The following is a 48,904-nucleotide window of genomic DNA, read 5'->3' on the forward strand; positions in this document are numbered from 1 at the left end:
CCCCGCGCGGGCGGCCAGGGCGAGGCCCGCGGCCGTGAGGGCGCAGGCCGCGGCGAGGGCGGCGGCGGGGCGGACCCGGCCGGACGGGAGCGGGCGGTGCGGGCGCTCGACGGCGTCCTCCGCACGGTCGGCCCAGTCGTTGAGGGCCATTCCGGCCTCGTACAGGCACAGGGAGCAGCCGACGGCGAGCGCGGTACGGCGGTCGGGGCGGGCGGCGACGGCGGCCGCCCCGGCCAGCCCGTCGCCTGGGACGGTGAACAGGGCGGGCAGGCGCAGCAGTTCGGCCCAGGCGTGGAGTCGGCTCACTCGCTCTCCCCCAGCTCCTGGGCGAACCGCACCAGTTCCGCGTACTGCTCCCCCAGCGCCGACGGCGCGTCCCCGACCGGGTCCTTGAAGAAGAAGGCGAGTTCGGCGAGGGGGCCGCGCAGACCGGTCGCGTGGGCGCGGGCGACGAGCCGGGCCAGGTCGAGGACGAGGGGCGCGGCGAGTGCCGAGTCGCAGCCCTGCCAGATGGTCTGGAGGACCATGCGGGTGCCGAGGAATCCGTCGAAGGCGACGTGGTCCCAGGCGGTCTTCCAGTCGCCGAGCGCGGGCACGTCGTCGATGTGGACCTCGCCCTCGGGGGTGGTGCCGAGGGTGTCCGCGAGGACGCGTTCCTTGCCGGCGTTCTTCGCCGCGGCGGCGGCCGGGTCGGCGAGGGAGGCGCCGTCGCCCCCGCCGAGGAGGTTGGTGCCCGACCAGGCCCGGACGTCCAGCGCCCGCTGGGCGAACATGGGGCCGAGGACGGAGCGCAGCAGGGTCTGGCCCGTCTTGCCGTCGCGGCCCGCGTACGGCAGTCCGCTCGCCGCGGCGAGCGGGGCGAGCGCCGGGTGGTGCAGGCCCGTGGACGGGGTGAAGTTGACGTACGGGCAGCCGGCGCGCAGGGCGGCGGCCGCGTAGAGCGAGCTGGGCGGAAGAGGGGGTCCTGGCGGCGGGGCCGGTTCGGTGGAGGCGACGTTCACGACCACCGCGCGCTCCAGGCCGAGCCGGGTGACGAAGTCCTGGAGGTCGGCGGCGAAGGCGGCGATCAGCGCGTCCTCGTCCCTGTTGTCGCCGGGGAGCGGGCCGCCGGGCCTGATCTCCGCGTCGGCGGCGGCGAGTTCGGCCGCGACGGCGGCGGGCAGACCGGTCGGGAGGACGCCGCCCGCGGCCAGTTGCTCGGCGCGTTTGGGCAGGGGGCAGTCGGTGGTGTCGTGGCCGCCGAACACAAGGGAGGACAGGGCGGGCAGACCGCTGCCGGCGAACGCGGGCGCCTCGGTGACCAGGCCGGTCGGCGGGCGCAGCCCCGCGTTCACGGCGGCGCATCCGGCGACCACGGTGGTGGCGACGGAGCCGCGGGCCCCGACCAGCCAGACGCCGATCCGAGGGGGACGGGAGGGGGACGGGGACAGGGACGCGGACATGGGCTGCCTCCTTGTCCGGGGAACGAGATCCCGGAGAGGGTGAGGGGTGGTGACGGCGGGCGGGAGTCCGGCGTCTCCCGCCCGCCGCCGTTCAGTGGCCCGTGGCGGGCTCAGTGGCCCGTGGCGGGCTCAGCGGGCTGTGGCTCAGCGGGTCGTGGCTCAGCGGGTTGTGAAGGTGAAGCCGTCGATCTCGTAGAGGTCACCGCTGCCGCCCTTGAAGACGAGGTACAGGGTGGTGGTGCCGCTCGGTGCGCGGGACAGGTTGGCCGAGACGTCCTGGTAGGTCTCCCAGCCGCCGGTCACGGGCACCGTGGCCCTGCCGAGCAGGGTGCCGGTGGCCGAGCCCGCGCGGACCTCGAGGGTGCCGCCCGCGCCGGCGGAGGCGACCCGTGCGGTGATCTTCGTGGCGTCGCTCAGTACGTAGGGCTTGAAGGCGATCCAGTCGCCGTTGTCGATGTCGCCGACGACCTTGGCGCCCTGGGCGGTGTCATGGCCGACGACCGTCACGCCGGAGCTGGTGGAGAAGTGCTCGGCCTGGCGGTGGCGGGGCTGCAGGACGTGCCGGTCGTGCGAGGTGAGCGGGGCCTGGCCGCCGCCTCCGCCGTCGGTGTACTCGGCGTCCAGGACGCCGAAGATGTTGGCGTCCTCGTCGTGGCCGCCGTCGGCGCTGGACTGGATGGTGCCGGAGCAGCCGTTGGCCGAGGTGAGCGGGTGGCCGTGGGTGTCATGGCCGAGGATCAGGGTGACCTTGACCTTGTCGCAGTCGATGGTCCGGCCGTCTTCGGGGTCGGTGACCTTCACCTTGAACGGGATGGCGTCGCCGAAGCTGAACAGCTGCCCGTCCTTGGGCGTCTCGAGGACGACCTTGGGCGCGGTGTTGCCGACGACGATCTGCACACTGGCGCTGCCGGTGCGGCCGGAGGGGTCCTTGGCGGTGACGGTGGCGGTGTAGGTGCCGTTCTTTGAATACTTGTGGGCGGGGTTGGCGGCCGTGGAGGTTCCGCCGTCGCCGAAGTCCCAGCTGTAGGTGAGCGTGTCACCGTCCTGGTCGGTGGTGCCGGCCGAGGAGAACTGGACCTTCATCGGGGCCTGGCCCGAGGTGCGGTCCGCGGCGGCCTGGGGCGACGGGGAGTGGCCGTCGGTCGCGTTCTCGATGCGGTACAGCGCCGAGTGCTCGTCGCCGCCGAACCAGGCGGTGCCGTAGTCGAGGACGTACAGCGCGCCGTCCGGGCCGAAGGCCATGTCCATTATCTGGGTGCCGCTCCAGGGGATGTCGCTGATCGACTGCACCTTGCCGTCGGCGTCGCTGCTGATGCGCTTGATCCAGCGGCGGCCGAACTCACCGGCGAAGAAGTCGCCGTCGTACGCCTCGGGGAACTTCACGGGCGAGTCGAGGGCGGCGTCGTAGTGGTAGACCGGGCCGCCCATCGGGGACTCGGAGCCGTCGCCGAACTCCGGTACGGATCCGCCGTTGTACGGAATCCAGGCGGTCTGCGCCGGGGGCAGATCGGTCAGGCCGGTGTTGTGCGGCGAGGTGTTCTTCGGGGCGGCGCAATCGAAGGAGGAGCCGGATCCACCGGTGGCGAAGTCGTAGTCGACGTAGGCGTCGTTGGCGCCGGTGCAGTACGGCCAGCCGAAGTTGCCGGGGCCGGTGACCCGGGCGAACTCGACCTGTCCGGCCGGGCCGCGCTTCGGGTCGGCGGCGCCGGCGTCGGGGCCGTAGTCGCCGACGTAGAGGATGCCGGTCTTCTTGTCGACGCTGAACCGGAACGGGTTGCGGAAGCCCATCGCATAGATCTCGGGCCGCGTCTTGTCGGTGCCGGGCTTGAAGAGGTTGCCCTCGGGGATGGAGTACGTGCCGTCGGCCTCGACCTTGATGCGCAGGATCTTGCCGCGCAGGTCGTTGGTGTTGCCCGCGGAGCGCTGGGCGTCGAAGCCGGGGTTGCGGTTGTCGCGTTCGTCGATCGGGGTGTAGCCGTCCGACTGGAAGGGGTTGGTGTCGTCGCCGGTCGACAGGTACAGATTGCCGGCCGCGTCGAAGTCGATGTCGCCGCCGACGTGGCAGCACAGACCGCGGGTGGCCGAGACGTCGAGGATCTTCTTCTCGCTGGCGGCGTCAAGGGTGCCGTCGGCCTTCAGCACGAAGCGGGAGAGGCGGTTGACGCCGTCGAAGGGTGCGAAGTCGGCGGCGGTGCCGGTCTCCGGGGCATCGCCCGCCGGGGTGTTCAGCGGGGGCGCGTAGTAGAGGTAGATGAAGCGGTTGTCGGTGAAGCCCGGGTCGACACCGACGCCTTGCAGGCCCTCCTCGTCATGGGAGTAGACGTCGAGCTTGCCCGCGAGTTTGGTGTTGCCCGCGGCGTCGGTCAGGCGCAGTTCGCCGTCGCGGGAGGTGTGCAGGACCGAGCGGTCGGGGAGGACGGCCAGCGACATGGGCTCGCCGACCTCCGCCTCCCCCTTGGCGAGGGTGACCTGCTGGAAGTCCTCGGCCGCCGCGGCCTTCTCCTGGCCGGTGACGGCTGCGCCGGCCTGGGGGGTGGTGAGGGTCAGGCCGGCACCGGCGAGGAGGGCGCCGCTGAGCAGCGCGATCGCCTTGTGCAGACGCGATCTGTGGGGTCGGGGACGGGTGCGGGTGCGGGTGGTGCGGTCGTTCCCGTGCACGAAATGCCTCCAGAATGGGGCTGGTTGTACGAGCAGGCGGGTACGCCGGGATGCGCCGTCATCCCGGAGCTCTGGACAACTGACCTGGCTGACCCTGGTCAGTTGGAGAATGTGGCATCGAGGGCCGGTGTCAGGACGTGGCGCGCCTCGGTAGGCGCGGCGCCGAGCAGGCGTGCGTGGGCGTGAAGAGGTGGTCGCTCAGGCGGGTGGGAAGGGGTGGTCGCTCAGGCGGGTGAGAAGAGATGGTCGCTGATCAGCCGGGCCGCGCCGGTCACTCCGGCGGTGGAGCCCAACTCGCCCAGGACGATGGGGAGATTGCCGGTCGCAAGGGGCAGCGACTGGCGGTAGACCTGGGTACGGATCGCGGCGAGCAGGGTGTGGCCCAGGCCGGTCACCCCGCCGCCGATCACTAACAGACCGGGGTTGAAGAAGGAGACGAGGCCGGCGATGACCTCGCCGACGCGGGTGCCGCCCTCGCGGATCAGCTCCAGTGCGGTGGTGTCGCCCGCGGTGGCCGCGGCGGCGACATCGGCGGCGGTGAGGGTGCCATTCGTCGCCAGCCGGGCCGCGAGGTCGGTGGACAGGCCCTGTTGGGCCACCTGCACCGCGTCGCGGGCCAGCGCCGCACCGCTGAAGTGAGCTTCCAGGCAGCCCCGGTTGCCGCAGGCGCAGGGCCTGCCACCGGGCACGGCCTGGATGTGGCCGATGTCGCCCGCGCTGCCGGTGGTGCCGCGGTAGACCTGACCGCCGACGACGATGCCGCAGCCGATACCGGTGCCGATCTTGACACAGAGGAAATCGGCGACGTTGCGGGCGACTCCGGCGTGCTGTTCGCCCATCGCCATGAGGTTCACATCGTTGTCGACCATGATCGGGCAGCCGAGTTCCTGGCTGAGCGCTTCCCGTACGGGGAAGCCGTCCCAGCCCGGCATGATCGGCGGGGCCACCGGTATGCCCTCGGGGAAGCGGACCGGTCCGGGAACGCCGATGCCGGCGCCGTCGAAGCCCTCGGCCAGCCCGGTGGCCTTCAGCTTCTCGGCCATGTCCAGGACTTGCTCGAAGACCGCCACGGGGCCCTCACGGACGTCCATCGGCTGGTTGAGGTGGCCCAGGACCTCCAGCTCCGCGTTGGTGACGGCGACGTCGACCGATGTCGCGCCGATGTCGACGCCGAGGAACCTCAGGCCCGGGTTGAGCCGGACGTTGTGGGAGCGGCGGCCGCCGCGCGAGGCGGCGAGCCCGTCGGCCACCACCAGGCCCGTCTCCAGCAGCCGGTGCAGCTCCACGGCCAGCTTGGAGCGGGACAGGTCGACCTGGTCGCCCAGCTGGGCACGGGAGTTGGGGCCGCCGTCGCGCAGCAGCTTGAGCAGGCGTGCCTGGTGGGCGCTCGCCGGTCGTGCCGTCATGCGTCTCACTGTCCCCTCCCCGCCCAGATTCCGCCCCAGTGCCGGGCTTTCGTAGGGAACGTAGCAGCGGCTGCTGGACCTGGGAAGAAGTTGTGCATGGATTACCGCAGACTTTCCCCACTCACAGGACAAAGATCGGTTGGGTGCGGCCCGAAGAACGGCCATGGTCACCGCCGGTAAGATCGCCAGGATGACGGGCACGCTGCGGCTGAGGGTTCCGGTCGGCGCCGACGCGGAGCGGTGGGTGACCCGGGCACAGTGCCGTCGGGTGCTGCTCGTGGTGCACAACGTCACCTCCGCGACCCGGCTGCTGGACATACTCCCCCTGCTCAGCGGCGATCTGCGGGTGCAACTGCTGGCGACGTGCACCCAGTCCTCGCCCTTTCTGGCCGGGGTGCCCGAGCTGCTGGCCGCCGCGGGGCTGCCGGTCCTCCCCTGGGAGCAGGCGAAGGACACCCCCGTCGACCTGGCGGTGTCCGCGAGCTACGGCGGTCAACTCCACGCATTGCAAGGCGAGTTGGCCGTGTTGTCGCATGGCGTTGGGTATAATAAGAAGCTCGCAACACCGGACAACACCGGACAACACCGGACAACACCGGTCTTCGGTCTTGGGCCCGAGTGGCTGCTGCACGACGGCCGCCCCATCGCCTCCGCCACCGTCCTGTCCCACCCCGAGCAGCTGGACCGGCTCGGCACCGCCTGCCCGGAGGCGGCCCCGACGGCCGTACTCGCCGGGGACCCCTGCTACGACCGCATCCTTGGCGCCCTCCCGTACCGCGAACGCTTCCGCCGCGCGCTCGGGGTCGCCCCGCACCAGCGGCTGGTCGTGGTCAGCTCCACCTGGGCGCCGCGCTCCCTCTTCGGCGACAGCGACAGCGGCGAGAGCAACGGCGAAGGCGATCTGCTGCCCTGGCTGCTGCCCCGTCTGGCGGCCGAGCTGCCGGCCGACGAGTACCGCACGGTGGCCGTTCTGCACCCCAACATCTGGTACGGACACGGGCACGGGCAGGTCCGGGGCTGGCTGGACCGGGCGCGGCGGGCCGGTCTCGGCCTGATCTCCGAACTGCACGGCTGGCGGCAGGCCCTGATAGCGGCGGACTGCGTCCTGGGCGACCACAGCAGCGTCACGTACTACGCGGCCTCCATCGGCAGGCCGATCCTCCTCGGCGCGTTCCCCGACGGCGACCTCGACCCCGACTCGCCGGTCGCCGCGCTCGGCCGGGCCGCCCCGAAGCTCCGCCCGCACGGCAGCCTGCGCGCGCAGATCGAACGCGTCGTCCAGGGCCATGACCCCGGCCGCTACGCCGAGTTGGCCGCCCAGACCACATCCGTGCCGGGCCGCTCCGCCGGTCTGCTGCGCCGCCTGTTCTACGGCCTCATCGGCATCCCCGAGCCCGCCGACCGCCCCGCCCTCCTCGACCGGCTGCCGCTGCCGCCGTACGAGCCCGCCGAACGCACCGCGCCCGTACGCGTCCTGACCCGGCTGATCGACGCCGAACCGCCGACGGTCGCCGTCACCCGCTACGCCGACACCGCCCACGAGCCGGAGGACCCGGACGCCGACGGCGCGCACACGGCGGTGCACGAGGACACCCAGGACGCCGGGCGGCTGAGCGTCGCGGACGTCGTCGTACGGTACGGCGCGGAGGACGACCCCAGGGTCGGCCCGCCCGCCGCCTGGACGGCGGAGATCCTGGCGCGCCATCCGCACTGCGCCCTGGCCGCGTATGTGACCGGCCCCGACCGCTGCACGGTGCGCACCCGGCAGGGGGATCTGGTGCGGCTGACGGCCGCCCCGGACGAGACCGGCCGGGCCGACCTGTGCGACCCGGTGGCGTACGCGTCGGCGCTGCTGGCCTGGCTCGGGGCCAAGCCGCTCGGCGCGGCGCAGACGGAGCTGACCGTGGTCACCGGGGCGGCCCACCACCGCGTCGCGGTGGAACGCCTGTCCCCGGCCCAGACGCGGCCTGATTTGTGGTGAGTATGGGACAGCGACACGCCGTCGCGTCGGCGTGTCGCTGTCTCATACTCACCGCAAAGTCAGCTCACCGCGAAGTCACTGGGCCAGCGCTCGTACCACCGCTGGTCGGCCTCCAGCTGCGCGGCGAGCGAGATCAGCCGCGGCTCACTGTTGGCAGGGCCCAGGAGCTGGGCGCCGAGCGGCAGGGTGCCGTCCTCGCCGACGAATCCGGCCGGTACGTTCACGGCCGGCCACCCCAGGACGTTCCACGGCCAGGCGTACGGGCAGGCCGCGATCGTCGCCCGGTCGGTGTGCCAGGAGTTCAGCTCGGCCAGGGCCCCGATCCGCAGCGGTGGCGTCGCGGTCGTCGGGGAGAGCACCACATCGAAGCCGTAGCCGTCGCGGTCGCCGTGGCCGTGGCCGTGGCCGTGGCCGTGGCCGTCGCGCGAGAAGATCGCCCCGACCCTGCGCCGCAGCGGCTCTTCGGCGGCCCGGGCCAGGCGCAGCGGCCGCCCGCCCAGGAGCCTGCCGTGCCGGACGGCGGTGAGGGTGCGTACGTCCAGCAGGGCCCGGTCCGGGACGTGTCCGGACCACTCCCACAGGCCCACCATCGCCCGCGGCAGAAAGGACAGGCCGACCCCGGCCCCGTAGCGCGGCTCGGCCGCCACGACCTCGTGGCCCAGGGCCGCCAGCCGCTCGGCGAGCCGCAGGACGGCGGCCCGGACGACCGGGTCGAGGTGCTTGTGCGTGCCGGTGAAGGGGGGTTTCAGGGAGAGCGCGATGCGCAGCCGCCCCGGGTCGCGGCGTACGGCGGAGAGCACGTCCACGGGCGGCGGCTGGTGCAGATCGCCCGGGCGGTTGCCGGTCGCCGCGTGCAGCAGCAGGGCGGCGTCCTCGACCGTGCGGGCGAGGGGGCCGTTGCAGGTGATGCCGTTGAACGCCTCGGCGTACGGCCAGGTGGAGATCCGGCCGCGCTGCGGCTTGATGCCGATCAGATGGCTCCAGGCGGCCGGGATACGGACCGAACCGGCCCCGTCCGAGCCGAGCGCGGCGGGCACCAGGCCCGCGGCCACGGCGGCCGCGGCTCCGCCGGAGGAGCCGCCCGGGGTGTAGTCCGGGTTCCATGGATTGCGTGTCACGCCGAAGGCGGGCCCTTCCGTGAACGGCCACTGCCCCAGCTCTGGTGTGTTCGTCTTGCCGACGATGACGGCACCGGCGGCCCGCAGCCGCCGCACCACCTCGGAGTCCTCGGTCTTGGGCGGGAACTCCCCGCAGCACCCGAAGGCGGTCGGCTCGCCCGCCACATCCGTATCGTCCTTGACCGCGATCGGCACCCCCAGCAGCGGCAGCCGTCGCCCGGCCGCCAGCAGCCGGTCGGCCTCGTCGGCCTCGCGGAGCGCGGCCTCGGCGCGTACCCGCCGGAAGGCGTTGAGCGTGCCCTGTGTCCCGGCGATACGGACCAGCGCCCGCTCGACCAGCGCACGGGAGGACACCTCACCGCCGGCCAGCGCGCGGACCTGCTCGCTCAAGCCTTTCGGAATGACGCTGGTCACGGCGGACCTCCTCGACTCGCTTCGCCCGCGCCCGGCGGGCCGGCACCGCTGCTCGTGAGTTCGGCCACTCCCCCTTTACCGCACGGGATGCCCATGCGCACCCTGGGCGGGGTGACGGCTGCCTCATGCCGAATCATCGCTGAGCGAGAAGGACACCCGCATGACCGACATCGCGGCACGCCGCACCCGTTTCCTGCCTCGTACCGGCGGACCGTCCGAAGACAGGCCGCTGGAGACCATCCTCGGCTGGGTTCTGACCGTCTGCATCGCGATGCTCACCGTCCAGCTCGGGCTGCTGTAGCCGCGACGGCCGTCTCCTCGCCACCGCGCAGCCGACGGTCGAAGAACGCCACGAGGGGCGTACGCGGGTCGTCGGCCGACGCCGCCGCCAGGACTCCGTCCAGATCGGCGACCGCCGTGATCCTCGGGTCGTCGTGCAGGGTCGCCAGGTCCGCGGAGCGGCCCCCCGCCCCGGCCCTTGCGGACCGGCCGACCAGCCCGATCCTGGACAGGTCCAGTACACCGGGGGCGAGCGAGATCAGCTGGTCGAGCACGTACCGGACGTCCGACGCCCGGTCGTCCGCCATCCCGTCGCCCGCCAGCCCATCGCCCGCCAGCCCGGCCGCCCGCGTGTCGTCGTCGTGGACGATGGTCACGACCACATAGCCGTGCGAGGCCAGCTCCTCGGCGAGCGGGCTGGGCGCATACGCCTCGCCGACGCCGGGCGAGTGGAGCACCACCGGGCGCGGGCCGCTGGGGTCCAGCGCGGGCGGGGCGTCCTCGTGGACGAAGGTCCCCGGGGTCCGCTCGTACCGCTCGACCTCGCGGGCCGGGTAGCGGACGTCGACCATCAGCTCGCGGAACGGCTTGGACCGCACCCCGGGCCCGGGCCGGTCGCGGTCGCGGTCGCGGTCGACCAGGGGCACGGAGATCATCCCGACGGGGTGCGGGCCGGTCGGCGCCGCCATGCCCGCTAAGGCCGGGGCCGGGGCGGGAACCGGGGCGGCGAGCGGGGCGGAGGCGGTCGGTTCGCTGCGGTGCGGCCCACGGCCGGTGGTGTATGGCGTCATGTGTCAAAGGATTCCGTGCCGGGCCGCTCGCCACCATGTGGGGAGCCCGCCGTCCTCGGGTGGAGCTGAGTGCACCTTGCCCCGGGACGCGAGTCCTGCGATGAGCCGGCGCCGTCCAGTACGCTGTACTCCATCGTTATGGATAGTGAACTAAGCAGTGACCTTCGCAGTGAACTACGCAGGGAGACGCGAACCGTGACACTCGACGCGGCGAAATGGCTCGACTCGGCCACCATCGACCCGGCCGTCCTCGCGCTGCGCCCCGACTACCGCGCGCTCCTCATCACCGCCGAGGGGCTGCGCCCCGGCCCCAGCGACGACTTCAGCGAGGGCATGCTCGCGGCGGCGGAGGCCACGGCGCGTGAGCTGCTGGGCGACGACGCCCAGGCAGCATCCCCGGAGCATCCGCACCTCGCCGCCTGGCGCGAGGCGTTCCGCGCCTTCGGCGCGAAGCCGCAGCGCACCCGGCCCAGTGCGGAGGCGCTGCTGCGGCGGGTGTCGGCCGGGCTGCCCCGGGTGGACCGGCTCACCGATATCTACAACGCGATCTCCGTCGCCCATGTCCTGCCGCTCGGCGGCGAGGACCTGGACCACTACGCCGGACCGGCGCGCCTGGTGCGCGCCGCCGGCGACGAGACCTTCGAGACCACGGCCGGCGGCGAGGCCGTCGTGGAGCACCCCGCGCCGGGCGAGGTGGTCTGGCGCGACGACGCGGGCGTCACCTGCCGCCGCTGGAACTGGCGTCAGTGCACCCGCACCCGGCTGACCCACGCCACCACCCGCGCCATGTTCGTCCTCGACGCCCTCGGCCCCATGGACGACGCCGCCCTGACCGCCGCCGGGGACGCGCTCACCGCGGCCCTGACGGACGCCTGCCCTGGCGTACGGATCCACTCGCGGCTGGTCACGGGCTCGCCGCAGTCGCTCACGGGCTGACGGCCCCGCCTCACCCCGCCTCACCCCACCTCACCCCGCCTCACCCCGTCACGCCCCACCTCACCCCGTCACGCCCCGTCACGCTCCGTCACGCCCCGTCACGCGGCAACACCCCACCACACCGCCCACGGTACGAAGCCGACCGCGGCCAGCCCGACCGGCGCCAGACGCAGCCAGGCCGCCCAGCTCGACGTCAGCCGTCGGCGCCGGAGTGCGACTGCCGAGACACCGGCGGACACCACCACGGCGACGGCAAGCCCCTGCGCCACCAGCCACAGAGCCGGACGGCCCCACACAACGGGCGCCACCGCACCGTTCCCTGCCACGAAGACGGCGATCGAGCAGGCCACCGTCGCCACGACCGCCAGCAGGCCGAGCCCGGCCAACCACCGCACCGGGCGCAGGACCGGGCCCCGGCGCAGCAGGGCACTCACCGGATAGGCGGCGAAGCCGAGGAGGAGCAGTGCCGGGGCGAGCCAGGCATACCAGGCGTGCCCCGGTACGGGGGTGGTGGCGAATGCCTGCCCGGGTGCGGGGGCAGCGCTCGACGCCGGTGGGTGGCCGGCGGCCACGGCCCGCACCCATGAGGTCATGGTCTGCGCATAGCGCGGGGTCAGCTCCCCCAGCTTCTTGCCGTGGAAGAGCGGGCCGCCGATCCGGTCGAACCCGTCCGATGTGCGGTGCCCGTTGTGTGCGCCGCCGGCGACGAAGCCGATGACAGCGTGCCGGTTGCCCGCACGGGCCAGGGCCTCGCGGAAGATCCGTGCGCTCTCCTGGGACGGCACCTGCGTATCGTGATCGCCCCACAGCGCCAGTACCGGCGTTCGGTGAAGCTGCTCCAGCACCGGCAAGGGGTCGTAGCCGGCCGCGGGGAACAGACCGGTCGAGCCGAGGAATTGGGCGGCGGGGCCGGCCACGGTGCGACGGAACGGTCCACCCACCCCTTGGTGGCGCAGATGCGTGGCGAGGTTCCAGGTCTCGGTACGCAGCGGGTCGTAGCCGGAGCCGCCGATGGTGACGACGAACGCGACGTCCGTTGAGCGCGATGCGGCCAGCGGCGCCACCCAGCCCCCCTCGCTGAACCCCCACAGCCCGACCCGGCGTGGGTTCACCCCGGTCCTGGACCGCAACAACCGCACTCCGGCAAGCGCGTCGTCGGCCAGCAGGCCGAAGTCCCGGTGGAGCGTGGAGTAACCAGCGGTCCGCTTGTCGTAGACGAGCGTGGTGATCCCGGCCCGGGCGAACGCCTCGGCCTCCTGCCGATACTCCTCCCGGGGCCCGGGGCCCGAGCCGCCGACGAGCACGATGCCTGGTTCCGGGCCGGATGCTCCGTCCTTGCTGAGGACGGTGCCGCGCAGGACGAGCCCACCCCCGCCCCGGAAGGTGACGTTCTGGCGGACCAGCCCGTCCCCGCGGGCGTACGCCGTGGGCGCGGCCAGCAGGAGGAGGGCGCCGGCCAATACCGCGGACAAAAAGGCCAGTACGGCGCGTATCGGTGATGTGGACGTGACCGAGAGCAGCACGGCGTGCGTCCCCCTTCGTTGTTGGTTGGGCCGCGTGCGGTCAGTCGGTCTCGGGGATTCCGAGCAGCCGGACGAGCACGGTCCGCGCCTCGGGCGCGTTCCCCGATTCCGGAGCCGAGTACCGGTAGAGGAGCGCGATGTACTCCTCGAAGAACGCGCGGAGTTGGGCGGGGTCGACCCGGAGCGTGGCGCGCGAGAAGAGCGCCGCGTCGGCCCAGGGCCCCAGCGTGTCGCGCGCCTCCTCGAACCGCCGGGCGGAGTCGATCAGTTCGGCGAGGTTGAGCCGATGCATCTCGGTCAGCGCCTCACGCATCTCCGGCGTCTGTCGGCTGTACGGCGGGTACCGCCGATCCCCCGGCACCGCCCGCCACCACCGCTCCCGCCCCTTCGCCAGCTCCGGGACCTCCTCGACCAAGCCGTGCTTGGCCAGCTGCCGCAGGTGGTAGCTGACCAGCCCCGTGCTCTCGCCCAACTCGCGTGCCAGCGCGGCAGAGTTGGCCGGTCCCCGGCGCAGGCATCGCTCGATCTTCTGCCGCATCGGGTGCGCGAAGGCGCGCAGCGCCTCGACATCGGCGATCTCTTGAGCAGGCGGTTGTTCGGCCACGCCAGAAGGCTACGAGTTGCAAAGGATGTTTGCAAGGGCCCCTTGCAACTCTTGAGCTTCAGCAAGTCCCGACGTACACCGCGTAGTCGATTTCGTCGGTGGTGCCCAGATAGGTCTCGCCCGGGCCGACGCACCGGAACCGTTCGGCGGTGGTCCAGTCCAGCTCAATCTTGATGATCACGCGGCCGCTGCCGCAGTGACCGTAATAGGCCTTGTCAGTACTGGTCTCGTAGTAGCCGCATGCCTGCACGGAGGCGCCCCCCGACGGCGCCGCCGCGGCCACGGTGCTGGCGCCGACTGACAGCAGCCCAGCCGAGGCGATCACGGCGGCTGCGGCGGTCGCCCGCTTGAGCGGGATTCTCTTCATCACGGTTCTCCTTTGATCGACGGCACCGGTCACGAATGAATGCGACCGGTAGCGGCGGCGGGCTTGCGATTTCGGCTCCGCCTCAGAGTTCTGTCGCAACTGGGTCGGCGATACGGCAGTTGCGGCAGTTGCGGCAGTTGCGGCAGTTGCGGCAGTTGCGGCAGTTGCGGCAGTTGCGGCCGGAACGTCCACTCCAGGTGTAGAGGCTCAGAGGTTGTTCGCGTTCGGGCCGCTGATGCCGGACAAACAACTTTCGAAAAATGCGCCACGGACCAGACGTCCCTGCCGATCACGACCGCCGTGCTCCGGGTCGGCCTACCGTGCCGGGCGGAACGGCTCGTTGTGCGCCGTTCACGACTCGACACTGAGCCCCCGGGGAGCGTCGGCGGGAGCTACGGGACTTCGTGGTACAGCGCGTACCACCCAGCGGGGCGGGGTGTGCGGGAGGATGGTGTGCGTGGATCAACTCGGTGCCGCGCTGCGGGCGTGGCGGGACCGGCTGGACCCCGCGACGGTGGGCTTCGCACACGGCTCACCCCGTCGGGTCCCCGGTCTGCGACGCGCGGAGCTGGCGACGCTGGCCGGCATCTCGGTCGAGTACGTGGTCCGGCTGGAGCAGGGACGGGTGGCGACACCCTCGGCGCAGGTCTGCTCGGCCCTGGCTCGCGCCCTGCACCTGTCCGACGACGAACACGCTCACCTTTTGCGCATGGCCGGTCATGCGGCGGATCCGAGCCGGGTTCCACGAATGATCCCGGGAAGCCTGTACCGGATCGTGGACCAGCTCGCCGGCAACCCGCTGGCGATCTACGACGCCACCTGGCAGTTGCTGCACTGGAATCCGCTGTTCGCGGCCACGTTCGGCGATCCCACGGTCCGCGGTGCAGGCGACCGCAACGTCCTGGTCTGGCAGTTCCTGGGTGAGCTGCCCCGGGTCCGGCAGACGGCGGCCGAGCGGGCGGCGTTCGAGGAGTCCCTCGTCGCCGACCTGCGCGCGACGACGAGCCGGTACCCCGACGATCCCGACCTCGCGGCGTTGGTATCGAGGCTGAACCTCAGCCCACGGTTCCGCGAGTTGTGGAGCCGCCGAGCGGTGGGCGGTCACCAGAGTGCGCGCAAACTCGTCCAGCACCCGGATGTCGGAGACATCGCCATGAACTCCGACATCCTCAACACCCAGGACACGAACCTCCGCCTCGTGGTGTACACGCCGCAGCCAGGCACCGACGCCCGCGGCAAACTCGAATTCATTGCGGCCATTGGGGTCCAGAGGCTGTCTCCTCAGGGATGAAGGCCCGCGTTCCGCCTCGTCCGGTGGACCAGGCTGCTGGGTGGTACGCGCGGTACCAGGAAGTCCCGTAGCTCCCGCCGGCCCTCCCTGGGACCCAGCATCGAGTGCGTGAACAGCGCACGGCCGTGCTGTTCGGACCAGGAGGAGCCAGCATGACCACCACATTCATCACCGGGGCCAACAAGTCCCTCGGTTTTGAAACCGCTCGCCGCCTCGTCGAGGCGGGGCACACGGTCCTCCTCGGTGCCCGCCACCGTGAGCGCGGTCGGGCCGCGGCCGAGTCGCTCGGCGCCCGGTTCGTTCAGATCGACGTGACCGACGACGCCTCGGTCCAGGCCGCGGCCGCGGATGTCGCCGCGCATGAGGGAACGATCGACGTCCTGGTCAACAACGCCGGCGTCCTCGGCAAGGTCGGCCCCGTCGAGGAGTACACCGCGGCCGACGTGAGCGCCGTGCTCGACGTGAACGTCGTCGGGATCGTGCGCGTCACACACGCCTTCCTCCCGCTGTTGCGCAAGTCGCCGAACCCCGTCATCGTCAACGTGTCCAGCGGGATGGGCTCCTTCAGCATGACCCAGGACCCGGCGCGGATCGAGTCGCAGTATGCCCTGCCCCTCTACTGCGCCTCGAAGGCCGCGGTCACGATGCTCACGACGCAGTACGCCAAGGAACTGACGGACGTGAAGGTCAACGCCGCAGACCCCGGGCAGACCGCGACCGACTTCACCGGCGGCCTCGGACACAGCGTCGCCGACGGCGCGGAGTCCATCGTGGCCCTCGCGACGATCGGCCCGGACGGGCCGACGGGACAGTTCATCGACCGATCCGGGAACCTCCCGTGGTGAACCTGCCCTGAGCTCAGGGTCGGTCGACCCGCCGCCCTGCGCGTACCTCACGCTCGTAATCTCTCTGCTCAGTGATCACGAAGAACGGCCGTGCCCGCGCTGCCGGCGTGCCCGCTCGAACCCCTGTGGGACCAGCGCGACGGGCCAACCCCCTCGTCCCGGCTCAGGCCGCCCCGAGCCACCGAAGCGCCCCGGTGGTCGCCGCTGCCGCCACCACCGCGGCGAGGAACGGCGCCCGCCGGGCCGCCAGCGCCCCGCCCACCAGCACCCCGGCGGGCCGGGCCCAGCCGGCGAAGGCGTGGTCGGCGGTGAGGGAGGAGGTGGCGACCAGCGCGCACAGGAGCACGGTCGCGGATACGGAGAGCAGCCGCCGGGCCCGTTCGCCCAGTTCGACCCGGTCCGAGAGCAGCGGGCCGGACAGCCGGAGCCCGTAGGTGCCGACGGCCAGCAGCAGTACGGTCAGCGCAGTCATGCGCGGCCCTCCGCCCCCGGCGCGCCATGGGACCCGCCGGTGTCATGGGACCCGCCGGTGTCATGGGACCCGCTGGTGTCATGGGACCCGCCGGTGTCATGGGACCCGCCGGTGTCATGGGACCCGCCCGGTCCACGGGTCCCGCCTGCGCCATACGATCCGTCGGTGCCGCCGCCCGCCGCGGCCGCCACCCCCACCAGGGCCACCAACACAGGCAGCCCGCCGGGCAGAAACGGCGTGCTGCCCAGGGCGATCGCGGCGCCGAGCAGCGCGGCCCGGCGGGTGCGCGGCTCGCGCAGCGCCGGGAGGACCAGGGCCAGCAGGACCATCGGCTCGGCCGCGTCCAGGCCCAGCGCGCCCGGATCGCCCATGGCCCGTCCGGCCACCACGCCCAGCAGGGTGCCGAGGTTCCACATCGCGTACAGCAGCGCGCCGCAGACGAAGAACGCGGCTCTGCGCCGCGCCGGTTCGCGCTGTGCCAGGGCGAACGCCGCCGACTGGTCGACCAGCGCATGGCTGCCCAGCAGCCGGGCCGGCCACCGTACGCCGCCCAGCACATCGGCGACGGCCAGGCCGAACAGCGGCAGCCGGGCGTTGAGCACCAGCCCGGCGGCCACGGCGGCGGCCGTTCCGCCGCCGCCCAGCGCGATGTCCAGCGCGGCGAGTTGCGCCCCGGCGGCGAACACCGTCAGCGACATGGTGAGCGGCACCCAGGCCGGTTCGCCGCGGGAGACGGCGATCGCCCCGAAGGACACGCCCACGACGCCGATGGCGACACCCACCATCCCGATATCGCGAAGCAGCGGGGGATCAAGTGTTTTCCATAGCGAACGCATGGACGGTATGGTGAACAAACCATCGGCCGTTCGTCAAGGAGAACGTATGGACCGACAGAGCGAACGAGCCCAGTCGCCCCGCCCCCCGCTGGAACGGATCGCGGCCTCGATCCGCAAAGAGCGCGGCCGGGCCGGGCTGTCCCTGTCCGAGCTGGCCAAACGCGCCGGAATCGCCAAGTCCACGCTGTCCCAGCTGGAGTCAGGCGCGGGCAACCCCAGCGTGGAGACGCTCTGGGCGATCAGCGTCACGCTCGACGTGCCGTTCAGCAGGCTGGTCGACCCGCCGCGTCCCCCGGTGACCGTGCTGCGCCACGGCGAGGGCATCGCGGTGCCGTCCGAGCGCTCGAACTATGTGGCCACCCTGCTGGCCTCCAGCCCGCCGAACGCCCGCCGGGACATCTACCTCGTACAGGTGGAGCCCGGCCCGCCCCGGGAATCCGATCCGCATCAGCCGGGCACCGTGGAACACGCGGTGGTCAACACCGGGCGTGTGCTCATCGGCCCCAGCGAGGAGCCGGTCGAGCTGGGGCCGGGCGACTACATCGCCTATCCCGGCGACGCCCCGCATATCTGCCAGGCCCTCGAACCCGGCACCGCCCTGACCCTGACCATGGAGCACAACTAGCCGCAGACGTCTCGGCGGCCCGCCCGCTCAGCCGCCGCCCAGGTCCCGCGCCAGCTGCTCCGCCTCGTCCCGGTCGAACGACCCGGTGATCTGGACCTCGCCCCCGGGAATGGCGGAAGCGACGGTCGGGGCGGACAGCAGCTTGTCGCCGCGCACCATCGCGATCCGGTTCCGCGGGGGCTGCTCCTGGGCGACCTTGCCCGTCAGCTCGCCGAAACGCTTGGCGTCCGCGTCGGCGAGGTCGATGGTCACGATGAAGCCATTGGCGTACTGAGTGTCCAAGGTCGCCTTCGCCGACTCGGTCCGGCGCACGGTCATCCCGCCGTCCGGATCGAGGTAAAGGCACGACGGCGCGGCCTCGGTCGCCCCGCCCGTCGCCGTCCCGCCTGTCGCCGTCCCGCCCGTCCCGGTCGCCCCGCCCGTCTTGCCGGTCGGCGTGTCCGTGTACGCGTCGGCGGCACCGCTCGGGCAGGCCCCGGGCTCCTCCCGCTCGACCGGGAGGAACTTCACCGGCGGCCCGCTCACCACGCCGCCCACGGCGCTGCCGCCCTCGCCGTCTCCCTTCTTCGGCGGGTCGAAAGCCCCGCCGATGGCGCCGCCCCTCTCACCCGCGCCGTCACTGCCGCCGTCGTCACACCCCGTCGCGGCCGACGCCGTCAGCAGCAGCCCCGCCACCGCAACGCCCCCCGCCCGCACCCATCCGGTCCTCATCGGCCCTGCCCCCCGTGGTTCTGAACCCTGTGGCCTCAAGTCGGTCCTGAAAGTAGACCAGAAACCGCGCCCCAGTCAGAAGAGCCCCGGTCAGAAGACATCGACTCAGAAGGCAGCGACTCAGAAGACGACGACTCAGAAGACGACGACTCAGTAGACAACGACTCAGAAGACAACGACTCAGAAGGCAGCGGCGGGGACATACGTACCCCATACGTGCCGCAGCGCATCACAGACCTCCCCCAGCGTGGCGCGGGCGGCGAGCGCGTCCTTCATCGGGTAGAGGACGTTCGCCGCCCCCGCCTCGCTCTCGGCGGCCTTCTTGAGCGCGGACAGCGCCGCGCCCACCGCCGTACGGTCGCGCTCGGCGCGCAGCTTCGCCAGGCGGTTCCGCTGCTGTTCCTCGATGGCCGGGTCCACGCGCAGCGGCTCGTACGGCTCTTCCTCCTCCAGCCGGAAGCGGTTCACGCCGACGACCACCCGATCGCCCGCGTCGGTCTCCTGGGCGATGCGGTAGGCGTTGCGCTCGATCTCCTCCTTCTGGAAGCCCTGTTCGATGGCGGCCACGGCGCCGCCCAGGTCCTCGACCCGCCGCAGCAGATCGAGGGCGGCGGCTTCGACGGCGTCGGTCAGCGATTCGACGGCGTACGAACCGGCCAGCGGGTCGACCGTGGCCGTCACATCCGTCTCGAGGGCCAGCACCTGCTGGGTGCGCAGCGCGAGGCGGGCGGACTTGTCGGTCGGCAGCGCGATGGCCTCGTCGTAGGCGTTGGTGTGCAGGGACTGGGTGCCGCCGAGGACCGCGGCGAGCCCCTGGACCGCGACCCGCACCAGATTCACCTCGGGCTGCTGGGCGGTGAGCTGGACGCCCGCCGTCTGGGTGTGGAAGCGCAGCATCTGCGACCTCGGGTCGCGGGCGCCGAACTCCTCGCGCATGACCCGTGCCCAGATCCTGCGCGCCGCCCGGAATTTGGCGGCCTCTTCGAGAAGCGTCGTACGGGAGACGAAGAAGAATGACAGGCGGGGGGCGAAGTCGTCGACCGCCATGCCCGCGGCGAGGGCCGTACGGACGTACTCGATGCCGTCGGCCAGCGTGAAGGCGATCTCCTGCGCGGGCGAGGCGCCCGCCTCGGCCATGTGGTAGCCGGAGATGGAGATGGTGTTCCAGCGGGGGATCTCGGCCCGGCAGTACTTGAAGACGTCCGCGACGAGCCGCAGCGAGGGGCCCGGCGGGAAGATGTAGGTGCCGCGCGCGATGTACTCCTTGAGCACGTCGTTCTGGATGGTCCCGGTCAGATCCCGGGCCGCCACGCCCTGCTCCTCGCCGACGAGTTGGTAGAGCAGGAGCAGCAGGGCCGCGGGGGCGTTGATGGTCATGGAGGTCGATACGCGGTCCAGCGGGATGCCGGCGAACAGCGTCCGCATGTCCTCGATCGAGTCGATGGCGACGCCGACCTTGCCGACCTCGCCGTGGGCGAGCGGGGCGTCGGAGTCATAGCCCATCTGGGTGGGCAGGTCGAAGGCGACGGACAGGCCCGTCGTGCCGTGCTCGATGAGCCGGCGGTAGCGCGCGTTGGACTCGGCGGCGGTGCCGAAGCCCGCGTATTGGCGCATCGTCCAGGGGCGGCCGGTGTACATGGAGGGGTAGACCCCGCGGGTGTACGGGTATACGCCCGGCTCGCCCAGCGCCTCCTCCGGGTCCCGGCCGGCCAGCGCCTCGGGCCCGTACACCGGCTCGATGGGGAAGCCGGACTCCGAATCGCGCGCCATGGGTTCACGTCTCCTGCCGGTCCGGTGGCCACCACTGGGGAAAGAGCCTTCCTCACAGCATGCGCCGATGTTCGCCGGGCGGCAGCCCCGGGAAGCATGGAAGACGGATAGCGACAGCGAACTGCGAACACACGACCGGGGCACAGACGGGACTGGGGGGTTGGGGAGGATGCACCGGATATCGATCGCTGGTACGGCGCTCGCCACGGCTGCGGTGGCGACGCTGGTCACAGGATGCAAACAGCAGGACATGGCCGACACCGGACATGCGCGGGCGAGGCCGGAGGTGCGTACGAGCCACAGCGCGCCCGCCCATGCGGCGCCGGCGAAGCCGCGGCCGCACAGGACCTGGCACAAGCCGACGTACAAGCCACGTCCCACGCACCGGGCCGTGCCACCGCAGCGGACCGCCCCACCGGCGCCCGCCGCCGTGATCGCCTTCGGGACGAGCAGTGAGCGGGTGCGCGAGTTACAGGCGCGGCTGCGCGCGCTCGGTCTCTTCGGCCGCAACCCGACCGGCTACTACGGCACGGTCACCCGCTCCTCGGTGCTGGCCTATCAGCGCGGCCACGGCCTGTCGGCCACCGGCTCGGTCGACCGCCGCACCTGGAACTCGCTGCGCACGGCCACCAAGCGGCCCACGCGCGACGAGCTGTACCCGCCGACCACCAACCCGCTCGCCAAGCCCGATCCGCGCTGTATGACCGGGCGGGCGCTGTGCATCAGCAAGACGAGCCGGACGCTGGCCTGGATGGTCAACGGCAAGGTCGTCTCGGCGATGGATGTGCGGTTCGGCTCGCAGTACACCCCGACGCGGGAAGGGCAGTTCCAGGTCGACTTCAAGAGCCGCGACCACGTCTCGACGATCTACCACACCCCCATGCCGTACGCGATGTTCTTCAGCGGCGGTCAGGCGGTGCACTACTCGGCGGACTTCGCCGCCCGTGGCTACAGCGGCGCCTCGCACGGCTGCGTCAACGTACGGGACAAGGCCAAGATCGCAAAACTCTTCGACCAGGTCCGGGCGGGTGACAAGGTCGTGGTCTACAAGTAGGCCACACGTAGGCCACAAGCAGGCCACATGTAGGCCCAAAGAGAAGGGCGCGGGCAGGGCCGGGGGAACGTGCCCTGCCCGCGCCATATGCGCGGAGCCGTCGGTACGGGGGGAACCTCGGCTCCCGCGCGCCGGCCGATGACCAGTCGGCCCGTTTCTTACAGCGTCACCGCCGAAAAAAACGTCACACCCTGTTTCCGAACCCTCAGTGGGCCGAGCCGGTGGCGTCGTCCGCCACACCGCCGGCGGTGTCGCCGGCGCCGTCACCGGTGCTGTCACCGGCCACGTCGTCGGCGCTCTCGGTCGCGTTGTCGACGGTCGAGGTCGGGTCGGCGGTCACCGGGTCGGAGGGGTCTGAAGGGTCAGAAGGGTCAGCGGGGTCAGAAGGGCCGGACGGGGGTGGCGGAGGAGGTGGCGGAGGCGCGGGGGCGTTGTCAGTGCCTGTGCCCCCGTCCTCTTTTCCCGGGTCGCCGCCACCTCCGTTGTCGTTGTCGCCGCTGCCCGAGTCGCCGCTGCCCGAGTCGCCGCCCTGGCCGCCGTCGCCGGACCCGCCCCCACTGTTGTCGCCGTTGTTGTCGCCGCTGCGTGGGGTGCCTTCGCTGGTGCCCGCGTTGTTGACGACCGCGACGCAGTAGCCGTGGATCCCGGCCGCACTGCCCGCTCTCTTCTCCAGTTTGAGCAGGTCCTTGACGTCGACGGCCTCGGCATCGCCGCCCTCGGCCGCCAGATAGTCGCGGCAGACGTCGAGCACCCAGCCGCCCGCGTTCGAATCCGGCGCCGAGGGGTCGTCCTTGCCGTTGTTCCCCTCGCCCTTGCCGTCCGTGCCCCCCTCGGCCTCATGGCTCTGGCCGGGTGACGTCGACGAGCCGCCGGAGCCGTACCAGGCCCCGCCGCTGGCATCGTTGTCGGCCGATCCTCCGGTTCCGGGCGTCGTGCCGTCCGGGGAGATGTTGGGCTCGGCCGGCGTCCCGCTGGTGTCGGCCGGCATGCTCACCGAGGGGCCAGGCGCGCTGTCCTGCGGTCCGAAGGGCAGCACGCCCGCGGCCGTCGCGACCGCGAATCCGCTGAGCGCGCAGCCGGCCAGCGCGGCGACCAGTCCCATGTGCAGCGGTCTGCGCAGCCGCGCCTGACCGTCCGACGGGCCCGCCATCCGGAACGTCCCGCGGGGTCTCGAGCCGCCGTCGGCGCCGAACCGTACGCTGCGCAGCGTCGCCCGGCCGACCCGGCCTGCCTTCCCAGCCCGCGCCGTCTGCTCCGCCTGCTCGGCCCGTACCGCGCGGAACGCGGCCAGCGCGGCCTCCTCGCCCGGCAGGGGCTTCCCGTCGAGGGTGCCGTCCGCCGCTGTCGGGCGGGACAGCTCGGCCACGGCGTCGAGCACGGCGGCCAACCGCTCCGCTTCGCTCCGCGACTGGCTCGACCAGCCGTTCCGTCCGGTGTCCTGTCCGGTGTTCCGTCCGGTGTTCCGTTCGGCGGTCTGTTCGGCGGTCTGCCCGCCGTTCTGCCCGGCTTCGAGGTCGCTGGGTTGCATCCAGGCCGGCTCACCACGAAGCAACCGCTCCGCCGCATCGTCATCCAGCCAGCTGTAGCGGTGGTCGTCGGCCATCACATGTCCTTCTGCGTCGGAGCGCCGGAATCCGTCACACCAGCGGACCTCGCGGTCCCTCTGCGTGACTCCCGCTGCAGCGGGATCCCGTCCAGCACCCCTTGTTCGGCCCCGTTCCCCGCGTCGAGCAGGTCGGCCAGACGCCGCAGGCCCCGGTGGGCGGCGGTGCGCACCGCGCCGGGGCGTTTGCCGAGCACCGCGGCCGCGCTCTTGGCGTCGAGCCCGAGGACCACCCGCAACACCACCGCCTCGGCCTGGTCGTGCGGCAGCTGGGCGACGAGCCCGAGGGCTCGGCCGGTGCCCAGCGCCTCCAGCGCCTGGTCCGCCGTGTCCGCGTCGGACGCCCGGCCCTCCAGTTCGGTCTCGTCGCCGCCGATCGCCGGGCGCCGCCCACGCATCCGTATGTGGTCGAGCGCCCGGTTCCGGGCTATCCGCGCGGCCCAGCCGCGGAAGCGGTCGGCGTCGCCGCTGAACCTCTCCAGATCGCGGGCTATCTGCAGCCACGCCTCGGAGGTGATGTCCTCCGCGTCGCCGTCGCCGACCAGCGTCCGTACGTACCCGAGGAGGCGAGGGTGGACCGCCCGGTACACGGTCCGGAAAGCGGTCTCGTCTCCGTCCTGCGCCGCGCGCACCGCGGCGGTCAGTTCCGCGTCGTCCCCCTGCACGCCCTCTACCTGCCCCACTCGGAGAAACGGAGGTCCAACGATGCCGTAGCCGAGGCTAGCCGTGGCCATAGGGCGGGTACTGCTGGTTCGCCGGACCGGGCGGGCCGTAGGGAGGTGTGGGCGGCGTGCCGTAGGGCGGGGCAGGCGTGCCGTAGGGCGGGGCAGGCGTGCCGTAGGGAGCGGCAGGCGTGCCGTAGGGAGTGGCCGGCATCCCGTACGGGTCGGCTCCCCCGGCCTGCGGCGGGAGCGAGGCGCGCTGCTCCTGCATCGCGGTGATCTGGCGGACGAGCAGCAGCGCGAGGATGGCCGCGGCGATGAAGACGACGACCGCGAACATATCGAGCGCGAGGATGCTGTGCAGGGCGTCGAGGTCGCTCCTGGCCTCCGAAAGGCTCGGCCGGTAGGTGTCGCTCTCGACCTTGCTCCGCAGCGTGTTGTACCGGATCGTGCCGATGGCGTTGGCGGCAAAGCCGACGATCCAGGTCACCCACCATCCGTTGAGCAGTCCGCGGCGCACATTGTGCGGCCCCTGGGGGGAGCTGGCCCGCCAGATGTCGTTGGCGATCTGCTTGGGGAACCAGAGGTTGACGACCGGGGTGAACCAGGAGCCCGCTGCCCAGCCGCTGCTGAACCGGTGCTGCCCGGGGGCGAACACCTCGGCGTTCAGCCGCAGCCGGCGGAACCAGATGGCCCATACGATCACGATCGCGACCATGAGGCAGAAGTAGATGGCCGCCGCGCCCGTATAGAAGTCGTCGGCGTCTTCGAGGTCCTTCACGGACACGAACGAGCCGTCGAGCATGTCCCCGATGACGCCGTACTGGTCGCCGCGCGCCACAAGAAGCAAGATGAGGGAGGGGATCGCCACACCGAAGAGCACCACCAGTGTGGTGGACAGCCCGCGCCGCAGATCCACGCCTCCGGCCGGCATCCCCATACCCGGGGCGGCCGGGTAGGCGAGCGGCGGCGCGGCCGGTATGGGCCCCTGCTGGGGAGGGGCATACGGCTGAGGCTGCTGGGGTGGCTGCTGATCGAGCTGTTGCTGGTAGGTCCCGCATGCTGCGCAGCGCCCGTCGGGGCCGACGGCCACGGCGCGGCAGTTCCCGCACGGATACATTTTTTGGAGTCCCCCTGAAAACGTGGCCCCTTTTCGGCCACGCAAGGAATAAACAACACCGCGCCCACAGCGCGGACCTGCACGTTACGGGGATTCGACCGGTCACGTCCAGAGCCGTACCGGGCCTCGGACCCGGCCCGGGTGCCTCGGTCCGGTCTCGATCTCGTCCGCGGGAGGTGTGACGGATTCGGGGCGTGCGACGCTGTAGGGAGTACGGGTCCTTCGCGGGCCCGCACCGGACGACGGTCGGGGCCTCTCCTGTGGGGGGTGGCGGCCCCGACCGTCCTTCCTTTGCGCGAGGGCCCGTTCTTGAGGTCCGGGCGAGGGCCCGTTCAGGGGGCCGCGGAGCTCACGTCGTCAGCCGGTCGTAGAGCGCGACGAAATTCTTCCAGCTCAGGGCCGGTTTCCCGGGATCCCACAGCCGTTGGGCCAGCGCCGCGAGCGGCAGCCTGATGCCGCTGGCCACCTGTGCCTGCGTCTGCGCGCCGGCGATGTCGCTCCACACCGCGAAGCGTGCGCCCGGCACCCGGGCGGGTCCGGTCAGCGACGGGTCGGGGACGGGCGTGGTGCCGCGCAGCACCGCCGGGGACCACTCTTCGTATATACGTTCGCCGGTCGGGTAACGGAAGTTGTTCGGCTGCCCCAGCACGTAATAGAGGTATTCGTCGTTGAGGTTCACCACCGTGCGCCCCTCGCGCAGATACTCCACCGGTGGTCTGGCCCCGGCCTCGCGGCCCGTCCAGTACTCGACCTGAATGGAACGGTCGGGGGTGACGACGCCGCCGGAGAAGAAGCCGTCGTTCCACGCCTTGGGCTGCTTGCCCAGCTCGCGCGCGACCGCGGCGCGGGCGTTGAGCCATGCGGTGGCCAGGTCCTGGATGCGCCCCCGCGGCCCGTAGGCCAGCCGGGCGGCCGTGGCCAGGGCCGGATAGGTGGCCTCGGGGTTCCGCGACATCAGCGCGCCGTACTCGTCACCGCCCAGATGCCAGTACGGACCGGGGAAGAGTGGCGCGAATTCGCGCATCAGATCGTCCACGATGCGTGCGGCGGCCGGGTTCGAGATGTCCACGGCGCCGCGGAACGCGGACCCGCTCGCGGTGCGCAGCTGGAGCGCGGGGTGCGCGCGGATGACGGCGCCGAGGTGGCCGGGCGAGTCGATCTCGGGGACGACGGTGATGTGCAGGCTCTGGGCGAGGCCGACGATCCGGCGCACCTCCTGCTTGGTGAGGTGCTGCGGGGCGACGATCTCCGGATGCGTGGAGCTCTGGATACGGAAGGCCTGGTCGTCGGAGAAGTGCAGACCGAGCTGGTTGAGCTTGAGATCGGCCATCTCGCGCAGCCGGGCCTCGATCCACGCGGGCGAGTAGTACTTACGCGCGATGTCGAGGTTGAGGCCGCGCTGTGAGCGGTCCGGGGCGTCGCGGATGACGCCCTGCGGCACCCGGCCCCCGGAGCGCAGCGCCTGCTTGACGGTGCGGGTGCCGTAGAAGACGCCCGCGTCGGCGGAGCCGGTGATCCGGGCCAGGCCGCCGCGCACGGTGAGGATGTACGCCTCGCGGCCGCCGCTCTGCTTGGGGTTCAGCGCGAGCTCCAGGTCGCCACGGCGCGCCGGGCCCGAGCTGACGCGAAGGCCCAGCTCACGGGCGATCAGCACGGCCTCGTCGGCGAGCGGGCCGCGCGTGTTGGTGACGACGCGGCTGCCCGCGCCGGGCCGCCAGCCGGGGCCGGCCGCGGGGACGAAGTGCCGGACGGACGGGATGGTGCGGGGCGCGGCGGGGAGTGGTGTCGGGCTGGCCGGTGGCCGGGGCGGGGTGGTGGTGGGGCGGGGGCTCCGGGTGGCCGGGGGGCGGGTGGTCGGGGTGGGGCTTGCGGTGCTGGTCGGGCGGTGGCCGGTGGTGGCCGGGTGCCCGCCTTCGCCGCTCTGCTGCTGGCAGCCGGTGACCAGGGCGACGGCCGTGACGGCCGTGATGGCGACGGCCGTGACGACGGGGGTGCCCGCGCGGCGGGGGGCGCTCGCACGGCGGGTGGCGCTCGCGCGGTCGGCCGTCTGTCGCCCTGGCCGCCTTATATACGGCAGTCCCATGGCGCTGACCTCCGGTTCCGGCCCCGCAGCGTCCACCGCACGCCGCGAAACCTCCACTTCTGGGTGAATTTCGCACATCCCCCGGGCAGCGACTGACACATATCGTTACCTTGAACTGCCGATCGCACTACTTCAACCCCGTGTGCCCGTTATCTCCCACTCCACCCCTCCCACTCCACCCCTCCCGCATCGCCCCTTCGAACACACGTGTCCAAGGAGCCCATGCTGTCCACCGCCCGCCTCGCCCGCCTCAACGCCGCCTCCGCCGGTGCCGCCGAGGACGTACTGCTCGCCTGCTGTGGCAGCCGCCGCTGGGCCCGGCTGCTCGTGGCGCACCGCCCCTATCCGGATCTCGACGCGCTGCTCGCGGCCGGCGACGAGGCCAGCTATGACCTCACCCCCGCCGACCTCGACGAGGCCCTGGCCGACGAGGCGGTGGTGGGGCAGCTGCCGGCCGGCAGCCCCATGGCCGGGCCGGGGGCGCTGGCCGCGCATACCGCGCTGCGGGCCGCCCACGCGGAGTACGAGCGCCGCTTCGGACATGTCTTCGTGATCTGTCTGGATGACCTTCACCCCGACGAAATGCGCAATCGGGTGCTGGCCGAAATACATACCCGACTGGACAACGAGCGGGACGCCGAGCGGGTCAAGGCGGCCGACGAGCTGCGGCGTATCGCGCGCGGCCGGCTCGCGCGGCTGATCGCGGGCCAATCTCGGATGTCCGGAATCAAACGGTTCCACCCCGCCTGACATAGGCCGGACGTGCCTGATCGATCACACTGAAGCCCCCCGGGCGAGCGAACCGACAACACGTCGCTACGATGGCCAGGGCCGGTGGACCATACCCGGCCGGGCCCGACCGACAGAAGCCGGCAGGCCCCAATCCCCGTTTCCGGAGGGTTTTCCGTGCCGGCTGGAACGCTGTATCGCGGCCGGGAAGGCATGTGGTCCTGGGTGGCTCATCGAGTCACCGGCGTCCTCATCTTTTTCTTCCTGTTCGTCCACGTGCTGGACACCTCGCTCGTTCGCGTATCGCCCGAGGCCTACGACGACGTCGTGGCGACGTACAAGAATCCGATCGTGAACGTGATGGAGTACGGCCTGGTGGCCGCCATCCTGTTCCACGCTCTCAACGGCCTGCGCGTCATCGCCGTGGACTTCTGGTCGAAGGGCCCGAAGTACCAGAAGCAGATGCTGTGGAGCGTTGTCGGTATCTGGGTCGTGCTGATGGCGGGTGCCTTCTACCCGATCCTGCAGCACACCCTGCGCGAGCTGTTCGGGAAGGGCTGACGGACGATGTCTGCCGAGACCACCACCCCCGTGAACGACAGTGTCCACATGTACGACGTGGACCACCCCGCGCCGCTCATCGAGCCGCCGCGCGCCCGTACCCGTAAGACGCCGAAGGCGACCCGCACCAATTTCGAGATGTACGGATGGCTGTTCATGCGGCTGTCCGGCGTCCTGCTGGTCGTGCTCGTCCTGGGCCATCTGCTCATCCAGTTGGTCCTCGACGGCGGCGTATCCAAGATCGGCTTTGCCTTCGTGGCCGGCCGCTGGGCCTCGCCGTTCTGGCAGGCATGGGACCTGATCATGCTCTGGCTCGCCACGCTGCACGGCGCGAACGGCCTGCGTACGGTCATCAACGACTACGCGGAGCGGGACAACACCCGCCTGTGGTTGAAGGGGCTGCTCTACACGGCGGCAGGATTCACCATTGTGCTCGGCACCCTGGTGATCTTCACCTTCGACCCGAACATCCGCTAGGCCCCGGGGCTGAGGTATCCACTCATGAAGATCCACAAGTACGACACCGTCATCATCGGCGCCGGCGGCGCCGGGATGCGCGCGGCCATCGAGTCGACGAAGCGCAGCCGCACCGCGGTGCTCACCAAGCTCTACCCGACCCGCTCCCACACCGGCGCCGCCCAGGGCGGCATGGCCGCCGCCCTCGCGAACGTCGAGGAGGACAACTGGGAGTGGCACACCTTCGACACGATCAAGGGCGGCGACTACCTGGTCGACCAGGACGCCGCCGAGATCCTGGCGAAGGAGGCCATCGACTCGGTCCTCGACCTGGAGAAGATGGGCCTGCCGTTCAACCGGACCCCGAACGGCACCATCGACCAGCGCCGCTTCGGCGGCCACAGCCGTAACCACGGCGAGGCCCCGGTCCGCCGGTCCTGCTACGCCTCGGACCGCACCGGCCACATGATCCTCCAGACGCTGTACCAGAACTGCGTCAAGGAGGGCGTGGAGTTCTTCAACGAGTTCTACGTCCTGGACCTGCTGCTGACCGAGGTCGACGGCGTCCAGCGCACCGCGGGTGTGGTGGCGTACGAGCTGGCGACCGGCGAGCTCCATGTCTTCCAGGCGAAGGCCGTCGTCTTCGCCTCGGGCGGCTGCGGCAAGTTCTTCAAGGTGACCTCCAACGCCCACACCCTGACCGGTGACGGCCAGGCGGTCGCCTACCGGCGCGGGCTGCCGCTGGAGGACATGGAGTTCTTCCAGTTCCACCCGACCGGCATCTGGCGCATGGGCATTCTGCTCACCGAGGGCGCCCGCGGTGAGGGCGGCATTCTGCGCAACAAGGACGGCGAGCGCTTCATGGAGAAGTACGCGCCGGTCATGAAGGACCTCGCCTCCCGCGACGTGGTCTCGCGCTCCATCTACACCGAGATCCGGGAGGGCCGCGGCTGCGGTCCCGAGGGCGACCACGTCTACCTGGACCTCACCCACCTGCCGCCGGAGCAGCTGGACGCCAAGCTGCCCGACATCACCGAGTTCGCCCGGACGTACCTGGGTATCGAGCCCTACACGGACCCGATCCCGATCCAGCCGACCGCGCACTACACGATGGGCGGCATCCCGACCAACGTCCTGGGTGAGGTGCTGTCCGACAACGACACCGTCGTGCCGGGCCTGTACGCGGCGGGCGAGGTCGCCTGTGTCTCCGTACACGGCGCCAACCGCCTGGGCACCAACTCGCTCCTCGACATCAACGTCTTCGGCCGCCGGGCCGGCATCGCCGCCGCGGAGTACGCCGCCGGGAACGACTTCGTCGAGCTCCCCGACGACCCGGCCACGTTCGTCCAGGGCCAGGTCGAGGGGTTGCGGAACGCCACCGGCAGCGAGCGGGTCGCCGAGGTCCGCAAGGCGCTGCAGGAGACCATGGACAAGAACGTCATGGTCTTCCGCACCGAGCAGACGCTGAAGGAGGCCGTCGAGGAGATCGGCCACCTGCGCGAGCGCTTCAAGAACATCAGCGTCCAGGACAAGGGCAGGCGGTTCAACACCGACCTTCTCGAGGCGATCGAGCTGGGCAACCTGCTCGACCTGGCCGAGGTCATGGCCGTCTCCGCGCTGGCCCGCAAGGAGTCGCGCGGCGGCCACTACCGCGAGGACTACCCGAACCGCGACGACGTCAACTTCATGCGCCACACCATGGCGTACCGCGAGGTGGGCGCGAACGGTTCCGAGTCCATCCGCCTCGACTACAAGCCGGTCGTGCAGACCCGCTACCAGCCGATGGAGCGTAAGTACTGATGAGCACCCCGACGCTTGACAAGCCCGCCGAGGCTCCGGAGGCGGCCGAGGCCACCGCTTCGCACCTGGTCACGGTCACCTTCCGGATCCGCCGGTTCAACCCGGAGGTCGCGGCCGATGCGTTCTGGGAGGACTTCCAGATCGACATCGACCCCAAGGAGCGCGTCCTCGACGGGCTTCACAAGATCAAGTGGGATCTGGACGGCACCCTGACCTTCCGCCGCTCCTGCGCCCATGGCATCTGCGGCTCCGACGCCATGCGGATCAACGGCCGCAACCGGCTCGCCTGCAAGACGCTGATCAAGGACATCAACCCTGAGAAGCCCATCACGATCGAGGCCATCAAGGGCCTCACGGTCCTCAAGGACCTGGTCGTGGACATGGATCCGTTCTTCCAGGCCTACCGCGATGTGATGCCCTTCCTGATCACCACGGGCAACGAGCCGACGCGCGAGCGTCTGCAGTCCGCCGAGGACCGCGAGCGCTTCGACGACACCACCAAGTGCATCCTGTGCGCCGCGTGCACCTCCTCGTGCCCGGTGTTCTGGAACGACGGCCAGTACTTCGGCCCGGCGGCGATCGTCAACGCGCACCGCTTCATCTTCGACTCGCGCGACGAGGGCGGTGAGCAGCGCCTGGAGATCCTGAACGACAAGGACGGCGTCTGGCGCTGCCGCACCACCTTCAACTGCACGGAGGCCTGCCCGCGTGGCATCGAGGTCACCAAGGCCATCCAGGAGGTGAAGCGCGCGCTGATCACGCGGCGCTTCTGAGCCCCCTGGTCGTGGGTCTACCGAGGGCCCCGCTTCCCGCCCGGGAAGCGGGGCCCTCGTCGTATGCCAACACGTCGTATGCCAACAGGGCTCCCTGGGTGCGCCTTTGCATCTATACACGCGGTGTATACGTGGTGTGTATAGTGCTCCGCATGACCGATGCGTATCTGCTGCCGATCAAGACCGCCGCGGCGCTGTTCCCCCTCCTCGCGCTGGCCCTGTTCCTGCCGACGGCCGTCGCGCTGTACCGCAGGCACGGCGTCATGTCGCGGGGGCGGGCCCTGTCGCTGCACGGGTTCCTGTACTACGCGCTGAGCGCGTTCTGCATGACGGTCGTCCCGCTGCCCAGGCAGTCCGCGGACATGTGCAGCAGATTCGCCGCGGTCGCCGACCCGCAGCTGATCCCCGGCAACACCTTCGGCGACATCTGGAAGGAGGCGCACGGCAAGGTCGGCGTCAACGCGCTGGTCCTGCAGAACCCCGCCGTCGCCGGAACCCTCTTCAACCTGCTGCTGCTCCTGCCGCTCGGGATCTTCCTGCGCTATCACTTCCGGCAGGGGCTGCGGGCCACCGCGGCCCTCGGCTTCGGCGCCTCGCTGTTCTTCGAGCTGACGCAGTGGAGCGGGGTGTGGGGCCTGTACGCATGCCCGTACCGGCTCTTCGACGTGGACGATCTGATCGTCAACACCTCGGGCGCGATGCTCGGCTGGGTCCTGGCCGGGCCCGTGGCGCGGCGGCTGCCCACGCTGGAGACGCTGGACGGGCGGGCGCTGGCGCGCCACCCGGTGCCGTTCGGGCGGCGGCTGACGGCGCTGGTGGTCGACCTCGTCGGGTATGCGGCGGCGACGCTTCTCGCCCTCGCGGTGGGCACGGTCCTTTACGACGCGACGGACCTCGTGCTGTGGGTGCCGATCGCGGCCTTCGCCGGGTGGTTCGTCGTCCTGCCGTATCTGACCGGGGCGACGCCCGGCAAGCGGCTGTTGCTGCTGCGGGTGGTCCCCTCGGACGGCGCCGGCGGGGCGCTCCCCCTCTGGCGGCTGGCGGTACGGGCGCTGGTGCTCGGCGTGGCCGCGCTGCCGTTGCTGGCGGGGCTGTCGTTCGCGGCGGCGGTGCTGCTCTTCGAGCCGTCGCTGCCCGGCCTTCTCCACACCGCTCAGGCGAACGGGGAGGACGCGGTGTACCTCGTGGCGTCCTCGCCCGAGCAGGCGTTCGTCCCGATGCTGGGCGTCGCGCTGCTGGTGGCGTACGGGCGTCGGACGCTGCGGCACCCCGATGGGCTCGGCCCGCACGAGACCCTGTCAGGGCTCCGCAACGAGGCTCTGCCGCACACCCGCGCCCGTCGCCCCCGCGGCGCGGTGGCCGTCCCGGTCGCCGTCACCGTCCCCGCCCCCGTCGCCGTCCCCGCCCCCGTCGCCGTCCCCGGCCCCGTCGGGACCGGCCCCGTCGCCGTGAGCGCAACCGCCCCGCGAGAGAAGACGCTCACCAGCGTCTGAGTCCGGGTCAGGCCCGGTTCATGCCTCGCGGGCGCAGAGGGCGAGTTCACCGGGCCTGACGATCACCGTGTACGTCCCGAGGTCATCGCCGCAGGCGTCCGCGTAGACCTCGTCCTGGCCTCCGAGCACCTTGAAGATCCGCGCCTTCAGCCAGCCGCGGCCGGTGAAGGGGATCTGCCTCGCACACGGCGTCCGGGCGCCGACCCGCGCCTCGACGATCTCGTCGCTCGACGAGTCCGTACGCAGCGGGAAGCACTGCCCAACCCGGTAGACGCGCTCCATGCACAGCGCCGGCCGTTCCGCTTCGGCCGGCTTCCACTCGATCTGCCAGGTCTCCGAACAGTCCAGCCCCTCGCGCTCCTCCGCGCGGTCGACCACCTTGTAGTAGGCGTCGTCGGCCGCGCAGTCGACCGGCCCCGGGGCCTGGTCGGCGGGAAACCACGCGCTGCCGTCATGAAAGACATCGGTGCACTCGCCGGTCAGCAGCGCGGGCTCCCCGGCCGTGTCCGCCGTACGCGTGGAACTCGCCGAACCCTGCGACAGCGACGGCGGCGGCGACGGCGACGTGCTCTGCGATGGCAGTGTGCTCTGCGATGGCGATGTGCTGCCGCCCGCCCGCGCCTTCGGCTTGTCCCCGTCGTCGGACATCACGCCGCCGAACATCAGCACCGCCGCCACGACACCGAGGCCCACGACGACCGCGGCGACCGCGACCGCGGTCTTCCGCACCGGCGCGGTCCGTACGTCCTGGAGTACGTCGGCCTCCGCCGGCCACGGTGTTTCGCCGGGCTGCATCAGGTCCCAGGAACCGCCCGGCGTGCCGCGCTCCCGGAAGGCGTCGATGGCCCGTAACCAACTCGGCGGCAGCCAGGCCGGGTCGTCCGAGGCCGTGGCCGTGGCCGACTCGTCCAACTCAGCGGCCAGGGCCCCGAGCAGTTCCCGCGGCGACGGCCGGTCGGCCGGGTCGGCCGCCAAACAGCGGCGTACGAGGCCGTCGAGCTCAGCGGGCAGGCCGGTCAGGTCGAGCCGCCCTTGGGCGACCCGCCCCAGCAGCTGGGGAACCTCGCCGGCCTCGGCGTACGGGGGAGCGTACGGGGGGCGGCCGACCGCGAGATAGAACATCGTCGCCCCGAGGGAGAAGACATCGGACGCCGCGCCGCTCTCCTCGCCCCGGGCCTGTTCGGGCGAGGTGAAGGCGATCGTCCCCGGCGTGGCCGTGGTCCGGGTCAGGTCGACGGCGTGCGGGACACCGAAGTCGATCACGCGCGGACCGCCTTCGGGCAGCAGCACATGGGAGGGCTTGACGTCCCGGTGCACAAGCCCCGCCGCGTGCACGTTCACCAGCGCCTCGGCGACCCCGGCGGCCACCCACCGCACCGCGCGGACGGGCAGCGGCCCACAGGTCTCGACCAGATGGGCCAGGGAAGGCGCCGCGATGTACTCGGTGGCCAGCCACGGCACCTCGGCCGCGGGGTCGGCGTCCACCACGTTGGCGGTGTAGATGCCCGCGACCCGCCTGGCGAGCGTCACCTCATGCGCGAACCGCTGCCGGGCGGCGTCGCCGACCGGCCCCTCCGCACGGATCGTCCTGAGCGCGGCCAACCGGCCACCGGGTGATGAGCGGGCCAGATACACCCGCCCCATGCCCCCGTCGGCGAGCACCGACAGGATGCGATAGGGCCCGACCCGGCCTCCCGGCGCAAGCCCTTCTCCGCTTCTGTCGTAACCCGTCATCTTCTGTCGTAACCCGTCATCCCAACCCCCCTGTGGGCGGCGCCGCTTGGCCGATGGATCGGCGGACGTCGACCACCATCACCATACGGCGCGGGGGCGCTCCCGGTTCCCGGAAGCGCCCCCGCCCGCGCGTGAACTCAGCGCTCCGCCACCAGCTCCCGTTCTCCCTCGGACTCCGGCGAGGCTCCCGGGGCGACCCCCGGGTACGGGCGGTCCGGCGGGTCGACCGCCAGATGCGGCAGCCGCTTGTCGATCGCGCGCGGCAGCCACCAGTTGGCCCGGCCGATCAGCTGCATCAGGGCCGGTACGAGCACCATGCGCAGGATGAACGCGTCCAGCGCCACGGAGCCCGCGAGCCCGAGCCCGGCCATGACGCCGCCCCGGTCGCCGCTGAGGATGAACGAGGAGAACACGCAGATCATGATGAGCGCCGCGCAGTTGATGACCCGGCTGGTGTCGGCGAGCCCGGCCCGTACCGCCCGCGCGTTGTCCTTGGTGTGCACCCACTCCTCGTGCATCCGGCTGACCAGGAAGACCTGGTAGTCCATGGACAGCCCGAACAGCAGCGGCAGCATGATCACCGGCAGGAAGGAGATGATCGGCCCCTCCTTGCCCAGGCCCAGCAGGTCCATGCCCCAGCCCCACTGGAAGATCGCCACCAGCACGCCGAAGGACGCGGCCGCCGCGATCAGGTTCATCACCGCGGCCGTCAGCGGCACCACCACGCTGCGGAACGCCACGAGCAGCAGCAGCGCGCCAAGACCGACGATCAGCGCGATGAACGGCGGCAGCCGTTCGCCGATGACCGACGCGAAGTCCTTCTGGATGGCCGTGGCACCGCCGATGTCGACCTCGAGCGCGGTGCCCCGCTCGGCCGCGGGCACGATGTCGTCGCGCAACCTGTCGATCAGCCGGTCGGTCTTCTCCGACTGCGGCGAGGTGGTCGGCACCACCTGCACCACCGCCGTGTCCTTGGCCGTTCCGGGCGGGGCGGGCAGCCGTACGGCTCGCACCACGCCCTCGGTGCCGTTCACCCGGCGCACCAGACCGTCCAGCGCCCGCTGTTCGGCCGCCCCGCCGGAGACGTCCGCGACCATCAGCAGCGGCCCGTTGAAGCCGGGCCCGAACCCCTCAGCCAGCAGGTCGTACGCCTTGCGGGTGGTCTGCGACTCGGGCTGGTTGCCCTGGTCGTTGGTGCCCAGCCGGAGCGAGAGCGTGGGGATCGCGAGCACCGCCATCACGACGAGCGCGACCGCGGCCAGCACCTTGGGCCGGCGCTCCACGAACGAGGCCCAGCGCACCGCCCGCCCGCCGGGCTTCTCGCCCTCCCGCGGCCCCTCCTCCGCCAGGGCCCGCCGCTCCTTGCGGCTGAGCACCCGGTGCCCGAGGAAGCCGAACATCGCGGGCAGCAGGGTGACCGCGGCCGCCACGCTGAGCAGGGTGGTGAGCGTCGCGGCGATCGCGACGCCGTTGAGGAAGCTCAGGTCCAGCGAGAACATCGCCAGCAGCGCGATACACACCGTGCCGCCCGCGAACAGCACCGCGCGGCCGGAGGTGTCCAGCGCCCGCATCGCGGACTCGGCCGGATCCAGGCCCGCCCGAAGGCCCTTGCGGTGCCGGGTGACGATGAACAGCGCGTAGTCGATGCCGACGCCGAGCCCGATCAGGCTGCCCATCAGCGGCGCCACATCGGGCAGATCGACGACATGGCTGAGCAGGATCAGCCCGGACAGGCCGGTGCCCACCGCGAAGATGGCGTTGAGCAGCGGCAGCAGCATCGCGAACAGCGATCCGAAGGCGAGGAAGAGCACGACGGCCGCCGCGACGATGCCCACCGCCTCCGAAAGCCCGGCCGGGGGCTCCTGCGTCTGTTCGATGGCCTGCCCGCCGAGCTCCACCCGCAGCCCGCCGGTACGCGCCTCCTCGGCCCGGTCGACAACCTTCTGGATGTTCTCCTTCCGCAGCTCGAACGCCTGCTTGGTGAAGGTCACCTCGGCGTAGGCGATCCGCCCGTTCTCGCTGATCTGCCGCGCGCCCTCGGGCTCGTACGGGCTGACCACCGTGCCCACCTCGGGCAGCTTCCCGATATCGGCGAGCGCCGCCGACATCCGCTCCCGTACGGCCGGATCCTTGACCGACTTGCCCTGATCCACCTCCCACACCACGCTGTCGGTGTCCCCCGCGCGCTGCGGGAACGCCTTCTCCATGCGCTCCATGGCCCGCGAGGACTCGGTCCCCGGGAAGCCGAAGACGTTCGCGTACGCGCTGCCCGCGACCCCGCTCGCGACGGCCGTGCCGAACAGCGCCCCCACCCACAGCAGAAGCACCACCAGCCGGTGTCTGAGGCACCACCGTGCCCATGCCGCCATGCGTTCCGCCCCCTGTTTCTCGTGTTCTCGTGATGTTCTGGCGTACGTCCCCGAGGTACGCACCAAGGCTCGGCCGCGGGGGTAGGGCGGCAGGGCGACCGGCCCCGGACTCACAAGAAGCTCCCAGGCTTCCCCATGGGATCGCGCAATTTTGCGACCGATACTGGGGAGATGAGTGCCGCAGACCCCAACGGCAACCCCGGCAGCCCTGGCAGCGTCGGCAGCCCTGGCAGCCCTGGCAGCCCTGGCAGCCCTGGCAGCCCTGGCAGCCCTGGCAGTCCTGGCAGCGTCGGCAGCCCCGGCAGCCCTGGCAGCCCTGGCAGTCCTGGCAGCGCCACCGTCCTGATCGTCGAGGACGAGCCGAGCATCGCGGACGTGCTCGCCATCACCCTGCGCTTCCACGGCTTCTCGGTGGTGTGCGCGGGCAGCGCGCGGGCCGCCGTGGAACTCGCCCGCGAGGCGCGCCCGGACGCCGTCCTGCTCGACATCGCCCTGCCCGACGGCGACGGGCGCCATGTGTGCCGGGTGCTGCGCGCCGAACGCGCCGATCTGGCGGTCGTCTTCCTCACCGCGCGCGACGCCCCCGCCGATATCGTGCGCGGCCTCGCCCTCGGCGGCGACGACTACATCACCAAGCCGTTCAACGTCGACGAGGTGGTCGCCAGGATCCGGGCCGTGCTGCGCCGCACCCGCCCGCCGGGCCCGGACCCGGACGCCCCGCCGCCGCCCCGGCCCCCGGTGCTGCGCCACGGTGACATGGAGCTCGACGAGGCCACGTACACGGTGCGGCGCGGCGGGCGCAGCGCGGATCTGACCCCGACCGAGTTCGCGCTGCTGCGCCATCTGGTGCGGCACGCGGACCGGATCGTGCCCAAGGAGCAGCTGCTGCGGGACGTATGGCGGTACGAGCAGCCCGTCGAATCCACGGTCGTCGAGACGTACATCAGCTATCTGCGGCGCAAACTCGACCCGCTGGGGCCGCCGCTGATCCGCACCCGGCGGGGCGTCGGCTACGGTCTGCGGCCCGTGGAGCCGGCGTGAAGTGCTGGGGCGTGAAGTGCTGGGGCGTGAAGTGCTGGTGCTGGGGGTGCGGGAGGTGCCGGCGGAAGGAGCGGCATCAGCGCGCGACGCTACGGGCCAAGCTGACGCTCAGCATCATCGCCATGCTGACGCTCGGCATCGCCGCCGCGCTGTGGGTCAGCACCATGGGCATCCGGCACTACATGGTCGCCAACATCGACAACGATCTCATCGCCTCCCGCAACGGGCTCCAGCGGACCGGGCTGAGCAGCGACCAGATAGCGGCCATCGCCGCGATCGCCGACCTGAGCGGCCAGTTCGCCGACCAGAACCACTCCAACCGGACCCGGACCCTGTTCACCGTCGTCGGCCGCGACGGCAAGGCCGCGACGTTCGGCAAGGTGCCGCCGGACGCCGCCCAGCGCGCCCTCGCCGACGCCGTCCCCGACGCCGCCGCGCTGGCCCGCCGCGACGAGCCCATCGACGTGACGGCGCACGGCACCGGCTACCGGGTGACCGCCCTGCGCCTGGGCGGCCCCGACGGGCTGCTGGTCCTGATGGCCAACTCCACCACGGCCGTCACCCAGACCATGCACAAGGTCGTACGGATGGTGCTCACCATCGGCGCCGCCCTGGCCGCCTGCCTGGGCGCGGCCACCTTCTTCGGCACGCGGCGGCGGCTGCGCCCCTTGGAGGACATGGTCGAGACCGCCTCCGCCATCGCCGAGGGCTGCCCCCAGGGGCTCGACCTCTCCCGCCGGGTCGCCTCCCGCGGCCACCGGCACAGCGGCGGCGAGGTCGAACAGTTGCGCACCGCCCTCAACGCCATGCTCCAGCAGCTGGAGACCGCCTTCGTCACGCGCGAGCACGCCGCCGGACAGCTGCGCCGGTTCATCGCCGACGCCTCGCACGAGCTGCGGACGCCGCTCTCCGCGATCCGCGGCTATCTGCAGCTGGACGAGAAGGGCATGTTCAAGGACGAGGCGGAACGAGCGCGCGCGATGGCCCGGATGAACGCCGAGGCCGAACGGATGGCCCGGCTCGTCGACGAACTCCTCGCCCTGGCCCGCCTCGACCAGCGGCCCCGGCTGCTCCCCGCACCGGTCGACCTGGCGGGCGTGGCGCGCGGCGCCGCCGCCGACCTCAGCGCCCAGCAGCCCGGCCGCCCCGTCGAGCTGCGCCTGCCAGCGGACTGCCCGGTCCTCGCCGACGAGCCGACCCTCCACCAGATCGTCAGCAATCTGCTGGCCAACGTACGCATCCACACGCCCGCCGACGCGCGGGTGCGGGTGAGCGTGGCCGAGGAGGGCGGATACGGGGTGCTGCGGGTCGCCGACGAGGGGCCGGGCATGGGTCAGCAGGACGCGGAGCGCATCTTCGACCGCTTCTTCCGCACGGGCGGCGCGGAGGGCAGCGGTCTTGGCATGGCGGTCGTACGGGCGGCGGTCGACGCGCACGGCGGCACGGTACGGGTCACCACCGCCCCGGGCGTGGGGCTGACGGTCGTGGTGGCCCTGCCGTCGGCGCGGGCGGACGGCCACCATCGGGCGCGGGCGGCGGCCGGCCTTGAGACGACGACCACGGCCGGACGGCCGGCGGCCCGGCAGACGGCGCCCTGATGTGGGTTGCCGGGGGTCAGGCGCGGGTCGCCGCCAGCTCCACGACGGTGATGTCCGGCGGCGCCCCCACCCGTACCGGCGGGCCCCAGGCGCCGGCGCCGCGCGTGACGTAGAGCTGGGTGTCGCCGTAGCGCTCGAGTCCGGCGGCGGTCGGGTTCGCGAGCTCGGCCACGTAGTTGCCGGGCCACATCTGGCCGCCGTGGGTGTGTCCGGACAGCTGGAGATCCACGCCGTGGTCCACCGCGTCGTGGATCACCACGGGCTGGTGGGCGAGCAGCACACAGGCGCGGGCCGGATCGCGGTCGCCGAGCGCCGCCTTGAAGTCGGGACCCTGGCCCTCGTCCTCGCCCGCGATGTCGTTCACCCCGGCGAGGTCGAAGCCGCCCAGCTCGGTGCGCTGGTTCTCCAGCGGCCGCAGCCCGAGCTCGCGTACGTGGTCGACCCACTGGGCCGCGCCGGAGAAGTACTCGTGATTGCCGGTGACGAAGTACGACCCATGGCGGGCGCGCAGCTCGCGCAGCGGCTCGGCGGCGGGGCCCAGATCCTCGACGCTGCCGTCGACGAGGTCGCCGACGACGGCGATCAGATCGGGGCTGGTGCGGTTGATCGTCTCCACGATCCGCCGGGTGTGGGCGCGGCCCAGGATCGGCCCGAGGTGGATATCGCTGACCACGGCGATCCGGAACCCGTGCGCCTGGCGCGGCAGCTTGGCCAGCGGCACGGTGACCCGCTTCAGGCGCGGCCCGCGCAGCACGTCGTACGTCCCGTACCCCACGGTGCCCGCCGCCACGGCGGCCGCCCCGACGGCCACGGTCCGCGCGACGAACAGGCGGCGGGAGGGGGGCGGCGGCGCGTCTGTGGTCGTGGTCTCGGTCTCGGTCGCGGTCTCGGTCTCGGTGCGCACCGCCACCGGCGTCCGCTCCGTAGGAGAGTCGGCGGGCGGTTCGGCGGGCGAGGCGATCAACTGGGGCTCGGGCTCAGGCTCAGGCTCGGGCTGACCGGACCGGGCCGCGTCGCGCCGCTCCAGCCAGCGGCGCAGCAGCGGCCGTACCGCCTCGCCAGCCAGCAGGGCGAGCGTCAGATACAGCACCAGCGCCAGCCACAGATACCCCGGCCAGGCCAGGGCCTGCTGCAGGGCGAAGGGCGCCCCGGCCCGCCCGGAGACCAGCGCGCCCACGCTGATCAGCGGCAGCACCACCACGGCGACCGTACCGGCGCGCCGGGCGCGCCCGCCCCGCGCCGTCGTATCGCGGACGAGCCGGCGCCACAGATACCAGTGGACACCGGCCAGCAGGCCGACGACGGCAAGCGCCACGAGGGCGAAGAGCACGACCAACCCAGGTCCTCCCGTTCAGTGCTGCTGCTGTTTTTCAGCGGCTTCAGCGGCATCAGCGGCGTCCTCGTGGCGCAGAGCGCGCAGCCCACGGAACCCGATCACGCCGATTCCCGTCCCCAAGAGAAATGAGGTGATCGCGAGCAGCAGATGCACCCAAAAGTACGCGGTGGGATCTCCGGCGTCGTCGAAAGCCAGCCCGCTGCTGTCCTTCCACAAGTTTTTGACAAAGGTGAACCAGATGGCCCAGCTCCAGACCCCGAAGGCGAGCAGGAACCAGGAAATGGGGCGGCTGAGCTTCATGCTTTCCAGTATGAACACGCATGGCGGACGTACCTCGCGCGGGTCGAACACTCGCAAGACCGCAGCCATTTCGCCCGGGGGTTCGACGGCCGGTACGTTCACAGGGGTGCCGACCTCCTCCCGCGCCCCCAAGCGGCGCACCGCCGCCCCCCTGGCCGCCTCCGCCGCCCTTCTCCTGGCCGCCATGTTGTCCGCCGCCCCGGCTCAGGCCGCCGCGCCGACCGCCGACCGCGACGACGACACCCCCAAGCCGCCCGCCAAGATGTCCGACGTGGGCGGCGAACGGCTCGGCCGCGCGGGCACCCAGGTCTCGCTGAAGGGCGGTGCGCCCGCGCTGCCCAAGGGGCTGAGCGGACTCTCCTGGATGGTGGCCGACGCCGAGTCCGGCGACGTACTGGCCGCGCACAACGCGCACTGGAAGCTGCCGCCCGCATCCACCCTCAAGATGCTCTTCGCGGACACGGTGCTGCCCAAGCTCCCCAAGGACCGCGAGCACAAGGTGGCGCCGTCCGACCTGGCGGGCATGGGGGCGGGCAGCAGCCTGGTCGGCGTCAAGGAGAACCTGACGTACTCGGTGCACGATCTGTGGCTCGGTGTCTTCCTGCGCTCGGGCAACGACGCGGTGCATGTGTTGTCCGCGATGAACGGCGGCAAGGGGAAGACGGTCCAGGAGATGCAGGCGCACGCCGAGCAGCTGAACGCGCTCGACACGCAGGTCGTCACCCCGGACGGCTACGACGAGAAGGGCCAGGTCAGCAGCGCGTACGACCTCACGCTGTTCGCCCGCTCGGGGCTGCAGAAGGCGGACTTCCGGGAGTACTGCTCGACGGCGACCGCACAGTTCCCCGGCGAGTACAAGAAGGACAAGAAGAACAAGGGGAAGAAGAAGCGCGAGAGCTTCGGGATCCAGAACACCAACCGCCTGCTGACCGGCTACGAGGTCCCGCAGTACAAGGGCATCGCCGGGGTGAAGAACGGCTACACGACGCACGCCGGCTCCACCTTCACCGGGGTCGCGCAGCACGGCGACCGGGTGCTGCTGGTCACCGTCATGAACCCGCAGAAGGAGGAGCGCAACGAGGTCTACAAGGAGAGCGCGAAACTCTTCGACTGGGGCTTCAAGTCGGCCGGCAAGGTCGAGCCGGTGGGCACGCTCGTCCGGCCGGGCCCCAAGGGCCTGGAGAGCGGGTCCGGGTCGGACGGCGCCGGGGGCAGCGGGAAGAAGACCGGTGACCACGCCCAGGCGGCCGTCTCGCCCGGCGACGACGGCTCGGGCTCGGGCGGCATGTGGACGGCAGTCGGTGTCACGGGCGGCTCGCTGGTGCTGCTGGGCGGCGTGGCGTACGCGGTGCACCGGCGGTGGCCGCTGCCGGAGCTGGTGCGGCGCCGCTCACGCGGCTGAGCACGCGCTCACGCGGCTGAGCACGCTCTGCTCGCGAGTCCCGGCGCCGGGTAACGCGGGCGTCAGGAGCGCTCGGGCTGGGGGATCCCCAGCCCGGGCCGCTCCGGCTCGGAGACGGGTTTGGTGGCGGTCCAGGCGGCGCAGTAGAGCGTGAGCTTGGCGGTGAAGTTGATCCACAGGAGCAGGGCGATGGGCACCCCGAAGGCCCCGTACATGCTCTTGGCCGCGACGTTCTGGAGGTAGCTGCTCAGCAGCAGCTTGAGCAGTTCGAAGCCGATCGCGCCGATGAGCGCCGCGACGACGACGCTCCTGCGGGGTGGCTGTACGCCGGGCAGCCAGGTCAGGACGTAGCACAGCAGCACGAAGTCGGCGACGACGGCGGCCGCGAAGGCCGCCAGCCGCAGCAGCGAGCCGCCGGGCCCGTTCTCGGGGATGCCCAGATGGCGCGCGGTCCAGCCGACGGCGGTGACGGCGAAGGCGGACACGGCGAAGGAGGCGAGCGCGACACCGCCGAGGCCGAAGAGCACGACGGCGTCCTTGAGCTTGCGCTTCACCGCGTTACCGGGGTCCTCCTCCAGCTCCCACACCGCGCGCAGACACTCACGCAGCGAGCCCACCCAGCCGATGCCGGTCAACAGCAGCAGCGCTCCGGCCACGACGCCGACGGTGGCGGCGTTCTCGATGAGGCCGCTGAGGTCGAGCTGCCCGGAGATCCCGGGGACCTGCTGGGCGAGCTTCTTCTCCAGCTGCCGCATCTGGTCCGCGCTGAGCGTCGCGGCACCGATCGCGGCGGCGACGGTGATCAGGGGGAAGAAGGCGAGAAAGCTGATGAAGGTGATGGCGGCGGCGAGCCGGGTCCAGTGGACGCGCTCCAGCGTCTCGTACGAGCGGTACGCGTGGGTGTGCGTCAGCCGGACGATCAGGGGGCCGATCACGGGCAGCCGGGTCAACCAGTCCATGATCAGCGAGTACCCTTCGGTCGGCTTCCAGTCCCGGGGCGAGGAGGCCAGGGTCTCGCTACGACGGGCCGTCAGCCGGAATCGACTTGTCCGACACCCCGCTCATCACTCTTACGGATCCGTTGACTCTTACGGATCCGTTGGCTGTTACAGATCCGTTGGCTGTTACAGATCCGTTGGCTGTTACAGATCCGTCAGAGGGACGGCGCGGGCGGACGGCAGAGGTTGACCTGGCGAGGGAGCACCGGGCCGGGGCCCGACGGGCCGGGGCCGTCGCCGAAAGGGTATTCGCGCTCCAGACGCCAGACCCCGTCCGCGCCCTGCTGATAGAGCGCGAAGCCGTCGATCGTCCAGGCCGCCTCGAAGTCCTTCAGCTCCGCGTACGCCCGGTCCATGGCCTCCTCGTCGATGCCATGGGCGATCGTGACGTGGGGGTGGTACGGAAACTGCAGCTCACGGGCGCACGGCCCGGAGGCGACCCGCACCCGCTCCTGGAGCGCCGCGCACTCCTCGACGCCCTCGGCGATCTTGACGTAGACGACCGGGGAAAGCGGGCGGAAGGTGTCGGTGCCCTCCAGCCGCATCGTGAACGGCCGGCCCTCGGCCGCGACCGTCGCCAGATGGCGCTCGATGCCGGGCAGCGCCGAGGAGTCGACCTCGGTGGGCGGCAGCAGCGTGACGTGGGTGGGGATGCCATGAGCGGCAGGGTCGCCGAAGCCCGCGCGCCGCTGCTGCAGATAGCTGCCGTACGGCTCCGGGACCGCGATCGAAACGCCGAGCGTTACGGTCCCCACTGCGTTCTCCCTCCTGGCCCTCCCGGGCGTTGTGGGCCTGAGCCGCTGTATCCGGTGTCAGTGTGGCGGCTGAGCCGCCTTCGCGGCTAGGTTCGCCGGTCCATCGGCGCACGTACCCACGGCCCCCGCGAAGGGGGCGTTGGGACATCGGCCGGTGATCGAGGTGATCGAGTAGTGCCGGTCGGTGCGAGTAGTGCCGGTCAGTGCTTGGCGGGTCAGTGCTTGGCGGGCAGGAAGCCCACCTTGTCGTAGGCGCGGGCCAGCGTGTCGGACGCCACGGCGCGGGCCTTCTCCGCGCCCCTGGCCAGGATTCCGTCCAACGTCTCGGGGTCCGCGAGGTATTCCTGCGTACGCTCGCGGAACGGGGTGACCCACTCGACCAGCACGTCGGCGAGCTCGGTCTTGAGCGCACCGTAGCCCTTGCCCTCGTACTTCCGCTCCAGGTCGACGATCGTGGTGCCGGTGAGGGTGGAGTAGATGGTCAGCAGATTGCTGACGCCGGGCTTCTTCTCCTCGTCGTAGCGGATCTCGGTCTCGGTGTCCGTGACCGCGCTCTTGATCTTCTTCGCCGAGGCCTTGGGCTCGTCCAGCAGGCTGATGATGCCCTTGGGCGTGGACGCCGACTTGCTCATCTTGATCGCCGGGTCCTGAAGGTCGTAGATCTTCCCGGTCTCCTTGACGATATGCGGAGCGGGAATGGTGAACGTGTCACCGAAGCGCCCGTTGAAGCGCTCGGCGATGTCACGGGTCAGCTCGACGTGCTGGCGCTGGTCCTCGCCGACCGGGACATGGTTGGCCTGGTAGAGCAGGATGTCGGCGACCTGGAGGATCGGGTAGGTGAAGAGCCCGACGGTGGCCCGGTCCGCGCCCTGCTTGGCCGTCTTGTCCTTGAACTGGGTCATCCGGGACGCCTCGCCGAAGCCCGTCAGACAGTTCATCACCCAGGCGAGCTGCGCGTGCTCGGGCACATGGCTCTGGATGAAGAGGGTGCAGCGGTCCGGGTCGAGCCCCGAGGCGAGCAGCTGGGCGGCGGCAAGGCGGGTGTTGGCGCGCAGCGCCGCCGGATCCTGCGGCACGGTGATCGCATGCAGGTCCACGACCATGTAGAAGGCGTCGTGGGTCTCCTGCAGCGCGACGTACTGCCGGATCGCACCGAGGTAGTTCCCGAGGTGGAACGAGCCTGCGGTGGGCTGGATACCGGAGAGTGCACGGGGACGATCGAGGGCCATGGCACCCATTCTCTCAGGTGTGGAACCGGTCTCGGTCCGCCGGTGTATGAAAGGTGTGAGGACTCGTGAGAGGGCGCGGGAGGGGGACCTCGCCGTGCGGAAGACGGCAGGGGCGGAAGCCGAGACGGCATCGGCAGAGACAGCATCGGCAGGGACAGCATCGGCAGGGACGGCGTCGGCCGAAGCGGAGATCATCGCGCGGGTGCGCGCCGGGGACACCGAGGCGTACGCGGAGCTGATGCGCGCACACGCACCGATCGCCCATCGCACCGCCGTGCTGCTCGGGGCGGGCCCCGACGCGGAGGACGTGGTGCAGGACGCGTTCGTCAAGGCGTATCTCGCTCTGGGGGGATTCCGGGACGGCGCGTCGTTCCGCCCATGGCTGCTGCGGATCGTGACCAACGAGACCAGCAACCTGCTCCGCTCGGCGCGCCGCATGCGTGCGGCGGTGGGCCGGGAAGCGGCGCTGGGCGGCTGTGCCGGCCGCGGCGGATCCGAGTCGGCCATACCGGAATCCGCGGACCCGGCGGTGGCGGCGCTCGCGGGCGAGCGGCGGGCCCGATTACTGGCCGCGCTGGACGAGCTGAGCGAGCCGCAGCGGCGGGTGGTCACCTACCGCTATCTGCTGGATCTGGACGAGTCGGAGACCGCGCAAGCGCTCGGCTGGCCGCGCGGCACGGTGAAATCCCGGCTCAGCCGTGCGCTGAGGCGACTGGAGGGGCTGGTGGCGGAGGAGGAAGGAAGGCGAGGAAGTGACGGAGAGCAACGCGGAAAGGACTGCGGAGAGGACTACGGAGAGAGGCTCGGGGTCGCCCGCGAAGGACACCGAGGCTGTGGCCCGGAGCGGGGACGGGGACCGGGACGGGGACGTGGACGGGCGCCTGCCCGACGAGTTGCGGGCGCTCGGGCGCGCGCTGGAGTCTCCCCCGCTGGGCGGGTCGCCGGTGGACGGAGAGACGCTGATCGAGCGGGTGATGGCGCGGATAGTGGGCGTTTCGGCGGCCGCCCCCGCGACCGCTCCGGACCGGGACGGGCGGGTCCAGGTCCGGGCGGACGAGCAGTGGCGGGACCTGCCCGGCCTGACGGCCGGACAGGGCTCCGCGGACGACCAGCCCGGGCCCAGGCCGGAGGGCTTCCAGCCGGAAGGGGCCAGCCCGGACGGGCCCAGCCCGGACGGGCCCAGCCCGGACGGGCTCAGACCGAACAGCACCAGACCGGACGGGGTCAGACCGGAAGGGGCCAGCCCGAACAACGTCAGCCCGAACGACGCCAGACCGAACAACGTCAGCCCGAACGACGCCAGCCCGAACGACGTCAGCCCGAACGACGTCAGGCGGTCGGCAGACCGGGGGCGGGGTAGGCGGCCATCAGCTCGGCGACCTCGGCCCTGATCTTGGCGAGCGTTTCCTCGTCGCCGCTCCCGGCGGCACCCACGCCCCGGTCGATCCACTCGGCGACGGTGGCCATGTGCTCGGTGCGCAGACCGCGCGAGGTCAGGGAGGGGGTGCCGATCCGGATGCCGGAGGGGTCGAAGGGCTTGCGCGGGTCGAAGGGGACGGTGTTGTAGTTCACCACGATCCCGGCCTGGTCGAGGGCCTTGGCCGCGACCTTGCCCGGCACGTCCTTGGGCGTGAGGTCCATGAGGATCAGGTGGTTGTCGGTGCCGCCGGAGACCAGGTCGAAGCCTCGGGCGAGCAGGGCTTCGGCGAGGGCCTGGGCGTTGGCGACGATGGCATGGGCGTAGTCGCGGAAGGCGGGCTGGGCGGCCTCGTGCAAGGCGACGGCGATGCCCGCGGTGGTCTGGTTGTGCGGGCCGCCCTGCAGCCCGGGGAAGACGGCCTTGTCGATCGCCTTGGCGTGGACCTCGCGCGACATCAGCATCGCGCCGCGCGGGCCGCGCAGCGTCTTGTGGGTGGTGGTGGAGACGACATCGGCATGCGGCACCGGGGAGGGGTGGGCGCCGCCCGCGATCAGCCCGGCGATATGCGCGATGTCGGCGACCAGCACCGCGTCCACCTCGCGGGCGATCTCCGCGAAGGCGGCGAAGTCGATGGTGCGGGGCACCGCCGTACCACCGCAGAAGATCACCTTGGGGCGCTCCTTACGGGCCAGGTCGCGCACCTCGTCGAAGTCGATCAGCCCGGTGTCCTGCCGCACCCCGTACTGAACGCCGCGGAACCACTTGCCGGTGGCCGAGACGCCCCAGCCGTGGGTGAGGTGGCCGCCCATGGGCAGCGACATGCCCATCACGGTGTCGCCGGGCTCGGCGAAGGCCAGGTAGACGGCGAGGTTGGCGGGCGAGCCGGAGTACGGCTGGACGTTGGCGTGCTCCACGCCGAACACGGCCTTCGCGCGGTCCGCCGCCAGGGTCTCGACCTGGTCGATGACCTGCTGGCCCTCGTAGTAGCGGCGGCCCGGGTAGCCCTCGCTGTACTTGTTCTGGAGCACCGTGCCGGATGCCTCCAGAACGGCGCTGGAGACATAGTTCTCGCTGGGGATCATGCGCAGGGTCTCCGCCTGCAGCCGCTCCTCCGCCCCCACCAGCGCGGCGAGCTCCGGGTCGGCGGCGGCCAGCGCGGGATGGGAGAGAACGGGGGCGGGAGTGGATTGAGAGTGCGGCAGGCTCACGGTGTCCTCCGGGGCGATCGGTCGGTTGGTCCGGTCGTAGTCCCGGGGTGCCCAGGCGGGCGGCACCTCGTGATGGTCGCAGCCGCACACCGCTTCCTCGTGGTCACTTCCACGTTCGCCAGTCACGGTGTGCGCTCCCACTCTAATCGGGGTGCGGCTTCGGCCCAGCCGGGCGTCGGGGACATCGACGTGCTGTGGGCCGTCATTGGGCCTGCTCTACGCTGCCCGCATGATCCGCACAGTGGTCCTCGACGTCGGCGAGACCTTGATCCGAGACGACCGCGTTTGGGGGGCATGGGCTGACTGGCTGGGGATCCCCCGCCACACCCTCTCCGCCCTCGTCGGAGCAGTGGTCGCTCAAGGAGAGACAACGCTGAAGCCCTGCGACTTATCCGGCCCGACATCGACATCGCGGCCGAGCGAGCCGCGATGGAGGCCGCTGGAGTCGGCGAAGACCTCGACGAGTCCGACCTGTATCCAGATGTGCGTCCAGCGCTTGCCGCGCTGCGCGAGGCGGGCATCCGCGTCGTCATCGCGGGCAACCAGACGGCGCGCGCTGGTGTTCTGCTGCGGGACCTCAAGCTGCCCGTTGACGAGATCGCCACCTCAGGAGAGTGGGGGATCGCCAAACCCGATCCGCGCTTCTTCGCCCGCGTTCTGGGCCTTGCAGGAACCGCGCCCAGCCAGACCCTGTACGTAGGCGATCACCCCGCGAACGACACGCAGCCGGCGAAGGCAGCGGGCCTGCGCGCCGCGCATCTGCACCGTGGTCCTTGGGGCCATCTGTGGTCCGGCACGGCGGAGGCGGCCGCCGCGGACTGGCAGATCGACTCGCTGCACGACCTCGTACGGCTCGCCGCCGCATGAAGCAAGTGGCCTCGTACATATGAGGCCGCTCGCTACCGTTCGGAGCGGACGCGCCGAACGGAGCACCAGCATGCCGACTGAGAACGCCCGCGCATTCGGCAAACGCGTGGCCTACCACCGCCGCATCGCACGTATGACGCAGCAGGAGCTGGCCGACGCGGCCGGGGTCCATGTCGGCACCCTACGGAAGATCGAGCGGGGTGCTCGGGGCGCCGGCGACGGTGTCGTGGAGGCATTAGCGGCT

At 71.6% G+C, this 48,904-nt stretch carries 43 protein-coding genes, 2 pseudogenes and 1 riboswitch; of the genes and pseudogenes, 20 read left to right on the forward strand and 25 right to left on the reverse strand.

The annotated features are described in order from the left end of the window. The 4 genes from ACWDSL_RS22815 to ACWDSL_RS22830 all read right to left on the reverse strand — a co-directional run. Positions 1-306: UbiA family prenyltransferase (locus ACWDSL_RS22815; protein WP_450488143.1), on the reverse strand; the 306-nt coding region annotated here is incomplete at its 3' end. After that, a complete protein-coding gene (locus ACWDSL_RS22820; protein WP_450488145.1) occupies positions 303-1,442 on the reverse strand; it encodes an inositol-3-phosphate synthase in 1,140 nt (379 codons plus the stop codon). The genes ACWDSL_RS22820 and ACWDSL_RS22815, both read right to left, overlap by 4 nt. 159 nt (positions 1,443-1,601) lie before the next feature. Then, entirely contained in the window at positions 1,602-4,100 is a 2,499-nt protein-coding gene (locus tag ACWDSL_RS22825) for a PQQ-dependent sugar dehydrogenase (RefSeq protein ID WP_450488147.1), read from the reverse strand. 224 nt (positions 4,101-4,324) lie between these two features. Continuing rightward, positions 4,325-5,506: an ROK family transcriptional regulator gene (locus ACWDSL_RS22830; protein WP_385620865.1), complete on the reverse strand. Its 1,182-nt coding sequence runs from the start codon at positions 5,504-5,506 to the stop codon at positions 4,325-4,327. Positions 5,507-5,696: 190 nt separating this feature from the next. Here ACWDSL_RS22830 and ACWDSL_RS22835 point away from each other — a divergent pair, with 190 nt between their 5' ends. Continuing rightward, positions 5,697-7,487 carry a hypothetical protein gene (locus ACWDSL_RS22835; protein ID WP_450488150.1) on the forward strand — a complete coding sequence of 597 codons (1,791 nt, stop codon included), beginning with the start codon at positions 5,697-5,699 and terminating at the stop codon, positions 7,485-7,487. 59 nt (positions 7,488-7,546) lie between these two features. Here ACWDSL_RS22835 and ACWDSL_RS22840 read toward each other — a convergent pair whose 3' ends face one another. Beyond that, positions 7,547-9,019, reverse strand: a complete 1,473-nt coding sequence (locus tag ACWDSL_RS22840) for an amidase (protein ID WP_450488152.1) — start codon at positions 9,017-9,019, stop codon at positions 7,547-7,549. A 160-nt stretch (positions 9,020-9,179) separates the two neighbouring features. On the opposite strand from ACWDSL_RS22840, the gene ACWDSL_RS22845 reads away from it, so the two are divergent. Beyond that, the gene (locus tag ACWDSL_RS22845; RefSeq protein WP_450488154.1) at positions 9,180-9,320 is read left to right on the forward strand and encodes an SCO1431 family membrane protein; all 141 of its coding nucleotides are present in this window, start codon (positions 9,180-9,182) and stop codon (positions 9,318-9,320) included. Here the strand turns inward: ACWDSL_RS22845 and ACWDSL_RS22850 are convergent. Continuing rightward, positions 9,295-10,089: a hypothetical protein gene (locus ACWDSL_RS22850; protein WP_450488156.1), complete on the reverse strand. Its 795-nt coding sequence runs from the start codon at positions 10,087-10,089 to the stop codon at positions 9,295-9,297. The genes ACWDSL_RS22845 and ACWDSL_RS22850 overlap by 26 nt on opposite strands. A 195-nt stretch (positions 10,090-10,284) precedes the next feature. On the opposite strand from ACWDSL_RS22850, the gene ACWDSL_RS22855 reads away from it, so the two are divergent. After that, positions 10,285-11,025 carry a B3/B4 domain-containing protein gene (locus tag ACWDSL_RS22855; RefSeq protein WP_450488158.1) on the forward strand — a complete coding sequence of 247 codons (741 nt, stop codon included), beginning with the start codon at positions 10,285-10,287 and terminating at the stop codon, positions 11,023-11,025. Between the two features lie 98 nt (positions 11,026-11,123). Here the strand turns inward: ACWDSL_RS22855 and ACWDSL_RS22860 are convergent, their stop codons facing one another. From ACWDSL_RS22860 to ACWDSL_RS22870, 3 genes are all read right to left on the reverse strand, one after another. After that, positions 11,124-12,497, reverse strand: coding sequence for an alpha/beta hydrolase family protein (locus ACWDSL_RS22860; protein WP_450488160.1), 1,374 nt, complete (start codon positions 12,495-12,497; stop codon positions 11,124-11,126). A gap of 91 nt (positions 12,498-12,588) precedes the next feature. Further along, the gene (locus tag ACWDSL_RS22865) at positions 12,589-13,152 is read right to left on the reverse strand and encodes an ArsR/SmtB family transcription factor (protein ID WP_385623560.1); all 564 of its coding nucleotides are present in this window, start codon (positions 13,150-13,152) and stop codon (positions 12,589-12,591) included. A gap of 58 nt (positions 13,153-13,210) precedes the next feature. Further along, positions 13,211-13,519, reverse strand: coding sequence for a DUF6355 family natural product biosynthesis protein (locus tag ACWDSL_RS22870; RefSeq protein ID WP_450488163.1), 309 nt, complete (start codon positions 13,517-13,519; stop codon positions 13,211-13,213). Positions 13,520-13,967: 448 nt separating this feature from the next. Between ACWDSL_RS22870 and ACWDSL_RS22875 the strand changes: the two genes are divergently transcribed. Together ACWDSL_RS22875 and ACWDSL_RS22880 are read left to right on the forward strand one after the other, a co-directional pair. Further along, positions 13,968-14,810 (forward strand): helix-turn-helix transcriptional regulator, encoded by an 843-nt coding sequence (locus ACWDSL_RS22875; RefSeq protein WP_450488165.1) that lies wholly within the window; start codon positions 13,968-13,970, stop codon positions 14,808-14,810. A gap of 152 nt (positions 14,811-14,962) precedes the next feature. Beyond that, entirely contained in the window at positions 14,963-15,655 is a 693-nt protein-coding gene (locus tag ACWDSL_RS22880) for an SDR family NAD(P)-dependent oxidoreductase (RefSeq protein ID WP_450488167.1), read from the forward strand. A gap of 163 nt (positions 15,656-15,818) precedes the next feature. On the opposite strand, the gene ACWDSL_RS22885 is transcribed toward ACWDSL_RS22880, so the two are convergent. Both ACWDSL_RS22885 and ACWDSL_RS22890 read right to left on the reverse strand, forming a co-directional pair. After that, positions 15,819-16,127 (reverse strand): AzlD domain-containing protein, encoded by a 309-nt coding sequence (locus ACWDSL_RS22885; RefSeq protein WP_450488169.1) that lies wholly within the window; start codon positions 16,125-16,127, stop codon positions 15,819-15,821. Continuing rightward, positions 16,124-16,963, reverse strand: coding sequence for an AzlC family ABC transporter permease (locus ACWDSL_RS22890; protein WP_450488171.1), 840 nt, complete (start codon positions 16,961-16,963; stop codon positions 16,124-16,126). The genes ACWDSL_RS22885 and ACWDSL_RS22890 overlap by 4 nt, the downstream gene beginning before the upstream one ends. A gap of 46 nt (positions 16,964-17,009) precedes the next feature. Here ACWDSL_RS22890 and ACWDSL_RS22895 point away from each other — a divergent pair, with 46 nt between their 5' ends. Further along, entirely contained in the window at positions 17,010-17,588 is a 579-nt protein-coding gene (locus ACWDSL_RS22895) for a helix-turn-helix domain-containing protein (protein WP_450488173.1), read from the forward strand. Positions 17,589-17,615: 27 nt separating this feature from the next. On the opposite strand, the gene ACWDSL_RS22900 is transcribed toward ACWDSL_RS22895, so the two are convergent. Further along, a complete protein-coding gene (locus ACWDSL_RS22900; protein ID WP_450488175.1) occupies positions 17,616-18,299 on the reverse strand; it encodes a SecDF P1 head subdomain-containing protein in 684 nt (227 codons plus the stop codon). A gap of 180 nt (positions 18,300-18,479) precedes the next feature. Then, positions 18,480-20,069 carry an acyl-CoA mutase large subunit family protein gene (locus tag ACWDSL_RS22905; protein ID WP_450488177.1) on the reverse strand — a complete coding sequence of 530 codons (1,590 nt, stop codon included), beginning with the start codon at positions 20,067-20,069 and terminating at the stop codon, positions 18,480-18,482. A 169-nt stretch (positions 20,070-20,238) separates the two neighbouring features. Here ACWDSL_RS22905 and ACWDSL_RS22910 point away from each other — a divergent pair, with 169 nt between their 5' ends. Beyond that, positions 20,239-21,123 carry a L,D-transpeptidase family protein gene (locus tag ACWDSL_RS22910; protein ID WP_450488179.1) on the forward strand — a complete coding sequence of 295 codons (885 nt, stop codon included), beginning with the start codon at positions 20,239-20,241 and terminating at the stop codon, positions 21,121-21,123. Between the two features lie 205 nt (positions 21,124-21,328). Here ACWDSL_RS22910 and ACWDSL_RS22915 read toward each other — a convergent pair whose 3' ends face one another. The 4 genes from ACWDSL_RS22915 to ACWDSL_RS22930 all read right to left on the reverse strand — a co-directional run bounded on the left by ACWDSL_RS22915 (position 21,329) and on the right by ACWDSL_RS22930 (position 26,591). Next, on the reverse strand, positions 21,329-22,726 hold the full coding sequence (locus ACWDSL_RS22915) for a hypothetical protein (RefSeq protein WP_450488181.1): 1,398 nt from the start codon (positions 22,724-22,726) through the stop codon (positions 21,329-21,331). Then, positions 22,726-23,391 (reverse strand): RNA polymerase sigma factor, encoded by a 666-nt coding sequence (locus ACWDSL_RS22920; RefSeq protein ID WP_450488183.1) that lies wholly within the window; start codon positions 23,389-23,391, stop codon positions 22,726-22,728. Before ACWDSL_RS22920 ends, ACWDSL_RS22915 begins: the two co-directional genes overlap by 1 nt. Positions 23,392-23,446: 55 nt before the next feature. After that, positions 23,447-24,481: a DUF4328 domain-containing protein gene (locus ACWDSL_RS22925; RefSeq protein ID WP_450488185.1), complete on the reverse strand. Its 1,035-nt coding sequence runs from the start codon at positions 24,479-24,481 to the stop codon at positions 23,447-23,449. A gap of 376 nt (positions 24,482-24,857) precedes the next feature. Then, entirely contained in the window at positions 24,858-26,591 is a 1,734-nt protein-coding gene (locus tag ACWDSL_RS22930) for a beta-N-acetylhexosaminidase (protein WP_450488187.1), read from the reverse strand. A gap of 222 nt (positions 26,592-26,813) precedes the next feature. Here ACWDSL_RS22930 and ACWDSL_RS22935 point away from each other — a divergent pair, with 222 nt between their 5' ends. The 6 genes from ACWDSL_RS22935 to ACWDSL_RS22960 all read left to right on the forward strand — a co-directional run bounded on the left by ACWDSL_RS22935 (position 26,814) and on the right by ACWDSL_RS22960 (position 32,403). After that, a complete protein-coding gene (locus ACWDSL_RS22935; RefSeq protein WP_450488189.1) occupies positions 26,814-27,341 on the forward strand; it encodes a 2-oxo-4-hydroxy-4-carboxy-5-ureidoimidazoline decarboxylase in 528 nt (175 codons plus the stop codon). Positions 27,342-27,497: 156 nt separating this feature from the next. After that, the gene (gene sdhC, locus ACWDSL_RS22940) at positions 27,498-27,881 is read left to right on the forward strand and encodes a succinate dehydrogenase, cytochrome b556 subunit (protein WP_043487051.1); all 384 of its coding nucleotides are present in this window, start codon (positions 27,498-27,500) and stop codon (positions 27,879-27,881) included. A gap of 6 nt (positions 27,882-27,887) precedes the next feature. Further along, positions 27,888-28,358, forward strand: a complete 471-nt coding sequence (locus ACWDSL_RS22945) for a succinate dehydrogenase hydrophobic membrane anchor subunit (RefSeq protein WP_385623586.1) — start codon at positions 27,888-27,890, stop codon at positions 28,356-28,358. 24 nt (positions 28,359-28,382) lie between these two features. Continuing rightward, on the forward strand, positions 28,383-30,137 hold the full coding sequence (gene sdhA / locus ACWDSL_RS22950) for a succinate dehydrogenase flavoprotein subunit (RefSeq protein ID WP_450488191.1): 1,755 nt from the start codon (positions 28,383-28,385) through the stop codon (positions 30,135-30,137). Continuing rightward, positions 30,137-30,910 carry a succinate dehydrogenase iron-sulfur subunit gene (locus tag ACWDSL_RS22955; protein ID WP_450488193.1) on the forward strand — a complete coding sequence of 258 codons (774 nt, stop codon included), beginning with the start codon at positions 30,137-30,139 and terminating at the stop codon, positions 30,908-30,910. Before sdhA ends, ACWDSL_RS22955 begins: the two co-directional genes overlap by 1 nt. Before the next feature lie 152 nt (positions 30,911-31,062). Next, positions 31,063-32,403: a VanZ family protein gene (locus tag ACWDSL_RS22960; protein WP_450488195.1), complete on the forward strand. Its 1,341-nt coding sequence runs from the start codon at positions 31,063-31,065 to the stop codon at positions 32,401-32,403. A gap of 18 nt (positions 32,404-32,421) precedes the next feature. On the opposite strand, the gene ACWDSL_RS22965 is transcribed toward ACWDSL_RS22960, so the two are convergent. Together ACWDSL_RS22965 and ACWDSL_RS22970 are read right to left on the reverse strand one after the other, a co-directional pair. Further along, the gene (locus ACWDSL_RS22965; RefSeq protein ID WP_450488197.1) at positions 32,422-34,065 is read right to left on the reverse strand and encodes a serine/threonine-protein kinase; all 1,644 of its coding nucleotides are present in this window, start codon (positions 34,063-34,065) and stop codon (positions 32,422-32,424) included. A 209-nt stretch (positions 34,066-34,274) separates the two neighbouring features. Next, complete coding sequence (locus tag ACWDSL_RS22970; protein WP_450488198.1) at positions 34,275-36,506, reverse strand: MMPL family transporter; 2,232 nt, start codon at positions 36,504-36,506, stop codon at positions 34,275-34,277. A gap of 345 nt (positions 36,507-36,851) precedes the next feature. On the opposite strand from ACWDSL_RS22970, the gene ACWDSL_RS22975 reads away from it, so the two are divergent. Next, positions 36,852-37,547 (forward strand): response regulator transcription factor, encoded by a 696-nt coding sequence (locus tag ACWDSL_RS22975; protein ID WP_450488212.1) that lies wholly within the window; start codon positions 36,852-36,854, stop codon positions 37,545-37,547. A 122-nt stretch (positions 37,548-37,669) separates the two neighbouring features. Beyond that, positions 37,670-39,145 (forward strand): ATP-binding protein, encoded by a 1,476-nt coding sequence (locus ACWDSL_RS22980; protein ID WP_450488200.1) that lies wholly within the window; start codon positions 37,670-37,672, stop codon positions 39,143-39,145. 16 nt (positions 39,146-39,161) lie between these two features. Here ACWDSL_RS22980 and ACWDSL_RS22985 read toward each other — a convergent pair whose 3' ends face one another. Then, positions 39,162-40,481: a metallophosphoesterase gene (locus tag ACWDSL_RS22985; RefSeq protein ID WP_450488202.1), complete on the reverse strand. Its 1,320-nt coding sequence runs from the start codon at positions 40,479-40,481 to the stop codon at positions 39,162-39,164. A gap of 15 nt (positions 40,482-40,496) precedes the next feature. Further along, positions 40,497-40,781, reverse strand: coding sequence for an SCO4848 family membrane protein (locus tag ACWDSL_RS22990; protein WP_450488204.1), 285 nt, complete (start codon positions 40,779-40,781; stop codon positions 40,497-40,499). A gap of 106 nt (positions 40,782-40,887) precedes the next feature. On the opposite strand from ACWDSL_RS22990, the gene ACWDSL_RS22995 reads away from it, so the two are divergent. After that, complete coding sequence (locus tag ACWDSL_RS22995; RefSeq protein WP_450488206.1) at positions 40,888-42,183, forward strand: D-alanyl-D-alanine carboxypeptidase family protein; 1,296 nt, start codon at positions 40,888-40,890, stop codon at positions 42,181-42,183. Between the two features lie 62 nt (positions 42,184-42,245). Here the strand turns inward: ACWDSL_RS22995 and ACWDSL_RS23000 are convergent, their stop codons facing one another. The 3 genes from ACWDSL_RS23000 to trpS form a co-directional block, all read right to left on the reverse strand. Then, complete coding sequence (locus ACWDSL_RS23000; RefSeq protein WP_450488207.1) at positions 42,246-43,142, reverse strand: YihY/virulence factor BrkB family protein; 897 nt, start codon at positions 43,140-43,142, stop codon at positions 42,246-42,248. Positions 43,143-43,336: 194 nt separating this feature from the next. After that, positions 43,337-43,936 carry a 2'-5' RNA ligase family protein gene (locus tag ACWDSL_RS23005; RefSeq protein ID WP_450488209.1) on the reverse strand — a complete coding sequence of 200 codons (600 nt, stop codon included), beginning with the start codon at positions 43,934-43,936 and terminating at the stop codon, positions 43,337-43,339. A gap of 215 nt (positions 43,937-44,151) precedes the next feature. Beyond that, entirely contained in the window at positions 44,152-45,165 is a 1,014-nt protein-coding gene (gene trpS, locus ACWDSL_RS23010; protein ID WP_450488210.1) for a tryptophan--tRNA ligase, read from the reverse strand. Positions 45,166-45,403: 238 nt separating this feature from the next. On the opposite strand from trpS, the pseudogene ACWDSL_RS23015 reads away from it, so the two are divergent. After that, positions 45,404-45,823: pseudogene (locus ACWDSL_RS23015) on the forward strand (RNA polymerase sigma factor); the annotation flags it as partial. A 175-nt stretch (positions 45,824-45,998) separates the two neighbouring features. After that, complete coding sequence (locus tag ACWDSL_RS23020) at positions 45,999-46,556, forward strand: hypothetical protein (RefSeq protein ID WP_450488218.1); 558 nt, start codon at positions 45,999-46,001, stop codon at positions 46,554-46,556. Here ACWDSL_RS23020 and ACWDSL_RS23025 read toward each other — a convergent pair. After that, positions 46,495-47,793 (reverse strand): serine hydroxymethyltransferase, encoded by a 1,299-nt coding sequence (locus ACWDSL_RS23025; protein ID WP_450488214.1) that lies wholly within the window; start codon positions 47,791-47,793, stop codon positions 46,495-46,497. The two genes, ACWDSL_RS23020 and ACWDSL_RS23025, sit on opposite strands and share 62 nt — an antisense overlap. A gap of 42 nt (positions 47,794-47,835) precedes the next feature. Further along, a riboswitch (ZMP/ZTP riboswitch) is annotated at positions 47,836-47,929 on the reverse strand. Between the two features lie 93 nt (positions 47,930-48,022). Between ACWDSL_RS23025 and ACWDSL_RS23030 the strand changes: the two are divergent. Next, positions 48,023-48,660, forward strand: a pseudogene (locus ACWDSL_RS23030) (HAD family hydrolase). 70 nt (positions 48,661-48,730) lie between these two features. Beyond that, positions 48,731-48,904, forward strand: a 174-nt coding sequence (locus ACWDSL_RS23035; protein ID WP_450488216.1) for a helix-turn-helix domain-containing protein, incomplete at its 3' end; no start/stop codon positions are given.

This window comes from Streptomyces sp. NPDC000941 (assembly GCF_053599555.1).

What these genes read in the sequence shown, in the direction of transcription:
- ACWDSL_RS22835 (WP_450488150.1), top strand. Translation starts at nt 5,697, where the DNA reads ATGACGGGCACGCTGCGGCTGAGGGTTCCGGTCGGCGCCGACGCGGAG.
- ACWDSL_RS22900 (WP_450488175.1), bottom strand. Translation starts at nt 18,299, where the DNA reads ATGAGGACCGGATGGGTGCGGGCGGGGGGCGTTGCGGTGGCGGGGCTG.
- ACWDSL_RS22930 (WP_450488187.1), bottom strand. Translation starts at nt 26,591, where the DNA reads ATGGGACTGCCGTATATAAGGCGGCCAGGGCGACAGACGGCCGACCGC.
- trpS (WP_450488210.1), bottom strand. Translation starts at nt 45,165, where the DNA reads ATGGCCCTCGATCGTCCCCGTGCACTCTCCGGTATCCAGCCCACCGCA.
- ACWDSL_RS22935 (WP_450488189.1), top strand. Translation starts at nt 26,814, where the DNA reads ATGCTGTCCACCGCCCGCCTCGCCCGCCTCAACGCCGCCTCCGCCGGT.
- sdhA (WP_450488191.1), top strand. Translation starts at nt 28,383, where the DNA reads ATGAAGATCCACAAGTACGACACCGTCATCATCGGCGCCGGCGGCGCC.
- ACWDSL_RS22910 (WP_450488179.1), top strand. Translation starts at nt 20,239, where the DNA reads ATGCACCGGATATCGATCGCTGGTACGGCGCTCGCCACGGCTGCGGTG.
- ACWDSL_RS22980 (WP_450488200.1), top strand. Translation starts at nt 37,670, where the DNA reads ATGCTGACGCTCGGCATCGCCGCCGCGCTGTGGGTCAGCACCATGGGC.
- ACWDSL_RS22890 (WP_450488171.1), bottom strand. Translation starts at nt 16,963, where the DNA reads ATGCGTTCGCTATGGAAAACACTTGATCCCCCGCTGCTTCGCGATATC.
- ACWDSL_RS22820 (WP_450488145.1), bottom strand. Translation starts at nt 1,442, where the DNA reads ATGTCCGCGTCCCTGTCCCCGTCCCCCTCCCGTCCCCCTCGGATCGGC.
- ACWDSL_RS22880 (WP_450488167.1), top strand. Translation starts at nt 14,963, where the DNA reads ATGACCACCACATTCATCACCGGGGCCAACAAGTCCCTCGGTTTTGAA.
- ACWDSL_RS22850 (WP_450488156.1), bottom strand. Translation starts at nt 10,089, where the DNA reads ATGACGCCATACACCACCGGCCGTGGGCCGCACCGCAGCGAACCGACC.
- ACWDSL_RS22960 (WP_450488195.1), top strand. Translation starts at nt 31,063, where the DNA reads ATGACCGATGCGTATCTGCTGCCGATCAAGACCGCCGCGGCGCTGTTC.
- ACWDSL_RS23000 (WP_450488207.1), bottom strand. Translation starts at nt 43,142, where the DNA reads ATGGACTGGTTGACCCGGCTGCCCGTGATCGGCCCCCTGATCGTCCGG.
- ACWDSL_RS22845 (WP_450488154.1), top strand. Translation starts at nt 9,180, where the DNA reads ATGACCGACATCGCGGCACGCCGCACCCGTTTCCTGCCTCGTACCGGC.
- ACWDSL_RS22905 (WP_450488177.1), bottom strand. Translation starts at nt 20,069, where the DNA reads ATGGCGCGCGATTCGGAGTCCGGCTTCCCCATCGAGCCGGTGTACGGG.
- ACWDSL_RS22945 (WP_385623586.1), top strand. Translation starts at nt 27,888, where the DNA reads ATGTCTGCCGAGACCACCACCCCCGTGAACGACAGTGTCCACATGTAC.
- ACWDSL_RS22970 (WP_450488198.1), bottom strand. Translation starts at nt 36,506, where the DNA reads ATGGCGGCATGGGCACGGTGGTGCCTCAGACACCGGCTGGTGGTGCTT.
- ACWDSL_RS22870 (WP_450488163.1), bottom strand. Translation starts at nt 13,519, where the DNA reads ATGAAGAGAATCCCGCTCAAGCGGGCGACCGCCGCAGCCGCCGTGATC.
- ACWDSL_RS22830 (WP_385620865.1), bottom strand. Translation starts at nt 5,506, where the DNA reads ATGACGGCACGACCGGCGAGCGCCCACCAGGCACGCCTGCTCAAGCTG.
- ACWDSL_RS22990 (WP_450488204.1), bottom strand. Translation starts at nt 40,781, where the DNA reads ATGAAGCTCAGCCGCCCCATTTCCTGGTTCCTGCTCGCCTTCGGGGTC.
- ACWDSL_RS22875 (WP_450488165.1), top strand. Translation starts at nt 13,968, where the DNA reads ATGGTGTGCGTGGATCAACTCGGTGCCGCGCTGCGGGCGTGGCGGGAC.
- ACWDSL_RS22895 (WP_450488173.1), top strand. Translation starts at nt 17,010, where the DNA reads ATGGACCGACAGAGCGAACGAGCCCAGTCGCCCCGCCCCCCGCTGGAA.
- ACWDSL_RS22955 (WP_450488193.1), top strand. Translation starts at nt 30,137, where the DNA reads ATGAGCACCCCGACGCTTGACAAGCCCGCCGAGGCTCCGGAGGCGGCC.
- ACWDSL_RS22915 (WP_450488181.1), bottom strand. Translation starts at nt 22,726, where the DNA reads ATGGCCGACGACCACCGCTACAGCTGGCTGGATGACGATGCGGCGGAG.
- ACWDSL_RS22885 (WP_450488169.1), bottom strand. Translation starts at nt 16,127, where the DNA reads ATGACTGCGCTGACCGTACTGCTGCTGGCCGTCGGCACCTACGGGCTC.